This is a genomic window from Thalassobacterium sedimentorum (genome assembly GCF_031127905.1).
Taxonomy (GTDB): Bacteria; Verrucomicrobiota; Verrucomicrobiia; order Opitutales; family Coraliomargaritaceae; genus Thalassobacterium; species Thalassobacterium sedimentorum.
The window spans coordinates 1-57,671 of record NZ_JARXIC010000010.1 but is presented as its reverse complement, the minus strand read 5'-3'; the positions used below and the strand labels follow the sequence as shown (position 1 = coordinate 57,671).

At 50.7% G+C, this 57,671-nt stretch carries 43 protein-coding genes and 1 pseudogene (1 of these 44 running past the window's edge); 21 read left to right on the top strand and 23 right to left on the bottom strand.

Features of this window, described 5'->3' with window-relative positions:
- Together aroA and QEH59_RS07790 are read right to left on the bottom strand one after the other, a co-directional pair.
- Positions 1–265, bottom strand: the 5' portion of a protein-coding gene (gene aroA / locus QEH59_RS07795; protein WP_308984806.1) for a 3-phosphoshikimate 1-carboxyvinyltransferase. It extends 1,097 nt beyond the left edge of the window; only the first 265 of its 1,362 coding nucleotides appear in the window; the start codon lies at positions 263–265; the stop codon falls past the left edge of the window.
- A gap of 48 nt (positions 266–313) precedes the next feature.
- Positions 314–1,147 (bottom strand): prephenate dehydrogenase, encoded by an 834-nt coding sequence (locus QEH59_RS07790; RefSeq protein ID WP_308984805.1) that lies wholly within the window; start codon positions 1,145–1,147, stop codon positions 314–316.
- 131 nt (positions 1,148–1,278) lie between these two features.
- Between QEH59_RS07790 and QEH59_RS07785 the strand changes: the two genes are divergently transcribed.
- The 8 genes from QEH59_RS07785 to QEH59_RS07750 all read left to right on the top strand — a co-directional run bounded on the left by QEH59_RS07785 (position 1,279) and on the right by QEH59_RS07750 (position 11,153).
- Positions 1,279–3,039 carry an SUMF1/EgtB/PvdO family nonheme iron enzyme gene (locus QEH59_RS07785; protein WP_308984804.1) on the top strand — a complete coding sequence of 587 codons (1,761 nt, stop codon included), beginning with the start codon at positions 1,279–1,281 and terminating at the stop codon, positions 3,037–3,039.
- 79 nt (positions 3,040–3,118) lie between these two features.
- Entirely contained in the window at positions 3,119–3,271 is a 153-nt protein-coding gene (locus tag QEH59_RS07780; RefSeq protein ID WP_308984803.1) for a hypothetical protein, read from the top strand.
- 7 nt (positions 3,272–3,278) lie between these two features.
- Positions 3,279–4,310: a PIN/TRAM domain-containing protein gene (locus QEH59_RS07775; protein WP_308984802.1), complete on the top strand. Its 1,032-nt coding sequence runs from the start codon at positions 3,279–3,281 to the stop codon at positions 4,308–4,310.
- Between the two features lie 169 nt (positions 4,311–4,479).
- Positions 4,480–4,827 (top strand): type II secretion system protein, encoded by a 348-nt coding sequence (locus tag QEH59_RS07770; protein ID WP_308984801.1) that lies wholly within the window; start codon positions 4,480–4,482, stop codon positions 4,825–4,827.
- A gap of 70 nt (positions 4,828–4,897) precedes the next feature.
- Positions 4,898–6,802: a glycosyltransferase family 39 protein gene (locus QEH59_RS07765; RefSeq protein ID WP_308984800.1), complete on the top strand. Its 1,905-nt coding sequence runs from the start codon at positions 4,898–4,900 to the stop codon at positions 6,800–6,802.
- Positions 6,799–8,568: a hypothetical protein gene (locus QEH59_RS07760; protein ID WP_308984799.1), complete on the top strand. Its 1,770-nt coding sequence runs from the start codon at positions 6,799–6,801 to the stop codon at positions 8,566–8,568. The genes QEH59_RS07765 and QEH59_RS07760 overlap by 4 nt, the downstream gene beginning before the upstream one ends.
- Complete coding sequence (locus tag QEH59_RS07755) at positions 8,561–9,325, top strand: class I SAM-dependent methyltransferase (RefSeq protein ID WP_308984798.1); 765 nt, start codon at positions 8,561–8,563, stop codon at positions 9,323–9,325. Before QEH59_RS07760 ends, QEH59_RS07755 begins: the two co-directional genes overlap by 8 nt.
- Positions 9,312–11,153: a hypothetical protein gene (locus QEH59_RS07750; RefSeq protein WP_308984797.1), complete on the top strand. Its 1,842-nt coding sequence runs from the start codon at positions 9,312–9,314 to the stop codon at positions 11,151–11,153. The genes QEH59_RS07755 and QEH59_RS07750 overlap by 14 nt, the downstream gene beginning before the upstream one ends.
- 18 nt (positions 11,154–11,171) lie before the next feature.
- Here the strand turns inward: QEH59_RS07750 and QEH59_RS07745 are convergent, their stop codons facing one another.
- A complete protein-coding gene (locus tag QEH59_RS07745; protein WP_308984796.1) occupies positions 11,172–13,262 on the bottom strand; it encodes a spermidine synthase in 2,091 nt (696 codons plus the stop codon).
- 132 nt (positions 13,263–13,394) lie between these two features.
- Between QEH59_RS07745 and QEH59_RS07740 the strand changes: the two genes are divergently transcribed.
- Entirely contained in the window at positions 13,395–14,822 is a 1,428-nt protein-coding gene (locus QEH59_RS07740; RefSeq protein ID WP_308984795.1) for a glycosyltransferase, read from the top strand.
- A 47-nt stretch (positions 14,823–14,869) separates the two neighbouring features.
- Here the strand turns inward: QEH59_RS07740 and QEH59_RS07735 are convergent, their stop codons facing one another.
- Positions 14,870–16,567 carry a GAF domain-containing protein gene (locus QEH59_RS07735; protein WP_308984794.1) on the bottom strand — a complete coding sequence of 566 codons (1,698 nt, stop codon included), beginning with the start codon at positions 16,565–16,567 and terminating at the stop codon, positions 14,870–14,872.
- Positions 16,568–16,580: 13 nt separating this feature from the next.
- A complete protein-coding gene (glnD, locus tag QEH59_RS07730; RefSeq protein ID WP_308984793.1) occupies positions 16,581–19,370 on the bottom strand; it encodes a [protein-PII] uridylyltransferase in 2,790 nt (929 codons plus the stop codon).
- Between the two features lie 173 nt (positions 19,371–19,543).
- On the opposite strand from glnD, the gene slyD reads away from it, so the two are divergent.
- The gene (gene slyD, locus QEH59_RS07725) at positions 19,544–20,107 is read left to right on the top strand and encodes a peptidylprolyl isomerase (RefSeq protein WP_308984792.1); all 564 of its coding nucleotides are present in this window, start codon (positions 19,544–19,546) and stop codon (positions 20,105–20,107) included.
- Between the two features lie 151 nt (positions 20,108–20,258).
- On the opposite strand, the gene QEH59_RS07720 is transcribed toward slyD, so the two are convergent.
- Positions 20,259–21,206, bottom strand: a complete 948-nt coding sequence (locus QEH59_RS07720; RefSeq protein WP_308984791.1) for a type I phosphomannose isomerase catalytic subunit — start codon at positions 21,204–21,206, stop codon at positions 20,259–20,261.
- A gap of 90 nt (positions 21,207–21,296) precedes the next feature.
- Here QEH59_RS07720 and QEH59_RS07715 point away from each other — a divergent pair, with 90 nt between their 5' ends.
- On the top strand, positions 21,297–23,897 hold the full coding sequence (locus tag QEH59_RS07715) for a DNA translocase FtsK 4TM domain-containing protein (RefSeq protein WP_308984790.1): 2,601 nt from the start codon (positions 21,297–21,299) through the stop codon (positions 23,895–23,897).
- 276 nt (positions 23,898–24,173) lie between these two features.
- Here QEH59_RS07715 and QEH59_RS07710 read toward each other — a convergent pair whose 3' ends face one another.
- The 6 genes from QEH59_RS07710 to QEH59_RS07685 all read right to left on the bottom strand — a co-directional run bounded on the left by QEH59_RS07710 (position 24,174) and on the right by QEH59_RS07685 (position 31,482).
- Positions 24,174–24,668 carry a hypothetical protein gene (locus tag QEH59_RS07710; protein ID WP_308984789.1) on the bottom strand — a complete coding sequence of 165 codons (495 nt, stop codon included), beginning with the start codon at positions 24,666–24,668 and terminating at the stop codon, positions 24,174–24,176.
- A 125-nt stretch (positions 24,669–24,793) separates the two neighbouring features.
- Entirely contained in the window at positions 24,794–25,432 is a 639-nt protein-coding gene (phoU, locus tag QEH59_RS07705; protein ID WP_308984788.1) for a phosphate signaling complex protein PhoU, read from the bottom strand.
- A 41-nt stretch (positions 25,433–25,473) separates the two neighbouring features.
- Entirely contained in the window at positions 25,474–26,271 is a 798-nt protein-coding gene (pstB, locus tag QEH59_RS07700; protein WP_308984787.1) for a phosphate ABC transporter ATP-binding protein PstB, read from the bottom strand.
- 48 nt (positions 26,272–26,319) lie between these two features.
- Positions 26,320–28,017 carry a phosphate ABC transporter permease PstA gene (gene pstA / locus QEH59_RS07695; protein ID WP_308984786.1) on the bottom strand — a complete coding sequence of 566 codons (1,698 nt, stop codon included), beginning with the start codon at positions 28,015–28,017 and terminating at the stop codon, positions 26,320–26,322.
- 47 nt (positions 28,018–28,064) lie between these two features.
- Positions 28,065–30,413, bottom strand: a complete 2,349-nt coding sequence (locus QEH59_RS07690; protein ID WP_308984785.1) for an ABC transporter permease subunit — start codon at positions 30,411–30,413, stop codon at positions 28,065–28,067.
- 115 nt (positions 30,414–30,528) lie between these two features.
- The gene (locus QEH59_RS07685; protein WP_308984784.1) at positions 30,529–31,482 is read right to left on the bottom strand and encodes a PstS family phosphate ABC transporter substrate-binding protein; all 954 of its coding nucleotides are present in this window, start codon (positions 31,480–31,482) and stop codon (positions 30,529–30,531) included.
- A 439-nt stretch (positions 31,483–31,921) separates the two neighbouring features.
- Between QEH59_RS07685 and QEH59_RS07680 the strand changes: the two genes are divergently transcribed.
- The 6 genes from QEH59_RS07680 to QEH59_RS07655 all read left to right on the top strand — a co-directional run bounded on the left by QEH59_RS07680 (position 31,922) and on the right by QEH59_RS07655 (position 41,171).
- A complete protein-coding gene (locus tag QEH59_RS07680) occupies positions 31,922–33,118 on the top strand; it encodes a porin (RefSeq protein WP_308984783.1) in 1,197 nt (398 codons plus the stop codon).
- Between the two features lie 310 nt (positions 33,119–33,428).
- Positions 33,429–36,779, top strand: a complete 3,351-nt coding sequence (locus QEH59_RS07675; RefSeq protein ID WP_308984782.1) for a carboxypeptidase regulatory-like domain-containing protein — start codon at positions 33,429–33,431, stop codon at positions 36,777–36,779.
- Between the two features lie 117 nt (positions 36,780–36,896).
- On the top strand, positions 36,897–38,762 hold the full coding sequence (locus QEH59_RS07670; protein WP_308984781.1) for a hypothetical protein: 1,866 nt from the start codon (positions 36,897–36,899) through the stop codon (positions 38,760–38,762).
- A 24-nt stretch (positions 38,763–38,786) separates the two neighbouring features.
- The gene (locus tag QEH59_RS07665) at positions 38,787–39,563 is read left to right on the top strand and encodes a PEP-CTERM sorting domain-containing protein (RefSeq protein WP_308984780.1); all 777 of its coding nucleotides are present in this window, start codon (positions 38,787–38,789) and stop codon (positions 39,561–39,563) included.
- A gap of 73 nt (positions 39,564–39,636) precedes the next feature.
- Entirely contained in the window at positions 39,637–40,350 is a 714-nt protein-coding gene (locus QEH59_RS07660) for a hypothetical protein (protein WP_308984779.1), read from the top strand.
- A 17-nt stretch (positions 40,351–40,367) separates the two neighbouring features.
- Entirely contained in the window at positions 40,368–41,171 is an 804-nt protein-coding gene (locus QEH59_RS07655) for a hypothetical protein (protein ID WP_308984778.1), read from the top strand.
- 113 nt (positions 41,172–41,284) lie between these two features.
- Here QEH59_RS07655 and QEH59_RS07650 read toward each other — a convergent pair whose 3' ends face one another.
- The 9 genes from QEH59_RS07650 to QEH59_RS07610 all read right to left on the bottom strand — a co-directional run bounded on the left by QEH59_RS07650 (position 41,285) and on the right by QEH59_RS07610 (position 50,882).
- Positions 41,285–42,055, bottom strand: a complete 771-nt coding sequence (locus tag QEH59_RS07650; protein WP_308984777.1) for a hypothetical protein — start codon at positions 42,053–42,055, stop codon at positions 41,285–41,287.
- A gap of 158 nt (positions 42,056–42,213) precedes the next feature.
- Positions 42,214–43,557, bottom strand: coding sequence for a tetratricopeptide repeat protein (locus QEH59_RS07645; protein WP_308984776.1), 1,344 nt, complete (start codon positions 43,555–43,557; stop codon positions 42,214–42,216).
- A gap of 68 nt (positions 43,558–43,625) precedes the next feature.
- Positions 43,626–44,282, bottom strand: a complete 657-nt coding sequence (locus QEH59_RS07640) for an energy transducer TonB (protein ID WP_308984775.1) — start codon at positions 44,280–44,282, stop codon at positions 43,626–43,628.
- 35 nt (positions 44,283–44,317) lie between these two features.
- A complete protein-coding gene (locus tag QEH59_RS07635; RefSeq protein ID WP_308984774.1) occupies positions 44,318–44,716 on the bottom strand; it encodes an ExbD/TolR family protein in 399 nt (132 codons plus the stop codon).
- Between the two features lie 40 nt (positions 44,717–44,756).
- The gene (locus QEH59_RS07630) at positions 44,757–45,341 is read right to left on the bottom strand and encodes a MotA/TolQ/ExbB proton channel family protein (RefSeq protein ID WP_308984773.1); all 585 of its coding nucleotides are present in this window, start codon (positions 45,339–45,341) and stop codon (positions 44,757–44,759) included.
- 24 nt (positions 45,342–45,365) lie between these two features.
- Entirely contained in the window at positions 45,366–46,769 is a 1,404-nt protein-coding gene (locus tag QEH59_RS07625) for a MotA/TolQ/ExbB proton channel family protein (protein WP_308984772.1), read from the bottom strand.
- A 20-nt stretch (positions 46,770–46,789) separates the two neighbouring features.
- The gene (locus QEH59_RS07620; RefSeq protein WP_308984771.1) at positions 46,790–47,551 is read right to left on the bottom strand and encodes a DUF3450 family protein; all 762 of its coding nucleotides are present in this window, start codon (positions 47,549–47,551) and stop codon (positions 46,790–46,792) included.
- A gap of 153 nt (positions 47,552–47,704) precedes the next feature.
- Positions 47,705–48,262, bottom strand: coding sequence for a TlpA family protein disulfide reductase (locus tag QEH59_RS07615; protein ID WP_308984770.1), 558 nt, complete (start codon positions 48,260–48,262; stop codon positions 47,705–47,707).
- Positions 48,263–48,647: 385 nt separating this feature from the next.
- Positions 48,648–50,882, bottom strand: coding sequence for a TonB-dependent receptor plug domain-containing protein (locus QEH59_RS07610; protein WP_308984769.1), 2,235 nt, complete (start codon positions 50,880–50,882; stop codon positions 48,648–48,650).
- 255 nt (positions 50,883–51,137) lie between these two features.
- On the opposite strand from QEH59_RS07610, the gene QEH59_RS07605 reads away from it, so the two are divergent.
- Together QEH59_RS07605 and QEH59_RS18980 are read left to right on the top strand one after the other, a co-directional pair.
- Complete coding sequence (locus QEH59_RS07605) at positions 51,138–52,322, top strand: hypothetical protein (RefSeq protein ID WP_308984768.1); 1,185 nt, start codon at positions 51,138–51,140, stop codon at positions 52,320–52,322.
- A gap of 77 nt (positions 52,323–52,399) precedes the next feature.
- A pseudogene (locus tag QEH59_RS18980) lies at positions 52,400–52,642 on the top strand (type II toxin-antitoxin system PemK/MazF family toxin); the annotation flags it as partial.
- Between the two features lie 7 nt (positions 52,643–52,649).
- Here QEH59_RS18980 and QEH59_RS07600 read toward each other — a convergent pair.
- Positions 52,650–53,888: a DNA polymerase Y family protein gene (locus QEH59_RS07600; protein ID WP_308984767.1), complete on the bottom strand. Its 1,239-nt coding sequence runs from the start codon at positions 53,886–53,888 to the stop codon at positions 52,650–52,652.
- A 170-nt stretch (positions 53,889–54,058) separates the two neighbouring features.
- On the opposite strand from QEH59_RS07600, the gene nrdD reads away from it, so the two are divergent.
- Positions 54,059–56,236: an anaerobic ribonucleoside-triphosphate reductase gene (nrdD, locus tag QEH59_RS07595; protein ID WP_308984766.1), complete on the top strand. Its 2,178-nt coding sequence runs from the start codon at positions 54,059–54,061 to the stop codon at positions 56,234–56,236.
- An 11-nt stretch (positions 56,237–56,247) separates the two neighbouring features.
- Positions 56,248–56,718 (top strand): anaerobic ribonucleoside-triphosphate reductase-activating protein, encoded by a 471-nt coding sequence (gene nrdG, locus QEH59_RS07590; RefSeq protein ID WP_308984765.1) that lies wholly within the window; start codon positions 56,248–56,250, stop codon positions 56,716–56,718.
- A gap of 105 nt (positions 56,719–56,823) precedes the next feature.
- Here nrdG and QEH59_RS07585 read toward each other — a convergent pair.
- The coding region (locus QEH59_RS07585) for an integron integrase (RefSeq protein ID WP_308984764.1) at positions 56,824–57,671 on the bottom strand (848 nt) is incomplete at its 5' end.

The following is a 57,671-nucleotide window of genomic DNA, read 5'->3' as shown; positions in this document are numbered from 1 at the left end:
CCTCTTTGACAGGGATGGTGCCGCCTTCGCCCTGGACGTTGATGGTGTGCGCCGTTTCGTCGGCGCTGACCTGGAAGCCGAGTGTCTCCAGTGCGGCCAGCATGATGCGGGTATCGCGACTGAAAAGTGCACCTTCGAGTTGGGTGGTGCCGTGTGCCAGAGCGGCTAAAATTAAGGCACGATTGGTTATGCTCTTAGAGCCCGGAAGCTGAATTTTTGAGTGGAGTGCCTTGGTAAATGGCTGGATTGCAAGTGCGCTGGACATTTGGTATTTGAAAGTTGGTATTTTGAAACGAGTGCAGGTGGTCGGTGCTTAAAGGCTATCTCTAAATCGCTTGCCGCGTTCTAGTTGAGCCACAAGTTCGAGCGTGTTCTGGTCGAGCAATGCAGTTTTTAGGGCGTGGAGCTCGTTTTCGAAGCCATCAATCGCACGTAAAACTTCTTCGCGGTTCTGTTCGAGTATTTGTTTCCAGAGTGTGGGGTCTCCGGCGGCGACGCGTGTGCTGTCGCGCAAGCCACCTCCGCTGAGTTGCTTCCACGTGCTGTCTTTACCTGCTAGATAGCTGCAAAGGCTTGAGGCGATTAAATGTGGCAGGTGGCTGATGTGGGCGACGATTTCATCATGTTTTTCCGGGGTGCAGGTGCTCACGTCCATGCCGATTGCATTCCATAGCTGGTGTAAGCGTGCGATGTCTAGCTCGGAGGCCTCATCTAGTGGAGTAATTATGCAGGCGGCTCCGTCAAATAGATCGGCTCGGGCATGTGCCATGCCAGTTTGCTCTGAGCCGGCCATTGGATGCGAGCCTATGAAATTGACATGTGTGCCACGTGCCTCGCGACAAATGAGACTTTTAGTGCTGCCGACATCAGTGATGAGTGTTTGGGGCGTCAGTGATGGAGCGATCTGTTCGAGGAGTGGCACAATCGTTTCGACTGGAGTACAGATGACGACCAATTCGCTGCCTGCACAGGCTTGGCTGGGTGATTCGAAGACTGCATCGCACCAACTGGTCTGTAAGGCCTGTGCCCGTGTTTGTGGGCGCCGTGACCATGCATGAACCTTTTGACTGAGTCCGCGTTCTTTTAGGGCGAGTGCCAAAGACGCGCCTAGTAGGCCCGGGCCAAGTATGGTGATTTGTTGAAACATGCTTAAAAATGAAAAAATGTATTGTTTAGGCGAGAAGTCGGGCCTTGGTTGTGTGCCTTTTACCTTGCGGCATAGATCGTTGCAGGTCATTTAAGGCAGGCTATTTTTACAGCGCCAGCCCCAATTTACTTATGGCAATTTTTCAGAAGTCTCCCCACAAGCGTATGCCCCACGAAATGAGTGGTGGCAAAAAGTTTCTAATTGTCTGCCTTGTCATACTGCTCGCAGCTGGTGTGCTGGGTGCTTTTTGGCTCTTGAGCCAGTTGGGTCCACGCAATGTCGATTTTCGTAACTTCGACTACAGTATTGAAGTCCCGGAATCGGTGAAAGCTTTGCAGCAAGAGAGTATTGAGTTGGAAGCTCGATTTGAAGAAGTGTTGGCGCTGCGCGAGGCGGGACCAGAAGATATAAAGTTGCTGGAGCGGGCTTTGAATAAGCAGGAAGCCTACTTGGCTGCAATTCAAGGGGTGGATTCCGAAGGTTATCAGCGGCAGGTGGCTTTGAAGGAGCGTTACCAAAATTTGGCCGCCGAATCATTGCGTGCGGAGAGTTTAGAGTTGGAGCGGACGGCAGAGCGACTTGCAGAGAGCGAGGATTACGAAGGTGCGCGCGCTCAATATCGGGCCGCGTATCAATTACAAAAGCAGATTAATGAAAATCTACCTTTGAGTTCGGCTTACAATGTCGGGCGAGCGGCACATTTGGAACGACAAGCACGCTATCTGACGGCCGAACCTTTGTATCAGCGTAGTCTGGCTCTAGAGGTGGAGGCGGATCAATTTATGGCTGCTAAAGAGTGGGGCGCGGCCGAAGAGCACTTGCGGCAGGCGATGGATCTGCAGGATCGACTTAATCGCGAATACCGTGGAACGAATCAGGCCAGTGTCGCTCGTTTGGAGCGCTTGCGCATCAAGCTGGTCGGTATTCGTTCCGGCCAGAGTAATGTGGAGGTGCAACGTATTTCGCAGCTGGCGGATGAAGCGCGTCTAGGGAATCAGAATCGCGAGGCTGCGGCTCTGTATCTGGAAGCGGCACGTTTACAGCGTCAGCTTAATGAAGCGTATCGGGATAGCCCATTTGCTTCCTCGGAGCGTGTTTCGGAATATCTACGCAAAAGTCAGACGGCAGAGAGTTATGAGCTGGGCCTGGAAATTGAGCAGAATCATGATTTAATGCAGCGCTTGCTTTCGGAGCGCCGTACCTATGAGGCTGCCGAGGTGATCGCGACACTGCGTCGTGATATTCAGCAGATGCAGGAAGCTTTCCCGCGCAGCTCGTTGAACAATGAAGATCTGCAGCTAAAAGTGCGCTACCTCAATTTGGTGCAGAATGATTTGGGCTTTGTACAGGACCGGATTTATGACGCCCTGTTGCCCATTCCTGATGGGGATGGTTGGCGCATGCTTCGCACAGAAGTGCCGCAAGCGCTGTATGCTCAGATTATGGGGACGAACCCTAGTCGTAACAAGGGGGATTTGCGGCCAGTTGATTCGGTGAGTTGGGTTGAGGCGAAGAGCTTTTGCGAGCGATTGTCATGGATTCTGGGTAAATCCGTGCGCTTGCCCACTGAGAACGAATTTCGTCAGGCGCTCGGTCGTTTGCGTTATGTGGTGCTCGAGGACCACGTTTGGAGTGTGGCGGATTCTGATGGTGCGCCACAGGCAGTGGGGACTAAAGAAGCTTTTGCGAGTGGTTTTTATGATCTTTTGGGCAATGCTAGTGAGTGGTTGGAGTCGATCGATCGCTACGAAACTGAGGATGCGCGGCATATTGGAGGCCATGCTCAAGATCGGCTAGAATCTATATTTACAGTGCCGATTCGTGAAGCGCCGCGTGGTGAGCGAAATCGCCTGACTGGCTTCAGAGTGGTTGTTAACGTGGATTCTTTGTAGGAGTTGGAGCTGTTTATTATGGGAGCTTCGGTCACTTTTCGTTGCTAAGATCGGGGCGATAGAGTAGATTTCACCGAGAATGAATTCAATTAATCAGTCACACCCACCTGGTGAGCTCCCCGCGAAGGCGCAGCGAGTGCGGCGCATCCTGTATATCGCAATGGCGATTATGATGCTACTGCCTGTTATTTTGTTTTGGTTGGTGGGGGCCATTCGTTTTGAGGGAATCTAGTCACGCTATGGATCGAACGATTTTAATAGTTCGTGTGTTTTTCTTGGTCGTCAGCATTCTGGGGTGTCTGTTGCTGGGGTATACCACCGAGGGCTGGGATCTCATGCCCGTTTTATTTATCGGTATGAGTGTAGCCGCACTCGTTATTTTGACCGATATGATGCTGCAGGGCTTTTCTCTACGCGGGCTCTCTGCGATAACCTTCGGCCTTGCGGTGGGTGGATTGATTGCTTTCTTGATTTCAAGTTCACCACTGTTTGAACCATTGGAATCGGATCCGCGTTTAGCGGAGACGCTCTTTTTGTCCAGGCTGGCACTGTATATTATTTCAATGTATCTGGCCACTGTGGTTGCTTTACGTGGCAAGGATGAATTCAACTTGGTGATTCCTTATGTTCGCTTTAGTGCGCAGAATGTCGAATCTCTCGTAGTTGTGGTGGATACCAGCGCTCTGATTGATGGGCGAATTGCTGCGATTTGCGATAGCCGTTGGTTTGGGTATGCACTGGTCATTCCACGTTTCGTCCTGGATGAGCTGCAATCGGTGGCCGATTCGAGTGAGCACGCACGTCGGGAAAAGGGGCGTCGCGGTCTCGAGGTGCTAAATCGTATTCGCAGGATGAAGCATGTGGACTTACGCATTCATGAAAGCGAAGTCACTGTGCGTGACGCTGTCGATTCTAAGCTAGTGTATCTGGCAGATACTATGAAGGCTAAGTTGTTAACTACAGACTATAATTTGGCGAAGTTGGCGGAATTCCACGGTGTCGAGTGGTTAAATATTACGTCCTTGGTGAAGGCGCTGAACCAGGAAGTGTCGGTTGGGACCCGTTTGACCGTAGAGCTCGTTAAGCCCGGGAAAGATTCAGGGCAAGCGATTGGTTATCTGCCGGATGGTTCCATGCTGGTGGTTAACAATGGTCGTAAGTGGATCGGGCAGGAAATACGGGTAGAGGTTGATTCTGTAGTGCCGTCTTCTGGAGGGAAGATGATTTTTGCAACGCATTATCCCGATGGAGTGACGGCTCCATCGGCCTAGTATTAGGGCTCTGTGGGCGAATCCAAGGTATTTAAAAACTTTGTTAAAGCCAGTGCCTGCGCGGTTTGTACTTGGATTTTTTGTACTAAAGTCTTTTATTTGAGATGCTTGGGGAGTCTTCCCTGGTCAAAATACATATATTAAATCATACAAATAAAGGAATATCATCATGGATACTAAAAGCAAAAAGGGGTTCACTCTCGTCGAAATTATGATCGTGGTCGTTATCATCGGTCTTCTTGCTGCAATGGCGATTCCCGCCTTCCAAAAGGTTCGCGCGACATCTCAGGAAAAAGCGATTACAAATAACCTTCGCCAACTTTCTTCGGGTGCTGACCAGTACTTTCTTGAATACGGTGTAACAGAAGTTGCTTCTACAAAATTGGTTGGTCCTGATTCCTACATCAAGGCTTTTGATGATGTAGGCACCGACGATAAATACACAACTACCATCAAGCAAGGTGAAGACATTACAGCAAATCTTCCGGATGGAACAGTTGTTTCTGTCGACTTCTAGTCTGTTCTAGTTAGTAACTTTTACGAATTAAAGGCTGTCCGTTTATCGGGCAGCCTTTTTTATGTGCATTATGCGTCACCGTTGTATTCTGCTATTTTTGGCCTCGTTGTTGGCGATCTATTTTGGGTTTTTTTACTTTGACGTAGAGCGAGCCTTTCTTGTTGTGGGGTGGAGTGGTTATTGGTTCATACTGCTTGCATTTTTGTTGGCCATTGCGTCTTGGTGGCAGGTTGTTAGCGGGGGCGTTCCGATTGGAGAGAGGCTGGCTGCACTACGTCAGAAGAAGCTTCGAGTATATTGTCCGGTTCTGGCTGTTTTGCTGACTTGGATGTATGTCCTAAATGCACAGCCAGCCGAATTTAAAATACATATGGACGAGCCAGTTTTAGCAGCGACTGCGAAGCAGATGCACGTGGACCGAAGTTGTTTCTATTTCACTGCAGGCTATAATGTGCAAAATATGTATTATCCGAACTCTGGGGCAGTGGATAAGCGACCTTTGCTTTTTCCATTCCTAGTTAGTTTGTTGCATGACACCACTGGCTACCGGGTGGAAAACAGTATTTACTTAAACGCGATTGTTCTTTTGTTATTTCTTGCTACGGGTTTTTACTTGGGAGGTAGGTTGCTGCCTTCATTGGGGGGCTATCTTACGCTTGTCTTGCTGGCGACACTGCCGCTGCTATCAGTCGTCGCGAATTCGGGTGGCTTTGACTTGCTCAATACGACGATGATTGGGCTGACTACGGTTGCTATGCTCAAATATATTGAGAGTCCTAGTTTGAAGCATCAGGCGCTATATATTGCATCAACCATTCTTTTGGTTCAGTCGCGTTATGAGTCTGCTGTCTTCGTATTGCCAGTTGCCATTGGCGTCCTTTGGCACTGGTGGCATGTACGCAGAATTGAGATCTCGATCGCTCTCATCCTTGCACCTCTACTGTTGGTGCCATTTGGCTTACAGCGGGTTATGATGCGGGAGTATAGTTCATTTTGGCAGATGCAGGATGGGCGTTCAGAGCCATTTTCCCTTAGTTATTTAGGGGATAACTTGCAGCATGCGGGAATGTATCTCTTTTCCATGAGTGGGGAATTGCCTAACAGCTTTCTGTTGAGTGTATTGTCAGCTCTAGCATTTCTATGTCTAGTGTGGTCGTTTTTTTCAGGACGCTGGGCGAGTTGTTTTAACCATCCTGTTAAGTCTAGAATGGCAATGGTTGTGGTAGCGTTGATACTATTTAATTTTGGTCTCTTAATGGTCTATCACTGGGCGCATTTAGATGATATGGTTGTAACGCGCATTGCGCTGCCGTTTTTATGCCTTCAGGTAGTGGTAGTGTTAGCGGTCTTTAGAATTTGGATACCTAGAGGAGGGGGGCTTAAACCACAAGGAGGCATCCTTGTTCTGTGTGTACTATACTTTTTAGTGGTGAGCCGTCCTGCGATCGCAAGGAATGAATATCTCGATGAAATCGAGAGTGAGAGTTTGTGCGACCGAGTGCTAAAATTGGGCGACGACTTGAAGGGCCAGCCATTGCAGGGGAACCCCCTACTTATTTCTCAAGTGAGTATTGTAGGGGTTTTATCCAATATCTCTTCTATTTCTGTGATTACAGCCCAGCGGCAACTTCCAGAGCTTGAGTTGCATATGCATCTAAAGACATTTGATGATGTGTTCGTTCTCTATTTGGTTGGTGAAGGGGCTTTCGAGGCGAATTTTAAGCGGGAGGGAAAGACGCTCAGTTATGAGCGAATTGAAAACTGCTTTAAGCTGACTGTACTTGAAGAACAGATGACGCCTACAGGGAAGCTGCTGAGGCTCGCACGTGTGGAAGGCATTCGTAGGGAGGCCTTACCCGCTAGCAATCTTTTGCGGCCAGATTGGGGAGACGTTCAAGTTGATTACACGGGTAGAATGTCGGAAGAAGCGATAAAGAACCGACTGTTTGTTGAAACTCTGCCTAAATTATTGTGAGTAAGGATCTAATCATTAAGTTTGTGACTGGCCGTTGTGTGTTATTTGCCTTGTCTGTCATATTATCTGTCGCCGCACTATTTTTGGTGGTTCCCGCCACGCGTGCTGCTGTGGTACAATACGGCGGGTATTTTTTCGCACTGAGCACTACCATGCTTTTTCTGGCGTGGCTCGCTGTAGCTTTTTTACGCGAACATTTCTCAGGGTCTTGGAAAATAGCTAGCATCTCGCTTGCATGCGCTGCTACAGTCATCGGGAGCTATGTCATTTTTGTGCACGCAGATTTCGGATATAAGATTGCGATGGATGATTATGTCCTAGCAAATACGGCTAGAAATATGCACGAAGACCGTCAAGTGCTTACCGATGTGAATCTTCTGTTGGATCACGCTGGCAAGCAAGTCGCTGCCAATACGGTTATTGATAAGCGATTGTGGCTGTATCCATTATACGTCTCTATTCTGCATGATTGCTTGGGGTATTCAGTGTTTAATAGTTTTCTGCTAAATGGGATTTTAGGAGGCCTATTATTTCTTTTAGCTTATGCATTTGGATGCCTTTTGTCGGGCGCTCCAGCAGGTTTTCTGACTGTTCTATTGTTCGCTGGCCTGCCGCTCGTTTCGCAAATTGCTAGCGGCGGAGGTATGGAGCTTTTAGGCTTGGTTCTCTTAATCGTAGTCATGCTGGGAGCGATTGCTTATCTTAAGCAGCCGAGTAGGCTTGGCGAGGGGGTCTTGGTTTTGGCTACTGTGCTTCTTGCATATACTCGCTATGAGTTGGCATTGTTTATAGCTCCAGTCGCACTTATCGTTTTGTTGGGCTGGTTGCGTAGTGGACAAATTCAGTTATCCTGGGCGACTATTCTAGCTCCACTATTGTTAGTTGCTTATGGCTTGCATATTCTTGATTACCTTAGCCAACCAAGTGCTTGGGAGCTGACTCGAGGGGCAGAAACTGCATTTTCGTGGCAGTATTTAATCACAAACTTCTCCCATGCGCTCGCATTCTTTTTCGCATGGGATGGTGATCTTGCGAACTCGCCTATGCTCAGTGTATGCGGTTTAATCGGGTTGGTTGCGTTTCCTCTGGTTTTTAAGTATCGGGTCGCTGGTCAGAGATTTCTAGACTTTAGGCCAGTGGATCTCTGTTTAATTGTATTCGCTCCGTTTCTTATACTTCAGTTTGTACTTATTCTTGGGTTTCATGCCAGTCGCTTGGATAGCCCGTTTGTATCGAGGTATTCCTTGTTATTTTATTGGTTGTTAACGCTCAGCTCAGTTGTGTTAATGACGCATTTCGCTCGTCAGTTTAAATCTGTATGGTGCTATGCCATCATTAGTAGTACTTGTTTTGTTCTTTTTTATACCATGTCAGTGAATGCAAATCCTCCATATAGTCGTGAGAATTTCGTGGTGAACGAAGATCGCTGGCTCGGGGCTTTTGCTGATGAAGTTGCGCCAAGTGCGCTGTGGATTGATCGATACTTGTTAACGCATACCATGCGCGAAGAGTCCTCTCTAGGTTTGAATGCTTGTTTGCGTTCTTCAGATAGTATTTTAGGTTTAGTTGATGACGGTGTATACGAAGAGATCGTCTATGTTGAGCGCTTATTATTGAATGGTCAGGCATATGTGCCTGAGAGTTTACAAGCGCGTGCAATGCGGGATAGATTTCAAATGGAAATTCTCGCAGAGCGCTCGTTTAGACCCTATCATTTGACTCGAATTTGTCGACTGGTGAGCCTTAGAGGGAGTGTGGATGAGTGAAGTTGAGATGACATATGACTTAAGTCTGCTTGATTTGAGTTCGCGTGCCTGGCATAAAAAGTCAGGTTTGAGACGTATCTATCAGGAGTTGTACCAGCAGATGCTAGATGCATGCGTAGATGGTGCTAGCTTGGAATTGGGGTCAGGAATTGGTGTGATCAAGGAGTTTAATGATTCGGTTATTACTAGTGATTTAGTGAAGACACCTTATGTTGATCGTGTGGCTTCTGCTTATGATATTCCGCTTTTTCAGGACCAGCCATGGGCAAATATTATGGCATTGGATGTATTGCATCACCTAAGAAGTCCCTTGGGCTTAATTGAAAGTGCGAGTCAGGTTTTGCGCCCTGGTGGGCGACTCATTCTAATGGAACCCGCAAGCACATTATTTGGACGATACTTTTATCGTGCCTTTCATGTGGAACCGATCGCTCCCAAAGGAATCATTGCGCCATATGAATTTCCTGCAGATGATGATGATGGCAATTTTGCGAATATGGCAATGGCGCTTGAACTCTTTAAAGAGCAAGCTTCGACGACGGAGAGTAAATTTGTGGAGTTAGGGATGACTATTCAGAATATCTCGTATCGAGACTGCTTGGCCTATCCTCTTTCGGGAGGGTATTCAGGGCCACAATTTTTACCTGGCTCCATATTGTCTAGCTTGATGAAAATTGAATCATGGATCCCGCAGTTTTTGTTGCAGTATATTGGGCTACGTATGCTGATTGTTCTGGAGAAAAATGCTTCCGTTTAAACATAGTAACCGTTTTGCCACCTTAATGCGAGGCTCGTTCAGACTTTGGCTACTGCTGGCGTTTGGGGCTTCTTGCCTTACTGTAGGTTTTGCGCTTCCAATAAGTCTTGCGTATCAAGGCGTCCGTGAGGCCGGTGTTGTGTTTGTCATGGCGCTATTGGTCGGATGGTTATGTTCTTTGGTGCTTTTGCTTAAGAGGCGATTCATGCTTGATGGCTTGGGCGCACGCACTGATTGGTTCTTTGGTGCTGTATTAATTGCTTTAACCATACTGACTTGGAATTTCTTGGCAGAGCCTAGGTTTGGTGTCATGGATGATGAAGGGACATTAGCGAACACCGCTTTATCTATCTACGAGACAGGGGAAGTTTTCTCTGCGCATCGTGGATACTGGCTGGGGGATGATTTCGAAATTGTTGACGGTCGTATGGATAAGCGGCCTTGGTTGTTCCCTGCCATTGTGGCGATGTATCATTGGATTTTTGGCTATGACGTGGGTAATGCGTTCAAGGTTAATTATTGGATTAGTCTTTTTGCAGTGCTCACCTTTTGGTTTCTTTTGAAGCAGTTTTTCCGTCCGCTGATTGCTTTGGTGGCCATACTGCCATTCATCTGGAATCCGGTGTGGTTACAATCAGTCTGCGGGGCGGGCTTGGAACCGGTTAATTATCTGCTTATTGCGATGTTGGGATGTACTATGTTTTTCTGCGGGGAAGAGAAATATGGTCAAGCTCCTGAAACTTTAGCGGTTTTCTGTGCTTCGCTACTTGCTTATGCTCGTTATGAGTCTGCTGTGTGGGTGGTGGTGCTCGGCGTGTTCTTAGTTTTGAAAGCAGGAAGACTTACGGAATTTCGCCCAGGCCTTGCGATATTTATGGTTTCTTTTTTGCTGATACCATCGATTTGGCTGTTGCGATTGACCTTGGCACGAACTGATGGTTTTCAGGGGGCAGGCACTGAAGAATTGCCAGTTTTTAGCTTGGACTATCTCAGGGAGCATTTGGTTGATAATTCCTTATTCTTTTTGAATCCATCTTGGAGCAGCCCAAATGACTTATTTCTGTTGCTCGTGGGTGCTTCTGGCCTGGTGTGGGCTGTTTACGCCTACTATCAGAGCCAAGAGAATGTAGATCGATTTCCTGAGTGTCGAATCGCTGTAGTGACTTGGTTGTCAGGTTTTGTCATTATGTATTGCATCTATGCGACCTATTTTTGGGGGAGTTTTCAGGATGCATTGGCTGTGCGCTTTAGTTTGGTTGTCATCCCTCCCTTGTTAGCTGGTTGGGGGTTTTTCTTAAATGAGCTTACCAAGAGGTTGCACTGTGATATTTCTATTCTGTTTTTTGTGTGCTTGTTCTATGCGTTATGCTCTCTACCGAATGTTTTAAGTTTAAAAGAAGTGCCTAAGCGTAATCCACATGCTGCCTCACAAAATTGGAAACTCGATTGGCTGCAAACCGAGCAATTAGAACCAAAGACTACTTTTTTTATCGATAACCATCCGCACGTTTGGAATGCGGCGCGCTATCCTAGTATTACTTGCAATAAGTTGGTGGCCCGCTTAAAGCCACTATCCTATCAAATGAAGAGAGGTGGCTTTAAGAATGTCTTTTTGGTGGAGACCTTGCGTCTGAATGCTAGTGGAGAATGGAGGCCTGTCTTGTCGCAGCATCATGATTATTTTCAACTAGAACCTGTTGAGGATGCTTATTATCAGTTGACTCCTTCACTACGAACTCAAATCAGTCGAGTTCTTCACATTAAAGATCATCAACGGACAATGGATGATTTTGATGATCTACCATACGACCCTCTATACTTACCATAGCGAATCCTCGTCAACAGCCTAGAGGAATTTCGACCAGAGTAGTAGGTCGGTAATCGAATTTTGGCTGTCTGTCCACGGAATGGATTGTCTTAAATTGCTGGGGACTTTAAACATTGAGCTGACATAGGGGTTAGAGTCTGCTTTAGGTCGAAGGAAATCGAGGAATTTATCGACTTCATCTATAGGAGGGATGACTATATAGGATGCGGAGCGATAGTCTGTCTTGGATGCGACTTCGGGGGGGATAATTGTCATTATTCGAACGCCCCGTCGCTTGCTGGCTTCTAAGTTAGCTTGAAGAACTGGGGTGACCTCCATCCATCGACTGGAGATGTGATAAATTATCCATCCGTTTGGAGCTGCATTAGAGAATTCACTGAAAGCTTCTTTGGTTAGTAAGTGCGAGGGGACTGCATCGCCTGTAAATGCATCGACGATGAGCATTTGTAGTGGGGAGTCTAGCTCTCGAATTCCAATTCGTCCATCCGCAAGGCGGAGTTCGGTTGTGGCCGGACTATTACTCAGGTAGTTGAAAAAGTTCTCTGCAATTTGTAATATGCTTGGGTCAATATCCCAAAATACCATGTGATCCTGTTGGCGCCCATAGTAGGCGAGTGTGCCTGCGCCTAGGCCTATAACGCCAATTTTTCGCGATGATTGATCATTCTTTGTGTTCAGATACTCAAAAACCATACCGATCGGAGATTCAAGATGGTAGTAAGTCGTGGGAAGGCCTTTGATATCAGTCTGTGTGATCTCCGAACCATGTAGTGTAGCTTCACTACTAATAGATAGTCTGCCCGGAGCAACTGTCAGGATGTTCTGGCTATAGATTGAGCGCATGAAATGATTTTGTATTTTCGGCGCCTTCGCATTGATCTTATGTAAATCATGGCTTAACAGCCAGCATGCAGGCGATAAGAATACCAGTAGCAGGGCCAGTTTCAGTATTGGTTTATTTATTTGGCATACACTTATAACGATCAATATTGATAGGAAGGCTGCTAGTTGGAATTCGTAATTGCGATTGAAAATATATGGTGCGATTAGAGTTGAAAATAGACCTGCAAGGCATCCACCGAGTGCGATCATTATGTAAAATGAGGTGAATGAACTCTGCGAGCGACTTTGATATAGTGTGCCGTTTAGAAATACGCATCCAGCGGCTACGTTGAGTAGCAATAGCTGTATACTTCGCGCATCCAATCCGTTCATTGCGAGGCCCTGTTTATAGACATAGGCCGTAAAAGTTATGACGAACACAATGCCAGTCGCGATATTGAGTTTGCGTCCCCAAAAACCTGAAAAGGTTAATGAAAAGGCGCCGAGATAGATGGCTAATGGAAGCACCCATGCTAATGGATGTGAGCCGAGTTCAGCAGTTAATTCCCGGGTGGTTGCCATGAATAGCAGGCATGATAGAAATGCCAAAAGCAGCCAGTAGAGGATTCTTTGTCGAGATGCCGCATCTTCGTTTGAGGCCTTTGGGCGAAAGCTTGCAGGCGGGAGGTGCCAGCGGTTGACGCACAGACTTAAGACTAATAGAGCGAGTAGGCCTAAGGAGATACGCCATGCCAAGGATTGGGCTTCGAGTGATATGTTTGGTTCAATCCAAAATGGATAAATGAGGAGTGCCAATATACTACCTAAATTTGAAAGCGCGTACAAATACCAAGGGATATGCCCACGAGCGACGCCTAGCCACTCATGTAAGACTACTCCGATTGTGAAAAGGAACGTGACTGGAATAATTAATGAGAAACTAAGTCCGAGTATGAGCTGCCAAATGCTCATCGCACCTGGGGTAATCTCTGGAGGGGCTTTGAGTAGAATCACAGATAGAATGGCAAATATGGCCATGCAAATAGACTGCAGCTTTCCATTCATTTTAACGATTGCGAAAGCGCTCAAATATCCAATCAGTACGCAAGCCTGAAAAAATATCAGTGTACTGAGCCAGGTGGTCGCGGTGCCTCCAAGTATCGGTAGTAAATACTTACCTGTAATTGGTTGTATTGAAAATGAGAGGGCTGGCGCAAGAATGACAGTGATCGCAGTTAGGTAGGCCGACGCAGTATTGCGAGCGGGCGAGGATGGCTCATTTTGCATAGTGCGAAATCAAAGCTCTGCGCATTGTTATAGCAAGTCGCTTTCTCGTGAACTGATTGTTAAAAAAATGTCCAGAATGTCTTTGTTTGACTGTATGTTAAAAAGAAGCCCTTACTAGCATCACTTTTAAGAATGGATACGAAGGCTTTAGAAAAACATTTCAACGTGATCGCTGAACAAGGTGATGCATTTCGCGCGCGGCAGCGCGGTTTCCACTCGCAAGTGCAGGGGTATTTTCGCTTCCACGTGCAAGCTGGGATGCGTGTGTTGGAAGTTGGTTGTGCGCATGGGGATTTACTTGCATCGCTCAATCCTTCGAGGGGGGTGGGCATTGACCTTAGTCGGAAAATGGTAGAGCGGGCTCAGCAAAAACACAATCAACCAAACCTAGAATTCAAAGTCGGTAATTTGGAAACCTTTGAGTCTGAGGAGCAATTTGATGTTATCATTCTCGATTATCTGGTCGGGTATCTGCCCGATGTGCATACTTGTATTGCTAATTTGCGTCGCATGTGCCATGCGCGTACTCGTGTGCATATCGTATCGCTCAATCATGTTTGGTTGCCTCTCATGAAATTGGCGCGTGGTCTGCGTTTGACGAGTCCGCAGCCTCAAAGTAACTGGCTGAGTTCAAAGGATATTCAAAATATACTTGAATTAAATGGTTTTGAGGTCGTGAGCAGTGCAACTGAGCAAATATTGCCTTTTCGGGTTCCGCTTTTGGCACCCTTTTGTAATAGTTTCTTGGTTCGTTTGCCACTCTTTCGCCACTTCGGTATGTCCACGACTGCGGTGGCACGTCCTATGATGTTACCAAAAATCGAAGGTGAGATTAGTTGCTCGGTTGTGGTGCCTGCACGCAATGAGTCTGGCAATATTCGAGCGGCTTTGGAGCGTATCCCGACTCTCGGGAAACAGACGGAGGTGATCTTTGTCGAAGGTAACAGTGTGGATGACACCTGGGAGGTGATTCAGCGCGAAGTGGCCGCCTATGAGGGGCCTCATCGTGTGCAATATTTACAACAGCCTGGCAAGGGGAAGTGGGATGCTGTTTTCGCAGGTTTTGCGGTGGCAAAGGGGGATGTGTTGGTGATTCAAGACGGTGACTTGACGGCGCCACCTGAGGATTTACCCAAGTTCTATGAGGCGATTGCATCGGGCAATTGCGAGTTTGCGAATGGTTGTCGTTTGGTTTATCCGATGGAATCGCAAGCAATGCGCTTTCTGAATCTGCTGGGCAATAAATTCTTTGCGACTGCACTCAGCTTTGTGCTGGGGCAACCGATTAAGGATAGCCTGTGTGGGACAAAGATGCTGCTGCGTGCTGACTATGTGCGCCTACTTCAACGCATTGAAGTGTTGGGAGATTTTGATCCTTTTGGGGATTTTAATTTGCTCTTCGGTAGTGCGATGCTCGATCTACGGATTCGTGATATTCTCGTTCGCTATCGGGACCGTACTTATGGTGATACTAATATTTCACGTTTCCGACACGGGTGGATCTTATTACGCATGACTTGGTTTGGCCTGCGTAAAATCCGCTTTTTTAGCCTTCGATGAGTTGCATTTTATGTATGTGAGGACTTCCTTGGGGCGAAGTCGTTGCATTATAATTTGGAGAGTGGTAGCCAGAGATGAAAAGTGCTACCAGCGGGAGAAGAGTGCGAGAGTTCGATGTTGCCACGATGGTCGCGTAGTATGCGCTTGCTGATGGATAGACCTAGCCCCGTGCCGTCGGGGCGATCAGTCAAAAATGACTCGAAGATGTCAGCTTGAATTGCTTCGGGGATGCCGCTGCCATTGTCTGCAATGGTGAGATGCGCTGCGCTTGCGTCCGCGTCTGCTCGGATCTCTATACGTCCCCCATCAGGCATAGCTTGAGTGGCATTGAGCACCAGATTGAGCATGACCTGTAAGATTTGACCTTTGTTCACATCGACTAAGATTCTTTTGGCGGGTGCAGAGAATTGGATGTCGATCTTTTGTTGGTGGAGTTTGAGGCGTACTAGTTTGAGCGTGTCGTTAATGAGTCCGCTGAGATCGTGACGGGTGTGCATGCCCTCGCGCGTGCGCCCGAAGCTGAGTACTCTTTCGACGATCTCTTCCAGTTGATTGAGCTTTTCTCCGATGACTTGTATGTCGGTATGACGTGGATCTCCATTGGGGAATTGTAAGTCGAGTGAGTCGAAAAGTAACTTTATGACTGTTAGAGGATTGCGGATTTCATGCGCAATTTCGGCAGCCAGCATACCGAGGGTCGTGAGCTTCTCGTTGCGGCGTAAGGACTCTTCGCTGGCAAAAATGCGGGAATAATGACGTGCATTTTGTATGGCAATTGCACCCACCCCTGCGAGGGTGGTGAATACGTTTTTTTCGTCATTATTGAAGCGGTGGGATTGATCTGTGTAGGCGATGATGACTCCGATGACCTCTTCGCCGAAAATAATCGGAGAGGCGAGCATGGAAACGAGGCCTTCACGCCGGATGATTCGATGGAAATCATTTTCTTCGGTAAAGGCTAGGTCATGTATTTCAATTTGCTTGCGTCGATGTATTGAGGCGGCCAGCGCACTGTCTTCGAGCGACAGAGTCAGTGTTTCGTCGACCATACCGCTTGCATTCACGAAGCTGTGAAGTTGCAGTTCACGACCGTCGCCGCCTAGGAGAAAGAGAGCGCTACTATGGCAGTCCATCAGTTGGCGTGCCTGTCGAGTGAGTGTCTTCATCAACTCGTCCCGGTCTAATTCACCAACGAGTTGCTGGCTCATATCTACCAGTGATTCCAGTTGGTTGGCTTTGGTCCGCAGTTGCTTGATCATCCACAGACGTGAGACTACCCGGGTGGCTTCATTGGTTAGCAGGGTAAGGATTTTGAGAGCGGAGTCGTCGAAGGCGTTGATTTGTTCGCTGTCCACATTGACGACTCCGATCACCATCCCTTGGTCTTCCATGGGGACAGCCATTTCAGAGCGAACGCTGGGACGTACGGAAATATAGCGTGGTTCTTGTCGAACATCGCCCACGATCAGGGCACGACCGTGTAAGGCTGTCCAACCAGTGATGCCTTGGCCTAAGGCTAATTCTAGATTATTCCAATCCTCTGGTAGGCCATAGGAAGCTTCTAGCTCCAGGCCTTTAGTATCGGGATTAATGAGGGAAATCGATGCGCTACTCGGTTTGAGTACGCTGATGATCTCATCGAGAATTAGGCGCAGCGCCTCCTTCGGCTCTTCAGTATCAGAGACTAGGCTACTGATGCGATAGAGCGAGTCGATCGCAGTTTGCTCGTTTGGATGGGAGTCCATATACGGCAATACTCTATTCTTTCACTATTTTGTCCAGCTCTTCACGCAGTTCTAGTAGCGCGGTGGTATTGCTGTCTTCAGCTGGCTTCTCATTTTTGATGTAAAAAGTATCCATTGCCACGCCACGTTCGGTGGCGATGCGTGCAAAACTGATGTCGAAGCCTTTCTTGGTGATCAGGCGGGAGAGTTGATAGAGTAGGCCGATACGGTCGCTTGCCTGCACTTCAATGATCGTTTGTTTGAGCGAGAGTTCGTGATAGACATCCACACTTGGCGGGAAGGGGGCTGGAAGCATGTCTTTGGTTTTAGTCTTTGCCAGGATCTGAGCCTCACGCTCGTTGATGGCTGGCATGAGTTCTTTCTCTTCGATCAAAGCTTCATGCAGGCGCTGTTCAAATATCCCGCGCGCTTTCTTGTTGGAGACGACCCCGCCGTCGGGGTCCATTACATAGAATGTATCGATTGTGATGTGGTCTTTGCGTGTGATGGCTTTAGTGCTGACGATATTGACGCCTGCAAGTGTGAGTGCGCCTGCGAGTTTGTAGAAAAGGCCCGCCCGGTCCCAGGTGACGACGTCGATTACGGACATGCTGAGGTCTATGTCGTCGTGCCAGTCGATGATTGGAGCTAAGGTCGCCATCGATTCTGCTGACTGTATCTGGTTGAGCAGTCGGTTGACCATGCGTAGGTGCAGTTCGATGTCATCTTGGTGTGTGTTGATAAAATAGCGCTCTGGAAGTAAGTTGAAGTGAGCTTCAATCTCTTCCTCTGAAATACCCTCAATGTTCTTTTGGAGTAGTTGGTTGTGTAGCATGGTGATTTGGTCTTTTCGCTTTTGTTCGATTATCGCATCGTCTTCAAACTGCTCAAGGGTCCGAACGTACAGGGTGCGGTGCATCGCGTCTTTGTAGCTGTTCCACAAGGTAGGGGCAGTGCCACGTGCATCGCAGTAGGTATGTACATATAAGAATCTGAGTTTTTGCGGGTCTTCGATGAATTCTGCGAAGGAGGCCGCTGTTTTGGGATCGTCTAGGTCAAAGCGTTGCCAGAATCGTGCCATTTCTAAGTGATTACGTATAATAAATAGAATTTGTTCCTGTTGCTCCTGCCCTATGTCGAATCTTGTGAGGATTGGTTGTGCGATGCGTACCCCGTTTACGTCGTGGTTTTTAACGCCTTCGGCTTTTCCAATATCATGTAGCAACAGTATTAAGTAGAGTAGTAGTGGGTCGTCATTTTTACGTAATTCTTTTTCGTAGCGCGTGTATTCTTCGTCGTGCTTACTAAATACGCGATCGAGATGACGTATGGTGCGCAGTACGTGTGCGTCGGCGGTGTAGCGATGGTAATACTCATGTTGCACCATGCAGGTGAGTTCACCAAATTCCGGTAGGTAGCGGCCGAGTACGCCCATTTCATGCATTTGCATTAGAATGGGATAAACTTCACCAGGGCTGCGTAAGATGGCGCAAAAACTTTTTGCTGCAGAAGGGTTGTTAATAATGGAGTGATCAAGCAGAGGGATCGAGCGTGTGATTAGGTAGCGTAGATCTGAGTCCAAGCGGGCGCCGAACTGTTGTGAGAGGCGAAAGATACGTATTAGGCGAACGGGGTCTTCCTTGAAAACATTCGGATTGTCGGCAGAAAGAACTTTTTCGTGTAATTGGAAGCCTTCCACTTTTTTGATAGGCAGGTGTTGGTGTGCACGTAAGGCCTCGCGAAAGCTGATGCGCCCTTTGTCGCCGGTGGCAGCTTCGAGGGCCATGCGCTCTTTTAGCATTTCGCTGGTTTGATAAATGGTGCGTGCTGCCATGTAATAGTCCTTCATGAATGACTCGACGCGCGCAAAGATGTCTTTTTGCGGATAGTTGAGCTGGGCAGCGATGTTGGGTTGCTGCTCGAGATCTAATTTATCGGTCGGGCGCCGGTTTTGTAGATGGAGCTCGGTACGTGTGCGTAGTAAAAAGTCATAAGAGGCAACCATTGTCTTGCGTTCATCATCGCGTAGCAGTTTCGCTTTGACGAGTTCGCGAAAGGAGCGAAATCCATATTTGATGTGTGCCATCCATAGAATATTTTGATAGTCTCGCAGGCCTCCAACGCCGTTTTTGATATCGGGCTCTTGCAGGTAGATGGTGTTGCCTGATTTGGCATGACGCTCGAGTTCGTCTTCGAGCCGCTGTTGGATGTAGATCTTTGAATTTTCCTTTTTTACAAAATCATCGAACCGGCTGCGCATGCTCTTGTAGAGTGGTTCTGAGCCACATATGACGCGCGACTCTAAAATTGCATTTTTTGACTGTACTTCTTTACGGCACTCTTCGATCACTTCTTTGGCGTTGCGAGAGGCGTGTCCTACTTTGAGGCCGAGGTCCCAGAGCGGATAGAGAATTCCTTCAGTCACGACTTCCTGGAATTTTTCATATTCTTTACCGCCAGCTTTGAGTGGGTAGAGAAACATGATGTCGATGTCGCTATGTGGGTTTAGTTCACGGCGGCCATAGCCCCCAGTCGCTAGAATGGCCATTTTGCATGGCAGCGGCCCGTGTTCAGTTGCATACAAATCGAGTGCGGCCAAAAATAAGTTTTCAATGATCACGTCAATCATGGCTGCTCTGGCTTGGCACACCTTACGCCCGGATTCGCCCTTGTGATGCATGCGTTCCAGCATCACATTTTCTAGTTCCATGTAGCGCTTATAGGCGGGAAGCTGTTGGCTGCGTGAGACGCCAGGGTCGAAAACGAGCCGCTTTTGAGCGTGTTGATGGAGGCGTCGGAAGAGCGGATTATCTTGAATAGGCATGTGCCGGACTGTGGTTAATTTCCCCAAGGAACCTTTTTTTTGCACTAGGCGTCAAGTGAGTTCGCTAGATGCTGCATCCTGTTTCAAATAAATCGCTTTCGTTTTTGACCCCACGGCGCTTTCTGTTACCTGTGCTGGTTCTTTATTAATTAGAAACACCAATACCAAACATTATGCAAATTGCAGAAGGAACAGTCGTCGCTATGGACTACGCGCTTAAGGACGACGAAGGAACATTACTCGATCAATCTCAGCCAGGGCAACCGCTGACGTATTTACATGGGCATAAAAATATCATTCCAGGCCTTGAGTCCGCGCTAGTGGGGAAGGCTGCTGGCGATACTGTTGAGGTGCGTGTCGCTCCAGAGGACGGTTATGGTGCGCCCAATCCTGCACTGGAGCAAGTGGTGCCTCGCGATCGTTTTCAAGGCGTTGAATCGCTGGAAGTCGGCATGCAATTTCAGGCTAGCACTGATCAGGGCCCAGTTTCTGTTCGTGTCGTTAAAGTTGAGGAGGACGATGTCACTGTTGATGGCAATCACCCACTCGCGGGCAAGCACCTCAACTTCAATGTGACTGTGCAAGACGTGCGCGAGGCCACTGAAGAAGAGTTGGCACATGGTCACATTCACCAAGGCGGCGGTTGCTGTGGCGGTAGTGGCGGTGGTGGCGGCGAAGGCGAATGCTGCAACGATGACAAAGAAGAGCCAGGTGGTGGCTGTGGCTGCTCGCACTAGTCTCGTCGCTTAGTTTTTGTATGAAAGCGCCTCTCCGAATGCTCGGTGAGGCGCTTCTTTATAAGGGGGGGCTGAGTCTTCGAATCGGAGCGTGTGGGGGCCAGGCTGACGCTGGCTGTGGTTTATCGGCAGCGACGACTTTACGTAGCCCTTAGAATCGGTCTGTCACGAGCACCGTTGCTGGCTCTTCAGCGCTCAAGCTGACTCCCGTTACGTAGGGCTGCAGGTAGTTGCTGCCCTTTTTAAGTGTGGTACCGCTCTGTTGATCCTTTAATTGGCCGGATACGACATGGATGAGGCGTGCGCCTTCATTGGCAGCTAGTTCGAGGGGAGGGAGGTTTGCAGCAAGCTCAAATTTGCGAATGCGGAATTCCTTGCAATCAGCGAGCACCTGTGTCCCTGGCACGATGGTTAGTGCTTCTGGCTCATAGTCTTCGAAATCAATCGATTTCAGGGATTCTTCGATGTGCAGTTGGCGGGGCCTGCCATCTAGACCGACGCGGCCCCAGTCGTAGACGCGGTAGGTGGTATCGGAGTTTTGCTGAATCTCGAGGATCAGGTTGCCGGCATCGATCGCATGCATGCGGCCGCTTTCGACTAGAATGGAATCTCCTGCTTTGACTGGGAAGCGATGGACGCAGTCCTCAGCTTGATTGTCGGCCAGTGCCTGAGTGAATTGTTCCCGGTTGACGCCGTTCTTTAAGCCGACGATTAGTGACGCACCTTCGTCGCACTCTGCGATATACCAGTTTTCAGTTTTTGGTTCGCCGCCAAGTTCAGGCGCAATTTGAGCGGGCGGATGCACCTGAAGTGAGAGGCGGTCTTGGCAGTCTAGCCATTTTATTAGAATGGGAAAGGGCTTTGAACCATCTCGTCCGGGGCCGAGAATGTCTTCTGCGGAGCGTTCCAACAGCTGGCGAATTGTTTTTCCAGCATGTGAGCCCTTGGCCACAACTGACTGAGCTTCCTCTCTGTCAACCAGTTCCCAGCTTTCGCCGATTATTTTGTTATCTGGGAGGCTGCGACCGAGCTTAGCTGCCAAGCCGCGGCCTCCCCACACGCGTTCCATATAGAGCGGATTAAATGTTAGTAATTCCATTCTTCTGTTTCTTGCTGGATTTTCTAAGAAATGCGATACTCAATCGAACCTTGTTATTCGCGCATCCGCGTTTAATTTCCCCACCTTTACATGGCACGCAAAGCAAAGAAAAAAGTCGCAAAGAAGAAAGTGGTCTCTCAACCACGTAAAGCTAGCTCGCGCCCAGTCGGGGCCCTGCTGTTTTTTACTATCGCTGCACTCGTTGCAGTGTCGGTCTTTGATTACAATACTGAGCAGTACAATGCCACAAATCCCACTGACCCTAATCTAGTGGGGTATTTTGGCAGTTATGTCGGCTTTTTTGGCTTTCATTTCTTAGGTGTCGCAGTGTTTTTGGTGCCTCTGTTTTTGATATGGTTCAGTGTGCGTATGCTATTGCAGCAGGAGCATGGCAAACGCCGCTTGACGGCGATCGTCTCGCCGATCGCTGTTTGTTGTGCCTCAGGTCTAATGGCTATGATGCGGCCGATGGCTGCGGTGGACGGAAGTTTGTTTGAAAGCCAGCTCTCCAATGGATTTGGTGGTGTGGTTGGTGAATTCTTGGGGCCAGTTGCTCTGGAGCCATATCTCGGGCCGTTCGGTGCATTTCTGATCTTATTTATGGGGCTCGTGATTGGTTCTATTCTAGTTTTTACGGATAATTTTGGGCGTTTTCTTGATTATTTGCAAAATGCTTACCGTGAGTTTCTAGAGCAACGTGCGGAGTCTAAAAGTGCACGCCAAGCGCGTAAGGCAGAGATACTCGAGGCTAAGCGATTAGCTAAGCAGGAGGCGGCGCTCGCTAAGGCTCAGGCTAAAGAGGAGCGTGCCAATGCGAAAAAGGATAAAGAATCTAAGGCAGCTAAGAAATCCAAGGCAGTGCCCAAGGAAGTTGAAGTGCCGACTGAGGACGAAGCTGAGGATTTTCCAGATGATGGTCGTAGACCGTCATTGTTGAGTGGTGCGCCGACTCCATTGCCAGTTGCAAATGTCGGGAGCAAGGGGCGTGAGAGCTCGGTTGTGGCAAGTGCTCCCGCTCCCAAGAAGTCAATCCCTCCGAAAGCACCCGAGTCGAAGCTGGAACCCGAGCTGAAAAAACCAGCTTTGGATCCGGCCACGATTAAGATCATTTCTGGTGAGAAAACCGAAAAAGCGGTTGCTAGTATTCCCGAGCGTCGTGGGGACTATGTGTTTCCGCCGCTAAACCTCTTGTCTGAGGCACCTGATGTCAGTAGCATCGCTCCTGAAGATCATGCGGGGACGATGAATGCGCTCGTGCGTACGTTGGAGGAGTTTAGTGTCAAAGTTATCCCCGGGGAAATTCATACTGGCCCTGTGATTACGCGCTACGAGGTGACTCCAGCGCCAGGTGTGCGTGTCGAGAAAATCGTAAATCTAGATAAAAACATCGCTCTTGGTTTGAAAGCGATGTCCGTACGTATTCTTGCACCTGTCCCCGGTAAGGGGACCGTTGGAATCGAGGTGCCTAATAAAATCTCGCTGGCGGTTTGCATGCGCGATATCGTGGAGTCTAAGGCATGGGCAGAGGCCAATGCGGAGATTCCAATTGTGCTGGGCAAGGACGTGACTGGGAAGCCCATGGTCACTGACCTGACCAAAATGCCCCACGTGCTGATTGCCGGTTCTACTGGATCCGGTAAGACCGTGTGTATTAATGCGATTATCGCATCGCTGCTCTATCACTCCGGCCCTGAAGATCTACGCTTTATCATGGTCGATCCCAAGGTGGTGGAAATGCAGATGTATAACGCACTGCCCCACATGTTGATCCCCGTGGTGACTGAGGCGAAGAAAGTGCCCGGTGCGCTTAAATGGCTGATTGCGGAAATGGAGCACCGTTATCAAATTTTCGCCAAGACCAATGTGCGTAATATCGCTGGATTCAATGCTAAGATCGCCAAGGATAAAGAAGAGCAGGCTAAGGCTGAGGCGATGGATGCTGAGATGAGTCCGGAAGAGCGTGCTGCCTTGCAAAGCATGGAAGTGCCACGGGATGATGACGCTTTTGAAATACCTCGCAAGAAGCTGCCTTATATTGTCTGCGTGATTGATGAGCTGGCTGACTTGATGATGGTCGCGCCTGCCGACATTGAAACATGCATTGCTCGTATTGCGCAGCTTGCGCGTGCGGCCGGAATTCATCTGATTTTGGCGACACAGCGTCCGTCAGTGAACGTGATTACCGGTGTGATTAAGGCGAATTTACCGAGCCGTATCTCTTTCAAGGTGGCCTCTAAAATTGATAGTCGTACCATTCTCGATGGCGGAGGCGCTGAGGCGCTCATTGGTAAGGGGGACATGCTCTTCATTCCTCCGGGCACTTCGAATCTGGTGCGGGCGCAGGGGGCCTTTGTTTCGGATGATGAGATCAATGCGATCGTTGACTTCCTTAAGGAGAAAAATGATCCGCCGCAATTTGCAGAAGATGTGCAGAAGCAAATCGATGCCGGTGGCGACGATGCTGGCAGTAGTGATGATGGTGGTCCTACTGACGGCGACGAGCTCTTGCCCGACGCTATCGACGTGCTTCGAAGCACTAAGCGCGCCTCCACCTCTATGTTGCAGCGACGCTTGCGCATCGGTTATAATCGTGCTGCTCGCCTTATGGAAGAGCTGGAAGAACGTGGTATTGTGGGACCTGAAAACGGTTCCAGCCCGCGCGAAATCATGGTGGATTTGGACGCAATGTAGTCGTGAGCGTAGCGACTTCATTTGTGAAGCCAGCATCGACTTTCTTCAACCTCGATTAGAGCGACCTTCAGCAGTTTGCTGAGAGATTCATGGGGCATCTCTTCGGTTCTGAGAATCAAAGCTACCAAAAATATCTCGATTTGGTTCAAACTCTTTTCGAAGTGCTATGAGGCGGGTGCCCTGAGGGCACCCAGTTTACGATCAGATCTTGTGAGTGTATACAAAAAAGCCCGTCGTTGATTCGACGGGCTTTTGTAAATCCTATGATGCAATTAACTACCAAGTGAAGACTGGCGAGCTGATAGATGTGCCGCCCTTGGCTACGGTGCTGTTTTCGCCTTCCGCCCAGATCTCATCGTTGATCAGGAACTTGAAGGTCACATCACCCTTGGCTTGTGTGCTAGCAAAGGTCCATTCGTAAGGGCTTACGTTGTCGAGCTGTATACCTTGATCCCATGATAGTCCAGCGCCTTCGCCGCGTATGTAGAGGCTGTTGCCAAAGCCGACATCCACGCGGGCGATTATAGAGGTCTTTTCGACTGTCTTGCCAGTGGCGCTAGCTGAGGTCTTTTTACTTGTCTTGGTCGCAGTTTTTACAGCTGTAGGTTTCTGCGTTACTGCTTTTTTGGCTGCCTTTTTGGTCGTTGTTTTCTTAGTGGCGACTTTTTTGACTGCTTTTTTAGCAGGAGCTTTCTTTACGGCCACTTTCTTCACTACCTTTTTGGCTGCTACTTTTTTGACCGCTTTCTTAGTTGTGCTTTTTTTAGCCATAATGACTGAATGTTTCGAGTTTATTGATGTGTTGTGTACATCGATTTTGCTAGAAGAGATCTAGCGTTAGTAACCGATGCGAGTGTAACTAGCACGAATAAAGCCAAATTAACAGCTTAAAGTAATTATTCACCAGTCAGTAAGTAGATGACTTCTTCTGCTAGATTCTTGGCGTGGTCTGCGATGCGTTCGATTGATTTGGAAATTAAGATCGTTTCCACATGGGTGGAGGATTCGCTACTCTCAAGTTTCATCTCTTTATAGAGCGTGGTGTAGTTTTCCTTATTGAGTCGATCGACTTCTTTATCGCGCTCGATGATTCCTTTGGCGAGCTCCAGGTCTTCATCTAAAAATGAAGTGATTGCGTCCCGCATCATCGCGAAGGCGAGTCGGCTCATCTTCTCGATTTGCACTGGATTCTTTGCCTTACCTTCGCTGGTTAGAATCTTGCGGGTCTTTTTCGCAATGCTATGGGCTTCGTCGCCGGCACGCTCGAGGTCGTGGCTGGCTTTGATGGCGACAAAGATTAAGCGCACGTCACTGGAGACGGGGGAGCGTAGCGTGATGTAACGGACGGAAGCACGGTCGATTTCGACTTCGAGGTCGTCGATCTCGTCGTCCATTTTGACGGCAGCTTGAGTTTTCTCGAGGTCGCTTTCGATGAAGCCTTCAACAGCCAGACGACCAGCTTCGCTGGCTTTTTCGCCAATGAGTATGAGTTTGCTACGAATCTCTTCGAGCTCTTTGTGGAAATAGCGGTTCATTATATGTAGAGTACCAAGGGGAGGGGGAGGGTGAATGGTGATTAACCAAAGCGGCCAGAGACGTAAGCTTCAGTTTGATCGTTCTTTGGTTTCATGAAGATATTATCAGTTACATCATATTCGATGAGTTTGCCAAGGTAGAAGAATGCAGTGCGGTCGGAGACCCGGGCAGCTTGTTGCATGTTGTGCGTAACGATAACAATAGTGTAGTCCTTTTTCAACTCATGGATGAGTTCTTCGACCTTGCCTGTGGCGATGGGGTCGAGTGCGGAGCAGGGTTCGTCCATTAGGATCACTTCCGGGTTATTGGCGATGGCGCGGGCGATACAGAGACGCTGCATCTGGCCGCCCGACATGCTGAGCGCACTCTCATGTAAACGGTCTTTAACTTCGTCCCAAAGAGCGGCGCCGCGCAGGCTGCGCTCCACGACTTCGTCGAGTTCGGACTTTTTGTTGCGGCCAGCAATGCGGAGACTGAAAACAATGTTCTCGTAGATCGATTTTGGAAAAGGATTATACTTTTGGAAGACCATGCCGATGCGCTTGCGCAGGGAGATGACTTCGAGGCTGGGATCGTAGATGCTTTGATCGCCAATCGTGATATCACCCGTGTGTTGGATGCCCTCGATTAGGTCGTTCATACGATTGATGCTGCGTAGCAAGGTAGACTTACCACAACCTGAGGGGCCGATGAAGGCGGTGACTTGTTTTTCAGGTATGTCGAGGTTTAGGTCGAAAAGCACTTGGGTCGAACCATACCAGAAGTTGTAGTTGTCTTTAATCTGGATGAAAGGCTCGAAGTCTTCTCGGCTGTCGGTTGTTTTAGGTGCTTGGATCATGGCGAAATGTTTTGAAATGTTGTTTATGTTGGCGTCGCGTGCGATGGCTTAAAAGGTGTCGCCCTTATACTTTTTACGAAGATGGTTGCGGATCGTGATGGCGCTTAGATTGAGTACGATGACCAGCACGATCAGCAGGAGTGTCGTGGCAAAGACCATCGGCTTGGCGGCATCGGAATCGGGCGATTGGAAGGCGAGGTCGTAAATGTGGAAGCCGAGGTGCATGAATTTGCGGTCTAGGTGAACGAAAGGAAATTCGCCATCGAGGGGCAAGCTTGGGGCGAGTTTGACCACACCTACTAGCATCAGCGGCGCCACTTCGCCTGCGCCGCGTGCCATGGCGAGGATGAGTCCTGTCAAGATGCCGGGCGCGCTGGCGGGCAGCACGATGCGTTGAATCGCTTGCCACTTGGAAGCGCCGCAAGCGAGCGCGGCCTCACGCATGCCTCGTGGCACCGCCGAGAGTGCTTCTTCTGTGGCGACAATCACGACGGGCACAGTCATGAGTGCCAAGGTGAGGGAGGCCCACAGGACGCCGCCGGTGCCGAAGGTGGCGGTGGGGAGTTTATGACTGAAAAACAGTTCGTCGATACTGCCACCGAGCACATAAACGAAGAAGCCGAGTCCGAAGACGCCATAAACGATGGAGGGCACACCGGCTAGATTGTTAACCGAGATGCGGACAGCTCGCACGATGACGCCCTGGGTGGCATACTCGCGCAGGTAAATGGCGGCGACCACACCGAAGGGCATCACGGCCAGGCTCATCAGCAGTGTCATGACAAAGGTGCCGAAGATCGCAGGGAAAATGCCGCCTTCAGTATTCGCCTCACGGGGGGCTTCGGACATGAAGCGCCAGATTTGTTTCAGAAAGAAGCCAACTTTGCCTGGCAGGCTCATTTCATTGGGGAAGTGTGCCTGAGTGATGTTTTCAAAGCTGATGCGACGCTCTTCGCCGGTGGCTAGACGTAGCAGCAGCGAGTCCTGGTGACGACGTTCGCGCAGCTCGCGGGCTTCCGCAGCGAGTTCGGTGTATTGTGCCTGCAAGGCGGCTTGCTGCTCGTTTAGTTCTTGAATCTGCGGCGAGGTTTCAGCGGCAGCCTCGCCCAGCTCTTCGCGCAGTGCGCGTTGCTCGAGGCGGATGGATTCCATCTTGCTGTTGATGCGTCCGATCTGCTTCTTCTCGATCTTGGTATAGGTTTCTAAGCGTTCGTTACTTTCCTCGATCGTCTTGAATAGTGCGGCCTTCAGTGCTTCTGGCTCAGTGATTGTAGTTCCATCGGCGAGTTGGATTTCGAGCGGGAAGCCGAGTGCATCTCCGAACTCGATACGCTCTAATTGGAGAATGCCAGAGGCCGGTGTAAATAAGGGTTCACCCGTTGCGTCCGTCACGATTTGGTCGGCATCGACGTAGTGATACATTTGCCCGTAGGCATCTTTGTTACCTGCGAAGAACTGGAATTCGCTGGTCAGGCCAGCATTGGTCGCTTCTTGTAGTCGCTTATGACGTTCCAGTGCGATGGCGCCGGCGAAGTTTTGGCCGTTGCGAGGGCCGGCGGTTGAGCCCTCGACCAATTGTACCTCGTAGATGGTGTCGGGCCAAAACATGGAGAGGCCGTTCTTGAGGATGATACCGAGTAGCCCGATAATCAGGAGGATGCCGACACTGAGCCCCATGCCGGTGAACCAAACGAGGGCTTCACCTTTGGGGCGGATCGATGTAAAACTGTGCTGCGATTTTGGCATGAGAAAAAATGCTGGTTTGCCTGTATGTGATGTGGCGGGCGCTGACTCTAGATCGTCTTGTATTTCTCGCGCAGGTGCTGGCGAGTGACTTCGGCGATCGTGTTCAGTATGAATGTCAGGAGGAAGAGCGCCATCGCACCGAGGAAAAGAGTGCGGTAGAGGGTGCTGTATTGCGGTGCTTCGGGCAGTTCCACCGCGATGTTGGCCGCGAGTGTGCGCATGCCGTTGAAGATGTTCCACTCCATGATCGGCGTGTTGCCGGTAGCCATCAGCAAAATCATGGTTTCACCGACTGCACGGCCGAAGCCGATGATGGTGGCGGAGAAGATACCAGGTGAGGCTGTCGGTAGGATGACGCGCCAAGTGGTCTGCCAGCGGCTGGCACCGAGTGCCAGCGAAGCAGAGGTGAGGTAAGGCGGCACATTGGTGAGCGCATCCTCGGAAATGGTGAAAATGATTGGGATCACGGCGAAGCCCATCATGAGGCCGACCACTAAGGAGTTACGTTGCTCAAAGCTAACGCCAGTTGTTTCAGTCCACCAAAGACGGAAGTTGCCAGCTTTGACGCCGAGGTCTGGATCATAGACGCGGAACAAGACCGATTCCAGGGTGGGGCCGAGTTGCCAAGACAGGTAGCCGACGATCAGCACCACCGGCAGGATGACCATCCATTCCGAGCCCGGGCGTATGCGGTTGCGCACGGTTTGAGGCATGCGTCCCCAGAAGTAGCCCAGCATGGCGGCGCTGAGTGGGACGGCAATGAGCATGAGCAGGATGGAGGGCACACGATCTTCGATTAAGGGTGCCAGCCAAAGTGCTGCCAAGAAGCCGAGCACGACGGAAGGGAGCGAGGCCATGATTTCCATGGCAGGCTTGATGTAGCGCTTCGCTTCCGGTTTCAGATATTGCGAAACGTAAATGGCTGCCAAGATCGCGATCGGCATGGCAAAAAGCATGGCGTAGAAGGTGCCTTTGATCGAGCCGAAGAAGAGCGGCACGATCGAGAGCTTAGGCTCGAAGTCGGAGGTGCCGCTGGACGACTGCCAGTCGTATTCAGGCTCGGATTTGCCCTCATACCAGATCTTGCCGAAGAAGGCTTTGGCACCCGCGTTTGGGTGCGGGTCGTCGACTGCATACACGTGTAGGTTTTGTTGTGCGTCGAAGGTGAAAATTGAATCCCAGCGTGGGCCGAGCGCGATCTTCTGTAGTGGGAAGTCGGTATCGGTTTCCCAGCGCACATCGCCTGTGGTGCTGTAGCGCAATGAGAGTTGATGCTCATTGGAGATCAGGAATCCGCGGTTGCGTTGCGCGGGGCTAAAGTCGTTGGCACCTCCAGCATCCAGTGCTGGGAAGTCTTTGATCTTGGTGTAAAGAATTTGGCCAGCCGCTTCGTCTAGATAGCTGGCGAGTGTAATGTTTGCACCGGACTTTGAAGTTAAAATGACGGATTGCTTGCCGAGTAGCCAGTTGATCGAGTGGATCGATGTGTCGTCCAGATCGGCAAATGGCTGCAGCTTTTGCACGCGTTCCAGTTGCCCCTTGTTGAGGCGTAGGTAGTAAAGCCATCCACCCTCGGTGGTAAGCAGGATGCGGTCGCCTTGCCCGCCAATGAGTAAGCGCTCCGGCTTTTCGTCGGTGATGCCATGACCGAGGTCAATCTGCGCGTCCGCCACCATCTTAGGCGCGCCAAACAGGCTGGATTTTACAACATAGGTCTGAAGAGTGACGATGGTTTCGCCGTCTGCAGTTTCTTGTAAGGTGCCGATCGCCCGGTTGGTGGTGGACTCATAGAAGGCCAGCTGGCGCACGGGGGCGTTCGACTGGCTGAGCGCCGGCAGTAACTCTGATTTGACCTGAGGCACGACCGTACGCGGGGCGTCCGCTAAAAACTCAGCCTTGTAATCGAGATGCAACAGGGCGACGCGACCGTCTTCCGAGCCGAGTGCGATTTCACCTTTGTAGGCGTCGTAATAAAATGCGGTCCAGTTCTTCTCTGGCAGTTTTGTGTCGACCTCAAACAGACCGCGTGGGCCGAGCGCGAGGCTAGTTTGGTCGCCGCCGACACGTTCGTAGGTGCGGGTTTCGACATCGCGTGGCAGATCAGTGAAGTGGAGTTGTCCGCTTTGACTGAGAAAGAAAGGGAGTTCGCCCCATTCGTCGACGCCCATCACGGCGACTTCCTCCAGCGGTATGGCAACTTTCCCGACAGACTTAACTTCTGGGTGCCCGAACAGTGGTAGTATCTGGACAAAGATGAAGGCAAATATGGCGAAGACCGCCAGCATCACCAACCAGCCGCCACCCTTGATTACGCCCGTCATCAGGCGGTCTAAAATCAGTGTGGTGCGGGCGACGGTGAAACGCTCTTCGGAGGGATTATTGGAAGTCGAACTCATAACGATGTCAGTCGATCATTGAAGGCTAGAATCCGCTAAAAAGCGGTACTGTCTCTATAACGCAAAAAAAAAAGTGGGTGGAGAGGCCTCCACCCACGTAAAGATTCTGTGACGCTTATTTAAGACTGTTTAGGATCTGTTCAGCGACAGGTGCTGGTAGTGGGTAGTAGCCGTCTTTTTCGACGACTTCCTGGCCTTGCTTAGACAGCACGAAGCGCAGGAACTCGTAAGTCAATTTATCCATGGGCTCGCGTGGGTCGCGATTGACATAGACGAAGAGCTGACGAGCCAGCGGGTAGCTGCCATCGAGGCAGTTTTCTGCAGTGGGTTCAACACCATCGATCTGGATCGCTTTCACGCCAGAAGTGGTGTAGCCGATGCCGGAGTAGCCGATGCCCGCGAGGTCAGAGCCGATGCCTTGCACCACGGAAGACGAGCCAGGCTGCTCCTTAACGCTGGATGAGAAATCTCCGCCAGCCAGTGCGACCTTTTTGAAGAAGCCGTAAGTGCCGGAGGCACTGTTACGACCGTAGAGGCTGAGTGCGCGACCGCCCAGGCTGCCCTCCAGTCCGAGCTGGCTCCATTCGGTGATGGGTGTGCCACCTTTGCGGTAAGTGCTGGAGAAAACGGAGTCGATTTGCTCGGAAGTGATGCTTTCGAGTGGGTTGTCTTTGTTGACGAAAACTGCGAGAGCATCGATCGAAGTGCCGACTGCTGTAGGTTTGTAACCGTAGCGAGCTTCGAAGGCGTCCATTTCAGAGCCCTTCATCTCGCGGCTCATGGGGCCGATTTGTGCGGTACCTTCGATCAGAGCGGGCGGTGCGGTTGAAGAGCCTTTGCCTTCGATTTGAATATTGACGTTCGGGTAAATCGCTTCGAAGCCTTCAGCCCAAAGGGTCATTAAATTGTTGAGTGTGTCGGATCCGATCGAGTTAAGGTTGCCAGATACGCCTGAAACAGATTCATAAACGGGCAAGTTCGGGTCAACGTTTGCAAGGCTGCTGGTCTGCCCAGCAAAGCCCATGCAGAGGGCTGCGGTTAGGCCGCGAAGGATGGATGTAGTGTTCATTCGTATGTGTGATCGGTTATTGTGATTAAAAAGAGTGTGAGCTGATTTGCTCACTAACTTCATTACCTTTATACGCGTGTTATGTTTCGGGAATGTGGCGCTTATGTTACAGGAAGGTTAATATCGTGACTGTTTGTAGACCTGCGGACGCTGTGGTTGAAAGGTGCTAGATGCGCTTTGCCCCGCTTGTGGAGCGGGGTTGCAGTCTCATTTGGGCCTGTGTTGTGGCTGTTTTGCCTGTAGGTGTGGGGGCATATTTCCGCGTGTGTTTTACAGATGTGTCACATGGTCACCTGTTTGTGTCTTGGATGACACTTTAATGTAATAAAATGCAGATATGTGACAAAGTTAACGCTGCTGTAACTTGAATGGCTTAGAACTGTAACAAAGTGGGGGTATTTTTTTTTATGTTACCGTCATAATTTGAACAACACGAAACATGAAACTAAATAAACTAACGCAATACTTTGTCTTATCTGCTGCACTTGTGAGCGCACCTTCTCTTGCGGCTACGAATGATGCCCTGCTGGATAAGCTTGTTGAAAAAGGTATCCTGACTCAGGGCGAGGCGATTGAGATTGCTTCGGAAATTGAACAAGAGAGCCAGGGGATATCTTTTTCTGCTAAAGGGAAGGAGACGCTTAAGCTGCGCTTTAATGGGCGCATGCAATTTCAATATGATCATCTTGCGGGGGAGTTGAACGGTGAGAGTACCGAGTCGACCAATCACTTTTACTTTCGCCGTGTGTTTCTCGGTGTGAAGGCAAGTCTCGCGAATGGTGTGTATGCAGAGACGGTTTTGGATTTTGCTGGAGATGAGCAGCCGGAGATTGCATTCGATAAGGTTGCCTTCGGTTACAAGTTTGATGATGCCTTCGACGCTCAACTAGGCTTTCAAAAGGTTCCTTTTGGTTTTGAGGAGACGTCCTCGTCCTCTAGCTTGCAAACAATTGAGCGTTCGGCTGCGAATCGCTTCTTTGCGGATGATATCGACTTCTCTTCGCGACATGCAGGCATACATGCACAGGGAGATCTGGGAGCTGGCTTTAGTTATGCGCTTGCTTTGGTGAATGGTGCTCAGGGTGAAGGGTCTAAGCTTTTGGGAAGTGCCGAAGGTAGTAATGATCTCGCGGCTTTTGGGCGTATTCAGTGGGCTGGAATTGCTTGGATGTTCGGTGTGGATGCAGGTTCTCAATCGAATAATTCAGTGGTGGGCGAAGATGTCGTGGCATACACCGCGTATGCAAATTACAAATACGAAGGGATTAATTTGCTCGGTGAATTTTTCTCCGCCAATATGGGGGATGAAGAAGATGTGACAGGGTATGCGCTGCGCGCCTCTTATAAATTTAATAAGTTCGAACCGGTCATTCGTTATTCTTACATTGAGACCGATTCCTTCGATATCGATACGGATGAGTTGATTCGACGTGCTCCGACGGATACGGATAATCTTAGCCTGACTGGTGCATCGGGTATTGGCAAAGAGATGCATTCCTTCTACCTGGGTGCGAACTATTACTATAGTCCTGCAGTGACATTTATGGCAGGTTATGAAGTCGCAGATGTGGAGACTGATGCCGATGACGAGGCCGATGTTGATGGCTTCCGTGCGCGTGTTCAGGTGCTCTGGTAGAGGGCAGGCAGGAGCGTTCGTTGATTTTGTAACTCGGAGTGTGCGCTGCACGCTCCGAGTTTTTTTATGCGTTGTGCGCTGCTCACGCCTGTGGGCCGGGTGATTGGGATGCTGGGGAGGCAATTGGCTCAAAAGTTCCACTTTGGTTACATCATTGTGCCTGCTGGGTTACGAAAGTTACGGAAGTGTGATAATTGAAACGTAAGCGTAGTTTGCTGTTGAGGGTTCTGAGGTGGACCACAAAAGAATTCGCCATTCAGGGTCCATCGCTTCCGAAGCGGTGGCTAATGCAATTTTACATGCCAAACTAATGAATAGCAAATTTTACTCAAATTCCATGCGGCTGTTTGTGTCCTTCTTGATGATGACGCAGGCTGCATCTGCGATTAAGATCGTCGTGCCTGATCAGTATAAGGAGCAGGTAGAGGAAATCAAAAAAGCTGAAATCAAAGAGCGTGAGCTTGAATTACAAGGTGATGTAAATTTGGCAGCCGGAGAGGGGGGCTTGATTCAGGATGCATCTGATTCTGTAAAAACAGCTGGAGTTGCTGCGGAAGAGTTTTTAATGCAATCTGTGGTAGAAGCGAATGAGACTGCTACTGAGTATGAAGGTGTGCTGGAAGCTCATCAGGGTTTGGTATCTGGACAGATTGTCGACAAAGATACTGGCGAGCCTATTGCCGGAGTGGCGATTTTGATTGAGGAGGCTGATATCGCTACGGTGACTACCCATGATGGTCGCTATTCTATCGGACCAGTCGCAGCTGGGTCCTACACCCTTAGTTTTGTGAAGTCCGGATATATCGAGGCGAACGTGACTGACTATAGCATCGCCGGTGGCGAGGTGAGTGTCTTCCCGTTTGCTTTACCACCACGACCTGCGGAAATGTCGGACGAAGTTTATGAATTGCAGGACTTTTCTGTGACCGCAGAGGAGGCGAATCAATTGATGATGAAGTTGGATCTAAGGCTTGGCTCTGAATCAATGGTGAACGTATTGAGTTCCGAGGATTTCTCGAAATTTGCTGCTTCAGATGCAGCCGAGGCGCTTTCTAAAATAACCGGTGCCACAGTTAGTGATGGGAAGTATGCTGTGATTCGTGGCCTGAATGATCGCTATAATACTACCTTGATTAATGGTGTGCGCCTGCCTAGTCCCGATCCTGATAGGAAAGCGGTGCCTTTGGATATTTTTCCGGCGGGTTTGTTTGAATCGCTGGTGGCACAAAAAACATTTACGGCGGACCAGCCCGGGGATTCGACAGGGGGTTCGATTGATCTGATTACGAAGTCATTTCCAGATGAGTTAACAATCAAAGGCAGTGCATCCGTTGGTTGGCAGGATGGTTTGTGGGGAGAGGAGATGCTCGTGGACCCTGAAAGAGGTAGTGATGATTATTTTGTGCAGGGCACAGACCTCAGGGGATTCGACTCGGATGGCGCTCAAGGGTATGAGCCTACTGGAGTCGTTGCCTTGACGCGAAATGTCGATGGAGGTGCTAATGGTGAGATCGTCGGGTATATTGATGCCGATGATCCGAATCTTAATTATGGGAGTATTGATTCGGCTATGGTTCCTGAAAGTGCGCCTAGTTTTTTTGCTGAAAAGCGTAAGTCAAGGGGAGACTTCGGGACATCAGTTGAGATCGGTAACAGTATCGAGTTAAAGGATGATGTGACACTAGGCATTCTTTTTGGTGCGACACAGAAGCACCAGGAAAGGAGTCGGAGCACTACCAAGACTGAGGCGTCGTTTGATGGTAATACTTTTATTACTGACGATACCGAGGAGATCGAGGAAGGCTCTATTGAGGATCAAATATCTGCATTGTTGGCTTTGGGGCTTAACTTCGGTGAAAGAAATAAACTTTTTTATAATTTCGTTTATACTACAATCGGAGAGTCTGAGGCCACTGTTGGTGTGGTTGATGATACTGACCTGAATGGTGAATTGAGTTACACTGAGCGAAGTTTGACGGGGCATCAGCTTGGGGGGGAGCATCGCCCGTTTGATTTTGGCGAGCGTTCACCCGTTATTAAATGGGCAACTTTGTTTGCAGATACTACTCAAGACGAGCCCGACATTCGTTCATTTAAAGGATATGCGGTTGAGTCGGATAGCAGTAGTGGCCTTCCTGGAAACACGAATCCGATTGATTCCAACGAAGGGGTCGCACCAGTCCGCTTTAACCGGAATACGGAGCAGGAAAGCAATGCAGGACGAATTGATTTAGAACTTCCAGTTGCTGATTTTCTTAAGTTTGAATTCGGTTTCGCTCGCGAGGAGGTGAGCCGTGAATTGAATCAACTTGAGTGGACGCGAGATCCTTCTGCGCTTTACTTATCGGGGCCTGATGGAATTGCTGTACCTTCTGTCGCATATGCTGGCACGAATGCAACTGAGGTGAATACCAGTAGTTTCTTTTCAATTCAGAATTCAGAGGGGACTTGGGATGTGTATCGGAAGAGCGTTTCGGTGCCCTATCAGGCGGATCAAATTTATGAATTTAAAGCAACAGGGGAGTCATTAACAGAGTCGAAGTATTTCTCCTCGGAGATTAAGCCTTTTGATTGGTTGCGTATTGTCGGAGGGATTCGTGTTGAAGAAAATCAACTTTCTTATTCGGACGACCCTGATTTTCCTGCGGGCATTCAGTCGGTGAATTGGCCGATTACGATTGTTGAGCAATCTATTGATCGTCAGGACAAGCTTCCTTTTGTCACATTCATTGCCGAGGCTAATGAGAACCTGACTTTTAGAGCAGCGTGGTCTCAGACGATTGCAAAGCCATCTTTTCGAGAGATTGCACCTTTCCCGACGCTCAATGTTACCGACAGAACTTTGGAAATCGGAAATCCGGGTGAGATATACACTGGTTCGCTTCCGGACTCATTGTTGGGGAGTTATTCGGGGTTGGATTTTAGTGAGATCGAAAATTTAGATTTCCGAGTCGAGTGGGCAAAGGATTCAGTCTTCATGGCCGCTTCGGTATTTCATAAAACAGTTGGAACTCCAGTCGAGCGTATCGCTGTTGCGCCACCAACTAGCATTGGTACTGACAGTATTATTACGTATATCAATAATGAGAATGATGCTGATTTATTTGGATGGGAAGTTGAATTTCAGGCGAGCCTTTCGGATTTCGATTTCATTCCAGAGGTTCTGCATAATGTGTCTGTGGGCGCGAATTATACTCAGATTCAGGCTGAGGTGGACCGATCTCAGTTGGAGATTGACAGTTTTGGCAACGGTGCTTTGAGCACGATTGTTGAGGACTCTCGTCAATTGTTCGATCAGCCTGAGTATATAGCAAACGCATATACCACGATCGATTTCCCGTCCATTGGTGGTTCGTTGACAGTCTCAGCTAATTTGGTTGGCCAGGCGCTTACTTTGGTGGGGACTCAGAATACTCATACGGATTTGTACTGGGATGAATTTATTGCGCTAAACCTTGTGTGGCAGCAGGTAATTAATGACACCTGGTCCTTTAAGTTGTCAGCGAAAAATATAAATACTCCAACTCGCCAGCTTCTGCATGATGAGGATTTTATGCAAGATTTAGAGGCATTAGATCCGAGCCTTCAGCAAGCTGATACCGTACGTGAGGAATATGAGATTCGTCCAACTTTTAGCATTTCAGTAACAGCAACTTTTTAGGGGCATGCTGAGTTCACGACATCTTATCTCCGTCGTAGCGTATTTGTAACAATGCTCCTGTATTCTGTCTTTCTCGCTGCTACTTAGCGAACAATTATAAACAAACTAGAAATACTCATGAAAAAAATCTTACTAACTCTCGCTGCAAGCGCATCTGCGTTCACAGCAGCTCAGGCCGCAATTGTGGTCATTGACGAGAATCTTCCAGGGGTCACTGTAGATGCTAATGGTTACTACTACATTGGGCAGGATTTGGAGCTTACTTCTGCGAACGAATACATCCTCGCCAGTTATACATTCGTCAATGATGGTGCCACTTTAACGATCGGCCCTGGCACCATTATTCGTGGTGAACCTGGTATTGGAGAAGGTGGCTTTTCTGGTACTATCGGTGCCGCTGGTGGAGAGCCTGGTGCTTTAATCATCACACGTGATGGACAGATCAATGCAAACGGGAATTCCTCGAGCCCTATTATTTTTACCACTGCGGTGATTGACGAGAACAATGATGGCTCACCCGATGCAGTTAATTACACAGGTGCCTATGATTATACTGGCAATTCGATCGAAGTTGCAGATTTTCTAGATGCAGCGCCCGCTAGTAATCCGCTTCCTCCTTATGTCGAAGCAAGCGTTGCTGATTTCGACTTTTCTGACATCGATGGCACTGGCGATATTAATGGTGCCGGCACTGAGCATCAAGGTTATTGGGGCGGTATCGTTATTTTGGGTAATGCGCCTACCAGCATTGGTGATATCGATGTAGCAAACGACCGTATTGTTGCGGATTCTAAAGGTGACTTTCCATCGGTTGTTAATCCTATGGAAGGACAAATTGAAGGCTTAAATACAGCCCTTGTAGGACAGAATTCTGTGTATGGTGGTCGTAACCCTAATGACAGCTCTGGTTCATTTACATACGTCTCGATTCGCCATGGTGGATATGCTATCGGTGGAGATAATGAGTTGAATGGCCTCACTATGGGTGGAGTTGGCTTTGGTACTAAAATCGAGTATGTCGAAGTCTACTCTAATCAGGATGATGGCTTTGAGTGGTTCGGTGGTACTGTAAACACTCGTTACTTAGTTTCACTTTATAACAATGACGATTCGTTCGATATGGACGAAGGATTCACGGGTCTTGGCCAATTCTGGTTCTCAATGCAAAATGATGACAGAGACAGCGGTAATGCTGCGGGCGAGCATGACGGCACGGATGCAATCGGTTATTCGGTTGATCAATTTGCTGCAGCTCCCGGTGGTAGCACAAATCTCCTTGGTTCCGGTGACTCAGGAGGAGGTCTTGTTTTCACATTTCCAACTGTCTATAATGCTACATACGTAGGTTCCGGTCTTTATAGCAAAGATGATGGTGATGATGGCATCAATAATGTTTTCACACTGCGTGATTCTTGGGGAGGTGCATATTTTAATAGCATTTTCTCTGATCATGGTGCTGCAGGCATCCTTCTCGCCAAGGATGGTGATGAGCGCTGGGATCTTGGTGATATTGTTTTCCGTTCTAATATCTGGTATGGAAATGCAGATTTCTATACTGCTAGCACATTTGCTAATACAAATGATTTAGACGGTGGTAGTGGTAATGAAGGTGCAAATAGCAGCCGTGTACTTCAGGTGTTTAATAGCGTTGGCAATAACTTCTCGAATAATGTATTCGATGTTGACCCATTCGATGCTTCTAACCGTGTGAGTGGTGCAAATGCTAGTGCCTACAACGGTCAAATTGCACGTCGCCAATGGGACAGCAACTTTGAGTCTACTCACGGCGGTTTCGATCCTTCTAAATTGAGTGCCGGCGCTCTTAGCTCGCTCGCCTCGACTTCTCCAGAGCCATATACTGCTACATACTTCATCGATCCAGGTTTCATCGGTGCGTTCAATCCTCAAGCGACGACACTTGGCGATGCGCTTTGGACAGCTGGTTGGACAGTATTTGATTCTGTTTACTACGAAGCTAAGTAATCGACAGGTAACTTATAAACTATTATGAAAAAAATAATTATTTCACTAGCAAGTATAGGCCTCGCGGCTTCTTCTTACAGCCAAGGTTTAATTGCAGGCTGGGACTTTCAGACCACCAATGTTTCCATGAACTTGGATGCGGGGTTCGAGGCTGATGTTAATGGGTCTGCTGATGGTGCGATGCTTTATGCAAATGGAACCAACGGTAGCACGGACTTTGGCACAGGTGCATTTTTTGCCCAAGGTCGTGGTGTTGGTAATAGCAATATCTCTGGTACGACTCAGGGACGCTATGGTTTCCAAGGCGGAGTGAGTGCTGACAACGAAACTGGAACTAAGAGTTTTCTTATGCGAGCGACGACGGGGAATCCTTCGTTTTCGATTGGATGGGATAATTCTGGCTATGAGTCAACTCAGTTGTATTTTGACTACGATACCCAGACATCTGGCGATTATGGCACTGACTTTACATCCATAGTACCTGGTTTATTTACTGATGTATTCACCGTGTCGGCTTATGATGGAACCAGTTTTCTTGGTGAGGTGGATGTGACTAGTAATAGCGAATTGTCTGCTGGGACTTGGACGTTCGATAATGATGCAATTGATATTAGCCTTCTTGACCAGGTCACCGATGCTCGTTTGGTGTTTACAATTAACGATGCTGTTACGGATCCTGGTAACTTCTTCTTCGACAATATTGGTTTGTTCGGAACGACTGCAGTGCCTGAGCCCAGTTCATATGCCGCGATTTTCGGCATGATGGCATTGGTGTTTACAGCAATGCGCCGTCGCGTGTAGTGCTGATATGCTGTTTAAGCAATGCCGGGTGCTCACGAGCACCCGGCATTTTTAATTTATACTTATTTGACTTATGTTGCTAAGGTTATTTATTTTTCACATTGTATTGGTTTCCTCAATTTATGCAAAAGCGACATTAATTAGGAATTCACCTTTTGTTTCTGCGAGTGGCCTTCCGACACAACAGAAAAAACAGGTCCCTGCAGTCTCAAAGGAGGCACTGAAGCGCTTTTCTCTGAATGGAATCAGTCAGATCAATGGCGTTTACTATTTCAGTATTAAAGATGATAAACATCAGAGGTCACAATGGATGACGCCGATGGAGGATGTGAATGGTTTCATCATTCATAGTTATAATCCGGCTACGCGCTCTATCAGCTATGTTTGGGATGGGAATAGATACTACTTGAGTTTAGGTACGGCTAGTAGTGTGGGGCTCTTTTATGCTGAAAGTGCCGACAATCATTCAAATCAGAATATTTCAGATGCTGCACTTAGTCGTCATGAAATTGTTTTTTCTGATAGCCAGACATACGTGCAGAGTGATGTTGCTGGAAGTGAATCAAATTTGACAGACAAGGATCAGATAAACTGGTTTCCACTTGAGATGCCAAAGCAATCTCCCTTATTTGCATCTAGGGTCGCTGTTGGTCGTGAAGTGATAGCTGATAATCGCGCATCATCGGTTGATGGCAATTTGTCCACGCGTAACGAGCCACCCATTCCGAGCTCTCGGGTGAATCGAATTCACAATCCCTCTGGCAAGCCTCCGACACATTTACTATAACATTTTTGATTAAAATTATGCGATTGTTATTTATTCTGTTGGTCCTGTTTTCAGGCTTAATAAACTTAAAGGCTATTTCGAATTATGATAACTCGGCGTCTTGGCCTGCTCGGCTGACGGTGCTTAGTAAACTAGTTCAAGAAGACGTAAATGGAGAAGAACATGTGATTCGAGCTGGTAGCATTGGCATTCTGCAGCGAGTTGAGGGGCGGCGTGCCTTAGTTGATTTTGGACGTCACGGTGTGCATTGGGTGGACGCCATGGCAACAGATTTTGAGGAAGCATCTGATCGCATCGTAAGCGGGCAGGAAATTAAAGAGTTTCCGAATGCGATGATCCAGCTTGGGAATAAGATCGTGCAATATGTGAACCGTGACGCGACGCACATGATCTTGGATGACATTAAGGACAATGCTTACATCCTTTGTTTTTACGTGAACGAGATCAATGAAGAGAATGCACTGATTACCCAATACTTAGATCGAACTTTCGAGGGAGGAGTGTTCTCAGAGCACGATATTTTACCGATCGCATTCCCTGGTGATGATCATTGGTACGGGTATTTTTACAATGCATTCAACCATTTGCCGGTTTTTATTCCTCATATGCGCCTTAGTTACGCTTCCGTATTGTGGCATGAACCTTCTTCGACACCCTCATTTGTGCTTATTGATGCGAACGGTAAAATCGTATATCGTTCAGAAACGCTTCGCATTTTGGAATCTAAATTTAATCCACGAATTTCAGGACATTTCTCTGCATCTAAGTATGAACAAGTGAAGAGAGAGTTAGAGCGTGCATTTTTAGCAATACGACAGTGATTCCTGTGGTGATCGTTTCGCTACGAATTCGCGAGTTAGCAAGGCCGTTCATATCTCCTCAATTCTTCTGCTCCGCGAGCAGATGTTGTCCGCATGCTTCAAGCCAGAGTGGATTAAAGTTCAGCCCTTTCAGACTGCGCACTTGTCTCGAAGTACTCATCATAAATACCAACGCCGATCTCGATTGAGCTCATGTTCATCTTGGACACGCCTGTTGTTTGGGAAGTTACAGTTGATTGCGTGGGAATTAAAATGCCATCTTGTTGCTGGTAATGGCCTAAAGTGGTGAGTGTTGATTCGGTGGGAGTCTTGCTTTCGTAGGCGAGTGTTCGATAAGTCTCTACGGAAAGGTAGAAGCGCTGTTGTTTATTCTTTGATTTGTGCTGATGCTCGATTACAAAGGCTTGTTCGCCATTAAAGGGGCTTGAGCCTGCGAATGTGAGCTTTTCGCCGCTTCGCCATAGTTTGATTAAAGGGGGCAGGACGCCGGCCTCTGAGAGCAAGCTGTCGGCCTCATCTCCGATGAGCTCAGTTGGTGTCATATCTGGTGCGCCTGCACGACGAGTTGCGGTCCATGCGCTTTGACCGTTGTGTGCGCGGATGACTTGTATCGCTTGATCCTCTGTGCCCGGTAGTGGGACAGTGACTGTTGCGCGAATTTGATTGGGGCGCTTTTTGATGATCACAAGATCAACGATCTGTTCATTCCGCTCAATCTTGCCTGTCAGGCGTATACTCTCGACCTGACTCCAGTTACGTAGGCCGCCCATCGCCTCCATGTGCTTTTGTAATATGCTGTTCAGTATCGCCTCATTGCCGGCATTGGCCAGCAATGGTAGGCTGAGAGATGTGATTAGGAAGAGAGCAGGGAGCAGAGATTTCACTCCACATTATAACCTAGCCAGTATCGAGTGATCAACGAACATGGAAGTGACGTTGGTAAAGCTTTTGTGTCGTGTGACGTGGTGGTGACGCCTGTGTCAATGTGACGTTGCAGTTGCGTAAACGGGTGTCATTTTAGCGGGCAGCCGTCTGGCTCAGGCTACGAGCGAGCGGCTTTCTCGACACGTTGAGCGTAGTCTTCCAGATTGCTGTCAGGCTTGATCTGTAGTGCGCGGCGTAGGAGCGGGAGGGCTTCTTTGTAGTCGCCGTTACGGACACGAGCTTGCGCGTGGGCGATCAAGGCTTCGCGTTCAAAGGCTTCGATTTTCTCGGCTTGTTGGAAGCGGTTGATGGCCTTGGCCATTTCATTTTGGTCTGCGTAGAAATTAGCGAGTTCGATCAGGGCATCACCATTGAGTGCATCGCGTTCGACGATCTGGTTGAGTAGCTCGACTGCGGCTTCGTCGTTACCTTCGGCACGTGCGATCTTTGCTTCGAGTGTGAGCAGTGTGAGATCGTCTGCTTCGGGAAGTTCGAGTTGCTCACGAATGCGCAAAATGATTGTTTTAGACTGCTCGTAATTACCACTGCGTGTGAGTAGATCGGCTGCGCGGAGTAATGCTTTGCTCTCGTGATCGCTGGCGACTTTGGTTGCGGCGAGATAAGCTTCTAGCGCGAGGTCGGGTGAATTGTTATTCATGTAGATGTCGCCAAGCAGTGTCAGTGTGCTCAGGTCAGCGGCTCCCATACGACGCACGACTTCGAGGTTTTTGGCGGCGGCGAGTGATTCACCTTTGCCGAGGTAGGCATTGCCTTGTAGCATCCAGTAATCCGCATTATTGGGCTCGTCGAGTAGGAGAGTATCGAACAAGGCGATCGCGTCGGCGTAGCGTGCTGTTTCGAGCAGGCAACGAGCCAGGCCGACCTTCCAGTCAGTCACCTCCGGTTGCATGAGGATGGCCTGACGGTAGGCAGCCTCAGCTGGGTAGTAGCGCTCCTGTGTGAGGTATCCGTATCCAAGTAGGCCATACGAGCGGCCATCAACTTCGCCTAGTTCCATCGCTTTAGAGATGGTTTTGATGGCTTTGTCGAAGTTGCCTTGCTGCACTTGCACCAGTCCGAGATTCTTGTAAGCGCGACGGAAGTCCGGGTGTTTGACCACTGCGTTACCGTAGTATTGTTCAGCCTTGGAGAGATTGCCATCTTGGAAGTAAAGGTTGCCCAGGATGAAGTCGAAGGCAGCACTACTGCTTTGAGTGATCTGTGGTTCCAAGGCTTGAATGGCTGCTTTGGGGCTCGCTTTGATGAGGTCGATCAGATTCCGCAGAGCTTCTTTTTCTTCGTCGGAGATTTGCGGTTCAGCACCAGCCAGAAAACCATAGCTGCCAAGGAATTCGTTGACGAAGGTCGTGTCACTCCAGAGGTGAGTGTTGATATTGGACTGGGCTGTGAGCGAGCCTGCGGTGATGCCGGCTGCGAAGAGGAGTGCGGTGATCTTTTTCATTTTGAAATTATTATATAATACGACGGTTGGAGCAGATTTCTTCTTTATTAAATCTTATTTCCTATTTGTTAACGATAAGGGATGGCGGCACGCATACGAACTTTGACAGCGCGACCTGATTTCTGAGCGGGTTCGAAGCGGGCGCGTTCCAGCACTTCTTCAGTTGCTTTGGAAAGACTCCTGTCGGGGGAGTCGACGATATTGATTTGTTCGACGCGTCCGTTCTCGTTGACGATGTATTCGACTTTAACTACCCCAGTGATGCCCTTGCGCTTCGCTGCTGAAGGATAGCTGAACTCAATTTTGGTGCGTGGTTGTGGAGGTGAGTCGACATCGCCGAGCTCGAAAATCTCAAGTCCACCGAGGTCACTGCTATTAACGTCAAATGTTGGTAGTGCAAAGTCGCCCGCCATGGAGCCGCCGGTGCCCGGGTTGAGCGCCATATCGAGTTGTTCTAGCGAGATGGGGGGCGGAGGCGTATTGAGTTCCGGTGGAGGCTCCTCTTCTTCGGGGGGAGGGGGCTCGGGTGGATCTTCTGGCGGCGGCGGGGGCGGCGGCGGTGCCATATCGATTGTTTCGATTTGCTCAGGACTCTTCTCAAATTTGTTAAAAATTTGAGTCAGAGGGATGGCTAAAAAGAGTATGGCGCTCACGCCGATGCCGAGCGCGGTACCGAAGGCCCGGGTGCTGCCTCTATATTTGGGCGCGTTGTATAGCTTGGACATCTATTTTTTGTGGCTTAGAGCAGAAAGGCCATGCCTTAACGCTTCGTTGAAAAGTTAATTGATTTAGCACCGGCAAGTTTGGCTTCACCGTAAACGCGGGCGAAGATGCCGTGACTGGCGCCTTCGTCGGCTTGAATGATGACGGGGAGGTCTTCTTTGAGCACCAGGCGTTTGACTTGTGGAGCCACGCCGGCGACGCCGATATCGCGACCGCCGTAGATGACTTTGTTGTCTTTTGTGATGGCGATCAAGATGCTGTTCTTTTCGAGTTGAACAGCAGCGGCGGCTTCGGGCTTGTTGACCTCGACGCCTGTTTCTTCGACGAACACTGTGGTCACGATGAAGAAAATCAAGAGAATGAAGACCATGTCGATCATGGGAGAGAGGTTAATCTCTACATCATCGCGGTCGTCGGCTGTTAGGTTTCTGCGCATTGCGGTTTGAAAGTTAAGTGTGTGGAGCGTTGAATGTGAATTAATCGAGCTGCAGCTTGGTGAGACTGAGTGACTCGATGCGTGCCAGGGCGGCTTCGATGGCGTGCTTACGATTGCGAATCAGGAGCACCAGGAAGATGCCGGGCAGTGCGATCACGAGTCCTGTTTGAGTGGTGATGAGTGCCTCTGAGATGCCCGATGCGACTACATCGACGGTGTCACCGCCGCCTTGACGAGCGATGCCGGAGAAGGTGGCTAACATGCCGATGACGGTGCCGAGCAGCCCCATTAAAGGTGCAGCGGCCACGAGTGTATTCAAAAAGATGAGACGGCGGTCGACATTGTGCAGGATGGATTGACGTACTTCTTCGAAGCGCGTGCGCACGTGTTTAGAGGTGCGTACGTTTTCTTGTGTGTAGCGAATGATTTCGCCCGCGCGCCCTTTGGCTTCGCTTGGGTTGTAGACCCAGGCGAGCCATTGGGAATCGTTGCCTAGCTGAATGTTGCCTTTACTCAGGAAGAGTATGAGCTCGAAGCCGTTCATGTAAATCAATACAGCGAGCAAGCCGAGCGGGTACATGACCCACCCGCCACTATCTAGGATGCTGATGATTTGTTCGAACATAGCAGTAAGTGTTGAGTATGAATTCTAATCGCTGTTACGCGCACCGATGACACCGTTGATGAATCCAACCGCGATCTGTTCCAGGTCGCCGATCTTTTGTTTCGCCATGCGAGCCAGGAGGCCGTGGATGATCAATGCAGGAATTGCAACGACCAAGCCAAGCTCTGTGGTCACGAGTGCTTGTGAGATACCGGAAGCCAAGTTGCTGGCGTCACCTGTGCCGAAGACGGTGATCAGCTTGAAAGTGTTGATCATCCCCGTGACTGTTCCCAGGAGACCTAAGAGCGGTGCTGCGGCTGCGGTCAAAGCCATGAAGGGGAGAAAGCGCTCCAGTTTCGGGCGCGCGGCGAGGATTTTTTCGTAGAGGATTTCTTCCAGTGTGCCACGTTTCTCGTCAGCGTTTTCAACGCCTTTGCGTAGGATGGCACCCCCGACACCGCCGATGCTTTCGGCCGCGCTGTAAGCTGCTTTTAGGTCCTTCGCTTCGATTTGTTTAATGACGGATTGCACCTGCTCGGAGCTCGGAGTTTTGAAGGAAGTGACTTCGATCACTTTAAGGGCTGCGAGCAGCATGCAGAAGGCACCGAGGCCAAGGATGACGTATCCGACCACGCCGCCTTGAGCGATATGCTCCATCATGGAATCTTTACTTTCTTCAATCTTAAGTGCCTTGCCGAGGGTCGGATCGATCGGTATCGCGCCTTGTCCGTTTTCGATGAAGCTGCGGATGCCCGCGGAGTATTGTTCACCCAGCACGGCGATGGCAGCTTCGGCGGCGTTGAGCTTCGTGAAGGTGATGCCAGATAGATCAGATTGCTTGGATGTGAAGTAAACAGTGGGGCCGAATGCGCCGTAGGTGCCTTCTTCAATTGCACCTGTGGGAGCGAGTGCCTTGCCTTCGAAGGTATAACCGCCAGTTAGTTTTTCAAGACGGTCCAGCGCGACGCCGATAACGTCGATCTGTTTGTTGAAGCGATCTGCTTGACTGAGGTTGGGATCGTCGATCGCGAGCTTAGCTTCTTCGGCTGCGGCTGCGTAGAGTTGCACTTCACTGTAGTCGATGCGTGTTTCAAAGGAGCGCACAAATTCGTCAAGCAGGCCAGCTGCGTATTCGTTCTGTGCCTTGATCGCGTCCACTTGTTCGCGCAGACGATTGAGTCCGAGGTCGCTGTTGTCACGTAGACGACGTAGGTGGTTGAGCTCGTCAGATTTCTGGCTTACCTGATCTTCCAGCGAAGAGACTTCGCGGATCAGTGGGATCTTGTCGGCGGCGATCTCACCGCGTGTCTCGGCGAGTTCGGTGAGGGCAGCTTTAAGGTCGCTGTCAGCTTGGTTACTGGCGTCATTAAAGGACTGCGCATGTGCGAGGCCGAATGGAAGTGCCAGCAAGGAAATTGCGGCAAAGAGGGATTTAGCGGATGTTTGCATGGTCTGGCAAATTGAAAGCTTTAGTTGATGCGTGCGGGCACTTCGACGAATGAGATGTCTTCGGAACCTTCATAGACATCGATGAGGCGTTTGATTTCGGCGCCTTTTTCATTGTCTTGTGGCCATTCCCAGCCATCAGTTCCAGGGAAGCCGATACCGGCATATTCACCTGAGGCGTCGACGTAATAGGCCATCGCCAGGCCCCAGTAGAGTGTGCGCACTTCGACGATTCTTCCGTCGCCGATTTCGCGTGATTCACTGGTTTGTGTGATAGTTGTGTTGAACTTATCTGCCTGGCTCAGGATGCCTACGATGTTTTGCACACGTTCGCCCAGCGAGAGCTCTGTATTGGCCGAGTCTTCGGGGAGGCGGCGGATGAGCGGCTTGATCTTATCGGTCAGTGGCTGGGGGAATGTTTTGATGATCCGCTTGAGTTGAGTTTCCAGTCCGCCGATGTTGGCTTCGACGACGCCTGCAGCCTCGGTTAGCTCATCCTTTTGGGAGGCGAGCTGACTGCGATCCTCGTCGGCTGCGGTGGCAGAAGCTTCGAGCTCTTCAAGCGATTTATTTAAACGCTCTAGTTCATTATTTAGAAGGGTGATGGTATCACTGAGGATGGATTGCTCAACTTTCCAGTCGGCCTTCTCTTCGGAGATGATTTGGCGGGTTTCGACCCATTTATCCAAAGTATCGCGCGTTTCTGTAACCTTGTTTTGTGCGGATAGGCTAAATGGTGCGAGGGCGCAGCCCAATGCCAGGATTTGTAAAAGTGGTTTTTTCATAGATGAGCGAGATTCGATAGCAGAAAGCATTTTTAAAAGAAAGGGCTCTATCGTTAAGCTTGGGTGTCGGAATTGTGGCGGTTTTGTTACAGCCGGGTTATCTGCTGGTATTGAAAGAGATTTTCAGTAACATGTGAAGATTGATTATTGCTTTTAGGGAGCTGCGATTGTGTCCGTATTGTCTATGGCTAAAAACGTAAATGCTGCTTTAAAGACAGTGGGTGCATCACCGGGAGTGGTGATCGCTTGCCAGCCTTGCTCGGAAATGGCAAAGGCTTGAAATTGTGGCGTGCCGCCGGCGATGCTGTCGGGCCATGGAGCTTTGCCAATCCGCTCGGGTGCGATGGCGGGCCATGGATAGTTTGCCGCGCGTAGATAGTCGGCTCGGGCGTCGGCGCTGAAATCGACGGAGTAGGTGAGCACCTCTACCCGCGGCTCGGCTGTGATGATGTCGGGGTAGGCTTGGCTGAGCGCTTTGGCGGTTTGTTTACAGGGCGCGCACCAAGAGGCGGAATAAAAGAAAATCACGACCTCCACCTCAGGCCGCAGTTCGGACTGGAGCAAGCGGTAGCCCTGGGCTTGGACGATGCGGCGTCGGTCGCCTGGGTTGTCGAGCCTTGTCCCTACTGGAACGGCACTTAAACTCGTTATGAGGAGTAAGGCACCGCCCCAGAGGGAGCTTATGACACGAATGGCTGTAGCGATGGGCATGCGCTTTATACTAATTCGAAAAAAGTTTGGTCCTAATAGATATATCTTTTGTAACCTCGGTTCTCAGAACCGGGGCGATGTCAATCGCTCCCCGAAACAAAGTTTCGAGGCTACGCAAAGGCCAAGCTTATAGATCATATATTCTTAGAAGTGGTATTAGAGTCATCTTCAGAAAAAAGCTGATAAAAGCTCTGCGGGTGTCGCGGATCGGCGAAGCCGTTTCGATCGACGGATGTAGGGCTGCCGCAACTCGAAATCGCTTCAGTCTTCGCTAAAGCTACGCCCGGACACGTCGCCCTTCGACAAGCTCAGGCTTTTCAACGAGTCCGCTACATTTACACGAAAAATCATCCGTTAATATCTCAGTAAGCTTCTGGATATTGCGCTAGAAGTCGATGCGGGCGCCTAGGATGAAGGTGCGCGGTGTGCGCGGGCCGTAGACGTAGCCGGGATCACGCTCAAAGCCGGACTCTTGGTCGTCTTGATAGGCGTCGAGCACGTTGTTGATGCCGGCGCGTAGGGTGAGGTCGTAGCTCTCGAACTCGAATTTCTTGCTGATGCCGAGATCGACGACGAAGAACTGTGGGCTTTTTTCTACGCCAGGCTCTGTAACAGAGTCGAGGCGGTCGACATACATCTCGCCGGTCCACTTGAGCGCGAGGTAGGCGTCGAAGAGGTCGTCGTTGTCGTAGTTGAGCTGCACCAGTCCGGTCCAGTCGGGCGTTTTATTATAGTGGTCGGTGCCGCGGTCGGCGTCTTCCTCATCGTAGCGCGCTTGGCTAAAGGCGAGCCCGGCATTGGCTGACCAATTGTTGTTAAACTGGTAGGCGGCGTCGAGCTCGATGCCGAAGATGGTGGAGCCGTCGGTGTTGACGCGGTCGATCTTCTCGCGTCCGCCTTCGATGCGCAGTGTGCTCTCGTCGAGGTCGAAGGAGTCTTTCAGGATGGTGTAGTAAGCTTGCACCGAGGTCTTGAGTCGGCCCTGGAAGGCGGCGGGGCTGTAGTCGAGGCCGAGCGCGAAGGTGTAGGAGCGCTCTTCTTTGAGGTCGTCGGCATTTACGATGTCGCGCGGCGTGCCGCCGATGTTTTCGATGTGGATGTCTTCGTCAAAGATGCGAGGGGCGAGGAAGCCGCTGCTGAGATTGGAGCGCAGGGTGACCGTGTCGCTGGCGGTGTAGCGAGCGGCGATGCGTGGGGAGAATACCCAGTTGTCGAGTGTATTGGCCTTGTCGATACGGATGCCGGGCACAATTTCGAGTCGGTCGTTGATCTGCCACTCGTCTTGCAGGAAGAAGCCGAGGTTACTAAAGCTGTCGTCGTGCAGCATGGCGAGGAAGTCGCCTTCAGCGTTTAGCTGGTCGTCTTTGATCGCTTCGGTCTCATATTGAAAGCCGAATACGAAGCGGTGCTCGCCGGTTTCGCCGACTTGCCCGGCATCGTATTGAAACTTGGCGTCGAAGATGTAGGAGCGTGTGTCGGTCTGGCCAAAGCTATTGTAGGCGCCCCCGCCGGTGCCGTCGGTGGGATTGCCGAAGAAGGCTTCCGTTTCGGCATTGCCGCCGCCGTTGACGGTTTGGTTGTTGTAGTCGATGACGTCGCTGGCGGGATCGATGATTTCGCCGCCGGTACCGCCATAGTAGCTGTCGCGCTGGAAGTCGACCATGGCAGCGGAGATCGTCATGCTCCAGTCGTCGGCCAGTTGCTGATCCCAGGCCAGCGTGGCCCAGTGGTAATCGGTGTCGAGTGCTTCGGCGACTTGGGCAAATTCCTCCGGCTTGCCGAGGCTGTCGCCCCCACGGCGCTCTTCGCCGATGTATTGGTAGTTGCCACGCAGGCGGGTGCGATCGGTGGGCGTCCACCATAAGTTGGTGCCGATGACGCGATTTTCGCGTTCCACCATTTCGGTGAAGCCGTCGCCGTCGCGGTCATACTCGTTTTGGTCGGAGTAGAGGCCGTAGAGTGAGGCCTTGAAAGAGCCGTCTTCGTTGACGTAGTAGCTGGCAAACTGGCTCTGGTAGATCGGGCTTTCGCCGTCGGTGCTGCGAAAGGTGCTGTCGATGTGGGTGTGACTTTCGTAGGGCTCCTCCGGAATCAAGTTGACCACCCCCGCCACGGCGCCGGGGCCGTAGAGCGCGGAGCCGCCGCCTTTGACGATTTCCATGCGGTCGATGGCGATCGTCGGTACTTGGTCGATGCCATACACCGCGGCCACGCCGGTGAAGAGCGGCAAGCCGTCGACCAGGATCTGGTTGTAGTTGCCCGGCAGGCCGAGCAGTTGGATCTCGGCGGTGCCGCAGTTTTGGCAGTTCGCCTCGGTGCGGGCGCCATTGAGCAACTCCAGTGCCTGGCCCAGCTCTGTGACAGCGGCGGACTCAAAGATGTCGCTGCCGAGCACTTCCGTTTTGATTGGCACGTCGATGAGTAGCCGCTCCGTGCGGGTGCCGGTCGAGACGACGGTGAAGTCTTGAAGTTCGTAGACTTCGTTGTCGCCGTCTTGGAGGCTTTCTTGCCCGTAGCTTGTGAATGCTGCCGAAGAGGCGAGCATTAGGCTGGAGAGCTGCATCGCTCGGCTCGAAAAAGCTCGAGAATACAGGTTCGTTTGATTGGTATCTTTATTCATTTTGACGACTCAAAATGAATGGTTTGGCTATTGTCAATAACTTAGTTGGTTCAAAAATAGAGTTAGGTCAGGAGAATTTAGAGGATGTCAGTGCCGGCAACGGACCTGACTTAAGCCGTGCGCGTCGGTGTAATTAGAGTCTGGAATCTTAAGCCATTTGATTTTGTACCGTCGTGTTTATTTGGCAGAATTGTTGCCATAATCGGCTGGATTTTACGGCGAAATCCTGTGCAGACTGAGTCTTACTATTTTCTTATGTCTGATATATTCATGATTCTGGGCTTTGCCCTCGCTGCGTACGCGATCGTTGCAAATGACTCGATCCAAACTCTGGGGACATTTTTGTCTTCTAATAGCAAGCGCCCTTGGTGGACGCTATGGATCTGGATCTCCGGAATCATGGTGGTGACTGTGAGTTGGGGCTGGATAGTGAATGGTGGGGATCCTGCATTTGGGCGGCTTGCGGCTGCGGGCAAGAATATCGCCCACCCGGAGGCCTTTGGGGGAGCGATCACCTGGCTCTTTGTGATTCCGCCGCTTTGTTTGGTGATTCTGACGCGGATGGGGATCCCGGTGAGCACTTCGCTCTTGGTTCTGACTGGCTTTAAGGGGCTGGTCGCTGCGCAGCAGGGGAAGACGCCGAAGGATGCGGTCGACCTGTTTAACTCGATGATGCAGAAGTCCTTAGTGGGCTATGCGATTGCCTTTGCGTTGGGGCTGGCTCTGTATTGGTTGGTCATTTACCTGATGGAGCGCAAGGTAGCCGCGGAGCGAGATGGCGAGGGGCCGCACAATGAGCTACACCCGTTTTGGATGATCTTTCAATGGGGCTCGACTGGCTTTCTTTGGTCGATGTGGCTGATCCAGGATTTGGCCAATATCTTTGTTTATTTGCCGCGTGAGCTCTCGCTGGTAGGCTTGATTTTTGCGCTTGGCGGCATGGTGCTCTTGCAGGGCTATCTATTCCGTGAAAAAGGCGGCGCGATTCAGCGCGTGGTCACCACTAAGACCAATACCATCGATGTGCGCTCGGCGACTTTTATCGATCTACTCTACGGGATGGTGTTACTCTTCTTTAAGGTCGACTACATCCCTAAGCTCTTTGCTGCGATGGATATGGATGTGCCTTGGCCGGAGCAGATGCCGATGAGCACCACCTGGGTCTTCCTCGGTCTGTTGGCCGGTCGTGAGGTGGGGATCGCGCTACGCCTGAAGCTGCGTAAGAAGAAAAAGGTCTCGAACATGATCTTCCGTGATGCGGGTAAAGCCTTCCTCGGCTCTGCGGTGGCCGTGATGCTGGCACTCTTCCTGCCGACTTTTATCAAGCCGGTCGTGCAAGCGCGTATCGATGCGGAGGCGGTGACTGCAGAGCAAGTCGAACAGGTCAGTGCCCCCGCCACAGATCGCGCACTGCCTGAAGTGCTTGCGCCCAGCGAGTAGGCCTCGTTTTTAATACATTATAATCGAAAAGCGCTTCTCCTCGCGGAGAGGCGCTTTTTTTTGTTAACTTATATAATCGCACCCATGCTTCAGTCGTGGTGCTACCGATTACTTCACATTGTATCGACGCGCCATTATTTCGAATTTCTCTCAGCCCGGGTAAGGGCAACGGCCTGAAGTTACCTTCCCAAATTATGGTCGATAAGCTGAGCGCGCTCCGACGCGATCGCCTCGGGCAACGAATCGGGCATGTTAGTTCGGCGGTGCTTGCACGGGTCGAGAGTGCCTTAGTGGGCTTTTTAGATTTGCCCGCTAGCTGAAAGAGCATCACCCGCGTTCCAGTTCCAGGTCGGGGATGTGGTTAAACGAGATACGCATCGGGGCGGCTTCGCTGGACTTTTGCGCCTCCATGGCGTCGGCGTAGTAGAGGGTGCGGCCGCCGAAGTGTTTGTTTACTTTGTCCATGGCGTGTTGTAGCTGCATGCGGCGCGGATGGTTGTCTTCGGCGAAGAGCGAGGGCGTGTGCGCGCCCAGCGGCTCCAGTCGCGTAAGTGTCACGCTGACTTTGGTCGGCTCGGGCGCGTCGGCGGGATGTTGCGCCCAGAGTTCGTTCAGCAATTTGCCCAGCACCACACTGTCCTGCGTGGGGAAGCAGTGCGTTTCCGCGCCCCAGCGCAGGTCAAAGCCGAACTTCACGCCGAGCTCTAGCTGCCCGGTAAAGTAGTCCATCGCCCGCAATCGCAGGCAGGCCTTTTGCAGCATGCGGTGCAGCGTGGCATGGGCCCCGTGAAAGCTGCGCAGTTTCGGCGGTAACACGTGCGAATGCCCGATGCTGCTGCGCTGTGTCTCCACCGTGGGCACTTCCACACCGCGCAGCGCATACCACATGCGGTCGCCTTCGATCCCGCCCCAGATGCGGTGCAGCTTACGCCGACTGGCCGCGCACAGGGCCTGCATGTCCATAATGCGGGCGGTGTGCAGCCGCCGCTCGATGCGACGCCCGATGCCGGTGATGTCGCTCAAGTCGAAGCGATACAGTTTCTCGGGGAGCTCGTCGAAGTCCAAGGTGGTCAGCCCATCGGGCTTTTCCAGCTTGCTGGCCAGCTTGGCTAGAAAGCGGTTCGGGGCCAGTCCGATCGAGGCGCGGATGTGTGGGCCGATTTCTGCGGCGAGCGCGGTCTTGATCTCCATGGCTTTGCCCCGCGCCACTGCCAACGGCTGCCAATGTGGCGGTAGACGGCCATACATTTCGTCGATCGAGAGCACCGCGTCGACATAGATGATTTGGTGGATCAGCTCCTTTATCTGTTTGTGCATCTCAACGTAGTTGGAGTGTCCTGCCTCTACAAACACGATGTCCGGACACCGCGCACGCGCCTCGCGCACCCCCGTGCCGGTTTTTACGCCGAAGGCCTTGGCCTCGTAGCTGGCCGCGATGCAGCAGGTCGTCGCCACGTTGAGCGAAGGCACCACACCCACGGGCTTGCCGCGGAGCTCTGGCTGCAACTGTTGCTCCACCGAAGCAAAAAAACTGTCGAAATCGATGAATAAATAGCGGAGTCCCATTGCTGCAGCATATTATCGCCGGTAGTCGGGAGACAATTAAATAGTGAACATTTGTCCATTGTTTGCCTAGCATCATGACTGCTTTAAGAGGCTGTTTCGGCAACTTATAGTGTCGGTCATTTTACATATTGAACTTTAACGAACACTAGATATAGGGCATCTCTTGTGGCATGGCTACGACATCTAGTGCAATTCAGGCAACTTTATTTGAAACTCCGCAATCACTTCCTTATCCCCTTGTGCGTAAACGGGATGGCAGTTTTATCCCATTTTCACTCGAACGCATCGCTCAGGCCATTTACAAGGCGGGCCATGCGGCGGGTATCGACGACTTCGCCTATGCGGGCCAAGTGACTGCCTTGGTGACGGCTAAATTCCTGGGGCAAAAAGAGACTTGTGTGACGGAAATCCAGAGTTTGGTGGAGCACGAGCTGATGGCGGGGCCGCACAAGGAAATTGCGCGCGCTTACATCGAGTATCGCCACGACCGCGACGTGGCTCGCGAGCGTGTCAGCAAGCTGAACCAGGAGATTCACGGCCTGGTCGAGCAGAGCAATGCGGAACTGCTCAACGAAAACGCGAATAAAGATGCGCGGGTGATTCCGACCCAGCGCGATTTGTTGGCCGGCATTGTGGCCAAGCACTACGCCAAGCAATACCTGCTGCCCAAGGATGTCGTTGCTGCCCACGAATCAGGCGATCTCCACTATCACGATCTGGATTACGCGCCCTTCTTCCCGATGTTTAACTGCATGCTGGTCGACATGGAAGAGATGCTCACACGTGGTTTCAAAATGGGCAACGCGGAGATCGAGCCGCCGCGCTCGATCGCGACCGCCACCGCGGTCACGGCGCAGATCATTGCCCAAGTCGCCAGCCACATCTATGGCGGCACCACCATCAACCGCATCGACGAGGTGCTGGCGCCCTATGTCACGATCAGCTATGGCAAACACCTCGAAACCGCCAAGCAATGGCAGGTCGCCGACCCCGAGGCCTACGCTCAAGCGCTCACGGAGAAGGAGTGCTACGATGCCTTTCAATCGCTGGAGTACGAGGTCAACACCTTGCACACTTCCAATGGGCAGACGCCATTCGTCACCCTCGGCTTCGGCCTTGGTGAGAGCTGGGAGGCGCGCCTGATCCAGCAGTCTATCCTGCGTAATCGTATCCGAGGGCTGGGCAAACAGGGCAAGACACCTGTCTTTCCCAAGTTGGTCTTTGGCGTCAAAGCGGGGCTCAACCGCAAGCCCGGCGATCCGAATTACGATATCAAGCAACTGGCCCTCGAGTGCGCGTCCAAGCGCATGTATCCCGACATTCTAAACTACGATCAGACGGTCAAAGTGACAGGCTCCTTCAAATACCCGATGGGCTGCCGCAGTTTTCTGGGGGCCTATGAGTCGGAGGGCAAAGAAGTCCACGAAGGCCGTAATAATCTCGGGGTGGTCAGCCTCAACTTGCCCCGCATCGCGCTGGAAGCGCAGGGGGATGAGGCACGTTTCTTTGATATCCTAGAGCAACGCCTGCAGCTCGCCCGCAAAGCGCTCGATACGCGTATCGCCCGCCTGCAGAATGTGCCTGCCCGCGTGGCGCCGATCCTCTATATGGAGGGCGCGTGCGGCGTGCGGCTCAAGCCCGAGCAGCCGGTTTCGGAGCTCTTTAAAAATGGCCGCGCCTCCATTAGCCTCGGCTATATCGGCCTGCACGAGTGCATCAACGCGCTCTATGGCAGCGACACCCACGTCTTCGACAGCGAGGCGCTGCGCGGCAAATCGCTGGCCATCGTCAAAGCCCTGCGTGCCGCCGTCGACCGCTGGAAGGCGGAGACTGGCTACGGCTTTAGCCTCTACAGCACTCCGAGTGAAAACCTCTGCGACCGCTTCTGCCGCCTGGACCTCAAGAAGTTTGGCCAAATCGCTGGCGTCAACGACAAGGGCTATTACACCAACAGCTTCCACCTCGATGTAGAGAAACAGGTCAACCCCTACGACAAGCTCGACTTCGAGTATGCCTATCCGCCCGTCGCCAACGGGGGCTTCATCTGCTACGGCGAATACCCCAACATGCAGCACAACCTCGAAGCGCTCGAAGCGATATGGGACTACAGCTACGATCGCGTGCCTTACTACGGCACCAATACGCCTATCGATGAATGCTACGACTGCGGCTTTACCGGCGAGTTCAAATGCACGGCCAAAGGCTTTACCTGCCCCAGTTGCGGCAATAACGATCCAGCACGCGTTTCCGTAACTCGCCGCGTCTGCGGCTACCTCGGCAATCCCGACGCTCGCCCCTTCAACGCCGGTAAGCAGGAGGAGGTGAAGCGCCGCACCAAGCACCTGTAGTGCATGCTCGCATGAACTATCATCGCTACATCGAGCTCGACGTCATCAACGGGCCCGGCAACCGCTGCACTCTGTTTGTTTCAGGCTGCGAGCATCGTTGCCCCGGCTGCTACAACGCGTCCACTTGGTCGCCCGAGTCCGGGCACCCAGTCACCGAGGCGCTGATCCAGCGCATCCTAGCCGACCTCAAAGACAGCCGCATCCCGCGCCATGGCCTCTCCCTGACCGGGGGCGACCCGCTCTTTCATGGCAATTGCGCCGACATACTGCAGCTGGTGCAGCGCGTCAAAGCCGAGTGCCCCGAAAAAAATATCTGGCTATGGACCGGTTATCTACTGGAAGACCTCACGCCCGCGCAAAAAGCCGTGCTCGACTACGTCGACGTCCTCATCGACGGCCCCTTCATCCAGTCACAAGCCGATCCCAGCCTCCGCTTCCGCGGCTCCGCCAATCAACGGATTCTAGAGCTTCAGCCCAGATGACGCGTTCGCATCGTTTGGGTTCAAGCTTCTGTTTTCTGACCTCTGAATTAAGCTTCAAGCATGCTCCAGTTTCTATACGAAATCCAAATCTAACGATGTGCACGCTCACAAAGCATCCGCCGGGCTATTCGGCCGCTTCGAGCCCTCGACATGCAAGTAGATCCGCGTCGTCTCGAGATTGGCATGCCCGAGCAGTTCTTGCACCTGACACACGTCCGTACCGTTGCGCATCAATAAGGTCGCAAAACTGTGCCGCAGCACATGCGAAGTCACCCGTTTCGCGATGCCCGCCTCCCGAGCCGCCACTGTAACGGCATACCCATAGGATTTTGCCACCACGTGGTGCCGACGAACCGTGCCCGCAGCACGCGGGTCTGCCGACAGTCCCGCAGCAGGCCAAAACCAAAACCATTCCCAGCGCTCACCCGCACGACGAAACTTACGCGCCAGTGCCTCCGGCAGCCAGACGCCCGCCACACGCTGCTGACGATCCGCCTCGTAGAGCGCACGCGCTCGATCCCGCTGCGCCTTTAGCAGCGGAATCAACGACTCCGGCAACAGTGTCACACGATCCTTATCCCCTTTTCCACCACGAACGATCAACTGCTGATTTTCGAAGTCCACATCCTTGACCCGCAGACGCACCAGCTCCGAAATACGTAAGCCCGCACCAAACTGTAAGCGAGCCATTAGCGCCTGCTCCGGCGCCATACACGCAAGCGTGCGCCGAATCTCTTCCACCGAAAGCACCACCGGTATCCGCTTCGACCCCGTCGCCTTTTTATAATCACTAAAATCACCCAACTCTTGCTTCAGCACATCTCGATAATAAAAAACCAACGCATTGAAACCCGAATGATGCAATAGGATGAGCAAGGTGCTCGGCAACTGAAGGCCGAAGGAGCGTATAAGCATACGTGACTGCTGGCCTGACAGGCAGCCATGTGCCTTGG

What these genes read in the sequence shown, in the direction of transcription:
- QEH59_RS07675 (WP_308984782.1), top strand. Translation starts at nt 33,429, where the DNA reads ATGAATAGCAAATTTTACTCAAATTCCATGCGGCTGTTTGTGTCCTTC.
- QEH59_RS07745 (WP_308984796.1), bottom strand. Translation starts at nt 13,262, where the DNA reads ATGCAAAATGAGCCATCCTCGCCCGCTCGCAATACTGCGTCGGCCTAC.
- QEH59_RS07625 (WP_308984772.1), bottom strand. Translation starts at nt 46,769, where the DNA reads ATGCAAACATCCGCTAAATCCCTCTTTGCCGCAATTTCCTTGCTGGCA.
- QEH59_RS07790 (WP_308984805.1), bottom strand. Translation starts at nt 1,147, where the DNA reads ATGTTTCAACAAATCACCATACTTGGCCCGGGCCTACTAGGCGCGTCT.
- pstA (WP_308984786.1), bottom strand. Translation starts at nt 28,017, where the DNA reads ATGCCAAAATCGCAGCACAGTTTTACATCGATCCGCCCCAAAGGTGAA.
- QEH59_RS07680 (WP_308984783.1), top strand. Translation starts at nt 31,922, where the DNA reads ATGAAACTAAATAAACTAACGCAATACTTTGTCTTATCTGCTGCACTT.
- QEH59_RS07630 (WP_308984773.1), bottom strand. Translation starts at nt 45,341, where the DNA reads ATGTTCGAACAAATCATCAGCATCCTAGATAGTGGCGGGTGGGTCATG.
- QEH59_RS07785 (WP_308984804.1), top strand. Translation starts at nt 1,279, where the DNA reads ATGGCAATTTTTCAGAAGTCTCCCCACAAGCGTATGCCCCACGAAATG.
- QEH59_RS07775 (WP_308984802.1), top strand. Translation starts at nt 3,279, where the DNA reads ATGGATCGAACGATTTTAATAGTTCGTGTGTTTTTCTTGGTCGTCAGC.
- nrdG (WP_308984765.1), top strand. Translation starts at nt 56,248, where the DNA reads ATGAACTATCATCGCTACATCGAGCTCGACGTCATCAACGGGCCCGGC.
- slyD (WP_308984792.1), top strand. Translation starts at nt 19,544, where the DNA reads ATGCAAATTGCAGAAGGAACAGTCGTCGCTATGGACTACGCGCTTAAG.
- glnD (WP_308984793.1), bottom strand. Translation starts at nt 19,370, where the DNA reads ATGCCTATTCAAGATAATCCGCTCTTCCGACGCCTCCATCAACACGCT.
- QEH59_RS07600 (WP_308984767.1), bottom strand. Translation starts at nt 53,888, where the DNA reads ATGGGACTCCGCTATTTATTCATCGATTTCGACAGTTTTTTTGCTTCG.
- QEH59_RS07610 (WP_308984769.1), bottom strand. Translation starts at nt 50,882, where the DNA reads ATGAATAAAGATACCAATCAAACGAACCTGTATTCTCGAGCTTTTTCG.
- QEH59_RS07635 (WP_308984774.1), bottom strand. Translation starts at nt 44,716, where the DNA reads ATGCGCAGAAACCTAACAGCCGACGACCGCGATGATGTAGAGATTAAC.
- QEH59_RS07740 (WP_308984795.1), top strand. Translation starts at nt 13,395, where the DNA reads ATGGATACGAAGGCTTTAGAAAAACATTTCAACGTGATCGCTGAACAA.
- nrdD (WP_308984766.1), top strand. Translation starts at nt 54,059, where the DNA reads ATGGCTACGACATCTAGTGCAATTCAGGCAACTTTATTTGAAACTCCG.
- QEH59_RS07665 (WP_308984780.1), top strand. Translation starts at nt 38,787, where the DNA reads ATGAAAAAAATAATTATTTCACTAGCAAGTATAGGCCTCGCGGCTTCT.
- QEH59_RS07710 (WP_308984789.1), bottom strand. Translation starts at nt 24,668, where the DNA reads ATGGCTAAAAAAAGCACAACTAAGAAAGCGGTCAAAAAAGTAGCAGCC.
- QEH59_RS07615 (WP_308984770.1), bottom strand. Translation starts at nt 48,262, where the DNA reads ATGCCCATCGCTACAGCCATTCGTGTCATAAGCTCCCTCTGGGGCGGT.
- QEH59_RS07755 (WP_308984798.1), top strand. Translation starts at nt 8,561, where the DNA reads ATGAGTGAAGTTGAGATGACATATGACTTAAGTCTGCTTGATTTGAGT.
- QEH59_RS07720 (WP_308984791.1), bottom strand. Translation starts at nt 21,206, where the DNA reads ATGGAATTACTAACATTTAATCCGCTCTATATGGAACGCGTGTGGGGA.
- QEH59_RS07645 (WP_308984776.1), bottom strand. Translation starts at nt 43,557, where the DNA reads ATGAAAAAGATCACCGCACTCCTCTTCGCAGCCGGCATCACCGCAGGC.
- QEH59_RS07770 (WP_308984801.1), top strand. Translation starts at nt 4,480, where the DNA reads ATGGATACTAAAAGCAAAAAGGGGTTCACTCTCGTCGAAATTATGATC.
- QEH59_RS07655 (WP_308984778.1), top strand. Translation starts at nt 40,368, where the DNA reads ATGCGATTGTTATTTATTCTGTTGGTCCTGTTTTCAGGCTTAATAAAC.
- QEH59_RS07735 (WP_308984794.1), bottom strand. Translation starts at nt 16,567, where the DNA reads ATGGACTCCCATCCAAACGAGCAAACTGCGATCGACTCGCTCTATCGC.
- QEH59_RS07750 (WP_308984797.1), top strand. Translation starts at nt 9,312, where the DNA reads ATGCTTCCGTTTAAACATAGTAACCGTTTTGCCACCTTAATGCGAGGC.
- QEH59_RS07620 (WP_308984771.1), bottom strand. Translation starts at nt 47,551, where the DNA reads ATGAAAAAACCACTTTTACAAATCCTGGCATTGGGCTGCGCCCTCGCA.
- pstB (WP_308984787.1), bottom strand. Translation starts at nt 26,271, where the DNA reads ATGATCCAAGCACCTAAAACAACCGACAGCCGAGAAGACTTCGAGCCT.
- QEH59_RS07765 (WP_308984800.1), top strand. Translation starts at nt 4,898, where the DNA reads ATGCGTCACCGTTGTATTCTGCTATTTTTGGCCTCGTTGTTGGCGATC.
- QEH59_RS07670 (WP_308984781.1), top strand. Translation starts at nt 36,897, where the DNA reads ATGAAAAAAATCTTACTAACTCTCGCTGCAAGCGCATCTGCGTTCACA.
- QEH59_RS07715 (WP_308984790.1), top strand. Translation starts at nt 21,297, where the DNA reads ATGGCACGCAAAGCAAAGAAAAAAGTCGCAAAGAAGAAAGTGGTCTCT.
- phoU (WP_308984788.1), bottom strand. Translation starts at nt 25,432, where the DNA reads ATGAACCGCTATTTCCACAAAGAGCTCGAAGAGATTCGTAGCAAACTC.
- QEH59_RS07605 (WP_308984768.1), top strand. Translation starts at nt 51,138, where the DNA reads ATGTCTGATATATTCATGATTCTGGGCTTTGCCCTCGCTGCGTACGCG.
- QEH59_RS07780 (WP_308984803.1), top strand. Translation starts at nt 3,119, where the DNA reads ATGAATTCAATTAATCAGTCACACCCACCTGGTGAGCTCCCCGCGAAG.
- QEH59_RS07640 (WP_308984775.1), bottom strand. Translation starts at nt 44,282, where the DNA reads ATGTCCAAGCTATACAACGCGCCCAAATATAGAGGCAGCACCCGGGCC.
- QEH59_RS07660 (WP_308984779.1), top strand. Translation starts at nt 39,637, where the DNA reads ATGTTGCTAAGGTTATTTATTTTTCACATTGTATTGGTTTCCTCAATT.
- QEH59_RS07690 (WP_308984785.1), bottom strand. Translation starts at nt 30,413, where the DNA reads ATGAGTTCGACTTCCAATAATCCCTCCGAAGAGCGTTTCACCGTCGCC.
- QEH59_RS07685 (WP_308984784.1), bottom strand. Translation starts at nt 31,482, where the DNA reads ATGAACACTACATCCATCCTTCGCGGCCTAACCGCAGCCCTCTGCATG.